At 64.1% G+C, this 57671-nt stretch carries 51 protein-coding genes and 1 pseudogene (2 of these 52 only partly in view); 30 read left to right on the top strand and 22 right to left on the bottom strand.

Annotation, left to right across the window (positions count from 1 at the left end):
- Both EOD29_RS21670 and EOD29_RS21675 read left to right on the top strand, forming a co-directional pair.
- Window positions 1-127, top strand: partial view of a TRAP transporter large permease subunit gene (locus EOD29_RS21670; RefSeq protein WP_164763799.1) — the end only. 1670 nt of this gene lie to the left of the window's left edge; the window shows 127 of its 1797 coding nt (coding positions 1671-1797); its start codon lies beyond the left edge, outside the window; it ends in the stop codon at window positions 125-127.
- A 12-nt stretch (window positions 128-139) separates the two neighbouring features.
- Window positions 140-1168 (top strand): zinc-dependent alcohol dehydrogenase family protein, encoded by a 1029-nt coding sequence (locus tag EOD29_RS21675; protein ID WP_067324152.1) that lies wholly within the window; start codon window positions 140-142, stop codon window positions 1166-1168.
- An 83-nt stretch (window positions 1169-1251) separates the two neighbouring features.
- Here EOD29_RS21675 and EOD29_RS21680 read toward each other — a convergent pair whose 3' ends face one another.
- Window positions 1252-2361: a TRAP transporter substrate-binding protein gene (locus EOD29_RS21680; RefSeq protein WP_067003340.1), complete on the bottom strand. Its 1110-nt coding sequence runs from the start codon at window positions 2359-2361 to the stop codon at window positions 1252-1254.
- Between the two features lie 245 nt (window positions 2362-2606).
- On the opposite strand from EOD29_RS21680, the gene EOD29_RS21685 reads away from it, so the two are divergent.
- Complete coding sequence (locus EOD29_RS21685; protein WP_067324150.1) at window positions 2607-3380, top strand: gamma-glutamyl-gamma-aminobutyrate hydrolase family protein; 774 nt, start codon at window positions 2607-2609, stop codon at window positions 3378-3380.
- Window positions 3381-3395: 15 nt separating this feature from the next.
- Here EOD29_RS21685 and EOD29_RS21690 read toward each other — a convergent pair whose 3' ends face one another.
- From EOD29_RS21690 to EOD29_RS21710, 5 genes are all read right to left on the bottom strand, one after another.
- Window positions 3396-3707: a hypothetical protein gene (locus EOD29_RS21690; RefSeq protein ID WP_245475385.1), complete on the bottom strand. Its 312-nt coding sequence runs from the start codon at window positions 3705-3707 to the stop codon at window positions 3396-3398.
- Window positions 3708-3918: 211 nt separating this feature from the next.
- Window positions 3919-4902 (bottom strand): 2-hydroxyacid dehydrogenase, encoded by a 984-nt coding sequence (locus tag EOD29_RS21695; RefSeq protein WP_127247801.1) that lies wholly within the window; start codon window positions 4900-4902, stop codon window positions 3919-3921.
- Window positions 4899-5921: a LacI family DNA-binding transcriptional regulator gene (locus tag EOD29_RS21700; RefSeq protein ID WP_067324144.1), complete on the bottom strand. Its 1023-nt coding sequence runs from the start codon at window positions 5919-5921 to the stop codon at window positions 4899-4901. The genes EOD29_RS21695 and EOD29_RS21700 overlap by 4 nt, the downstream gene beginning before the upstream one ends.
- A 37-nt stretch (window positions 5922-5958) precedes the next feature.
- Window positions 5959-6867 (bottom strand): DMT family transporter, encoded by a 909-nt coding sequence (locus EOD29_RS21705; protein ID WP_164763807.1) that lies wholly within the window; start codon window positions 6865-6867, stop codon window positions 5959-5961.
- A 339-nt stretch (window positions 6868-7206) separates the two neighbouring features.
- Window positions 7207-7614 carry a DUF2000 family protein gene (locus EOD29_RS21710; RefSeq protein WP_095824358.1) on the bottom strand — a complete coding sequence of 136 codons (408 nt, stop codon included), beginning with the start codon at window positions 7612-7614 and terminating at the stop codon, window positions 7207-7209.
- Window positions 7615-7647: 33 nt separating this feature from the next.
- Here EOD29_RS21710 and EOD29_RS21715 point away from each other — a divergent pair, with 33 nt between their 5' ends.
- Window positions 7648-8499, top strand: coding sequence for an AraC family transcriptional regulator (locus EOD29_RS21715; protein WP_095824359.1), 852 nt, complete (start codon window positions 7648-7650; stop codon window positions 8497-8499).
- A gap of 182 nt (window positions 8500-8681) precedes the next feature.
- Here EOD29_RS21715 and EOD29_RS21720 read toward each other — a convergent pair whose 3' ends face one another.
- Window positions 8682-9152, bottom strand: coding sequence for a MarR family transcriptional regulator (locus EOD29_RS21720; protein ID WP_127247805.1), 471 nt, complete (start codon window positions 9150-9152; stop codon window positions 8682-8684).
- Between the two features lie 358 nt (window positions 9153-9510).
- On the opposite strand from EOD29_RS21720, the gene EOD29_RS21725 reads away from it, so the two are divergent.
- From EOD29_RS21725 to EOD29_RS21750, 6 genes and pseudogenes are all read left to right on the top strand, one after another.
- Window positions 9511-10572 carry a GTP-binding protein gene (locus tag EOD29_RS21725; protein WP_067003322.1) on the top strand — a complete coding sequence of 354 codons (1062 nt, stop codon included), beginning with the start codon at window positions 9511-9513 and terminating at the stop codon, window positions 10570-10572.
- Between the two features lie 233 nt (window positions 10573-10805).
- Window positions 10806-11780, top strand: a complete 975-nt coding sequence (locus tag EOD29_RS21730; protein WP_095824360.1) for a WD40 repeat domain-containing protein — start codon at window positions 10806-10808, stop codon at window positions 11778-11780.
- Window positions 11781-11970: 190 nt separating this feature from the next.
- Window positions 11971-13347 (top strand): aspartate aminotransferase family protein, encoded by a 1377-nt coding sequence (locus EOD29_RS21735; RefSeq protein WP_127247807.1) that lies wholly within the window; start codon window positions 11971-11973, stop codon window positions 13345-13347.
- Window positions 13348-13358: 11 nt separating this feature from the next.
- Window positions 13359-14765 carry a glutamine synthetase family protein gene (locus EOD29_RS21740; RefSeq protein ID WP_095799161.1) on the top strand — a complete coding sequence of 469 codons (1407 nt, stop codon included), beginning with the start codon at window positions 13359-13361 and terminating at the stop codon, window positions 14763-14765.
- 89 nt (window positions 14766-14854) lie between these two features.
- Window positions 14855-16089: pseudogene (locus EOD29_RS21745) on the top strand (putative DNA modification/repair radical SAM protein).
- A 2-nt stretch (window positions 16090-16091) separates the two neighbouring features.
- Window positions 16092-17558, top strand: a complete 1467-nt coding sequence (locus tag EOD29_RS21750) for a UdgX family uracil-DNA binding protein (protein ID WP_127247809.1) — start codon at window positions 16092-16094, stop codon at window positions 17556-17558.
- A gap of 291 nt (window positions 17559-17849) precedes the next feature.
- On the opposite strand, the gene EOD29_RS21755 is transcribed toward EOD29_RS21750, so the two are convergent.
- The 4 genes from EOD29_RS21755 to EOD29_RS21770 all read right to left on the bottom strand — a co-directional run bounded on the left by EOD29_RS21755 (window position 17850) and on the right by EOD29_RS21770 (window position 22227).
- Entirely contained in the window at window positions 17850-19109 is a 1260-nt protein-coding gene (locus tag EOD29_RS21755; RefSeq protein WP_127247811.1) for a glycerate kinase, read from the bottom strand.
- Window positions 19106-19609 (bottom strand): heme-degrading domain-containing protein, encoded by a 504-nt coding sequence (locus tag EOD29_RS21760; RefSeq protein WP_067324128.1) that lies wholly within the window; start codon window positions 19607-19609, stop codon window positions 19106-19108. Before EOD29_RS21760 ends, EOD29_RS21755 begins: the two co-directional genes overlap by 4 nt.
- A 75-nt stretch (window positions 19610-19684) precedes the next feature.
- Window positions 19685-20998 carry a guanine deaminase gene (guaD, locus tag EOD29_RS21765; RefSeq protein WP_095824365.1) on the bottom strand — a complete coding sequence of 438 codons (1314 nt, stop codon included), beginning with the start codon at window positions 20996-20998 and terminating at the stop codon, window positions 19685-19687.
- Between the two features lie 2 nt (window positions 20999-21000).
- Window positions 21001-22227, bottom strand: coding sequence for a urate hydroxylase PuuD (locus tag EOD29_RS21770; RefSeq protein WP_127247813.1), 1227 nt, complete (start codon window positions 22225-22227; stop codon window positions 21001-21003).
- 151 nt (window positions 22228-22378) lie between these two features.
- Here EOD29_RS21770 and EOD29_RS21775 point away from each other — a divergent pair, with 151 nt between their 5' ends.
- A complete protein-coding gene (locus EOD29_RS21775) occupies window positions 22379-23299 on the top strand; it encodes a LysR family transcriptional regulator (protein ID WP_127247815.1) in 921 nt (306 codons plus the stop codon).
- Between the two features lie 37 nt (window positions 23300-23336).
- Here EOD29_RS21775 and EOD29_RS21780 read toward each other — a convergent pair whose 3' ends face one another.
- On the bottom strand, window positions 23337-24173 hold the full coding sequence (locus EOD29_RS21780) for a PhzF family phenazine biosynthesis protein (protein WP_127247817.1): 837 nt from the start codon (window positions 24171-24173) through the stop codon (window positions 23337-23339).
- Window positions 24174-24421: 248 nt separating this feature from the next.
- Between EOD29_RS21780 and dps the strand changes: the two genes are divergently transcribed.
- Entirely contained in the window at window positions 24422-24910 is a 489-nt protein-coding gene (gene dps, locus EOD29_RS21785; protein ID WP_066995949.1) for a DNA starvation/stationary phase protection protein Dps, read from the top strand.
- Window positions 24911-24940: 30 nt separating this feature from the next.
- Here dps and xdhC read toward each other — a convergent pair whose 3' ends face one another.
- The 4 genes from xdhC to uraH are packed head-to-tail and all read right to left on the bottom strand — an operon-like array spanning window position 24941 to window position 30210.
- Complete coding sequence (gene xdhC / locus EOD29_RS21790) at window positions 24941-25933, bottom strand: xanthine dehydrogenase accessory protein XdhC (protein WP_127247819.1); 993 nt, start codon at window positions 25931-25933, stop codon at window positions 24941-24943.
- A gap of 57 nt (window positions 25934-25990) precedes the next feature.
- Window positions 25991-28354 carry a xanthine dehydrogenase molybdopterin binding subunit gene (xdhB, locus tag EOD29_RS21795; RefSeq protein ID WP_127247821.1) on the bottom strand — a complete coding sequence of 788 codons (2364 nt, stop codon included), beginning with the start codon at window positions 28352-28354 and terminating at the stop codon, window positions 25991-25993.
- Window positions 28354-29832: a xanthine dehydrogenase small subunit gene (gene xdhA, locus EOD29_RS21800; RefSeq protein ID WP_127247823.1), complete on the bottom strand. Its 1479-nt coding sequence runs from the start codon at window positions 29830-29832 to the stop codon at window positions 28354-28356. Before xdhA ends, xdhB begins: the two co-directional genes overlap by 1 nt.
- 3 nt (window positions 29833-29835) lie before the next feature.
- Complete coding sequence (gene uraH, locus EOD29_RS21805; RefSeq protein WP_066995957.1) at window positions 29836-30210, bottom strand: hydroxyisourate hydrolase; 375 nt, start codon at window positions 30208-30210, stop codon at window positions 29836-29838.
- 176 nt (window positions 30211-30386) lie between these two features.
- On the opposite strand from uraH, the gene puuE reads away from it, so the two are divergent.
- The 13 genes from puuE (at window position 30387) to EOD29_RS21870 (ending at window position 44910) form a co-directional block, all read left to right on the top strand.
- A complete protein-coding gene (puuE, locus tag EOD29_RS21810) occupies window positions 30387-31811 on the top strand; it encodes an allantoinase PuuE (RefSeq protein WP_127247825.1) in 1425 nt (474 codons plus the stop codon).
- A gap of 10 nt (window positions 31812-31821) precedes the next feature.
- A complete protein-coding gene (locus EOD29_RS21815) occupies window positions 31822-32682 on the top strand; it encodes a bifunctional allantoicase/(S)-ureidoglycine aminohydrolase (protein ID WP_127247827.1) in 861 nt (286 codons plus the stop codon).
- Window positions 32679-33170: an ureidoglycolate lyase gene (locus EOD29_RS21820; RefSeq protein WP_127247829.1), complete on the top strand. Its 492-nt coding sequence runs from the start codon at window positions 32679-32681 to the stop codon at window positions 33168-33170. Before EOD29_RS21815 ends, EOD29_RS21820 begins: the two co-directional genes overlap by 4 nt.
- Window positions 33171-33188: 18 nt before the next feature.
- Window positions 33189-33782: a nucleoside deaminase gene (locus tag EOD29_RS21825; RefSeq protein ID WP_127247830.1), complete on the top strand. Its 594-nt coding sequence runs from the start codon at window positions 33189-33191 to the stop codon at window positions 33780-33782.
- 83 nt (window positions 33783-33865) lie between these two features.
- Complete coding sequence (locus EOD29_RS21830) at window positions 33866-35851, top strand: CocE/NonD family hydrolase (protein WP_127247832.1); 1986 nt, start codon at window positions 33866-33868, stop codon at window positions 35849-35851.
- A gap of 149 nt (window positions 35852-36000) precedes the next feature.
- The gene (locus tag EOD29_RS21835; RefSeq protein ID WP_067324106.1) at window positions 36001-37587 is read left to right on the top strand and encodes an ABC transporter substrate-binding protein; all 1587 of its coding nucleotides are present in this window, start codon (window positions 36001-36003) and stop codon (window positions 37585-37587) included.
- Between the two features lie 17 nt (window positions 37588-37604).
- Window positions 37605-38564, top strand: coding sequence for an ABC transporter permease (locus tag EOD29_RS21840; protein ID WP_067324105.1), 960 nt, complete (start codon window positions 37605-37607; stop codon window positions 38562-38564).
- An 11-nt stretch (window positions 38565-38575) separates the two neighbouring features.
- Window positions 38576-39403 carry an ABC transporter permease gene (locus EOD29_RS21845; protein ID WP_066995982.1) on the top strand — a complete coding sequence of 276 codons (828 nt, stop codon included), beginning with the start codon at window positions 38576-38578 and terminating at the stop codon, window positions 39401-39403.
- Window positions 39403-41058: an ABC transporter ATP-binding protein gene (locus tag EOD29_RS21850; protein WP_067324103.1), complete on the top strand. Its 1656-nt coding sequence runs from the start codon at window positions 39403-39405 to the stop codon at window positions 41056-41058. The genes EOD29_RS21845 and EOD29_RS21850 overlap by 1 nt, the downstream gene beginning before the upstream one ends.
- A gap of 87 nt (window positions 41059-41145) precedes the next feature.
- Window positions 41146-41985, top strand: a complete 840-nt coding sequence (locus EOD29_RS21855; RefSeq protein ID WP_127247834.1) for an alkaline phosphatase family protein — start codon at window positions 41146-41148, stop codon at window positions 41983-41985.
- Between the two features lie 273 nt (window positions 41986-42258).
- Window positions 42259-42825: a sigma-70 family RNA polymerase sigma factor gene (locus EOD29_RS21860; RefSeq protein WP_067324697.1), complete on the top strand. Its 567-nt coding sequence runs from the start codon at window positions 42259-42261 to the stop codon at window positions 42823-42825.
- Window positions 42822-43490, top strand: a complete 669-nt coding sequence (locus tag EOD29_RS21865) for an anti-sigma factor (RefSeq protein ID WP_127247836.1) — start codon at window positions 42822-42824, stop codon at window positions 43488-43490. Before EOD29_RS21860 ends, EOD29_RS21865 begins: the two co-directional genes overlap by 4 nt.
- The gene (locus EOD29_RS21870) at window positions 43480-44910 is read left to right on the top strand and encodes a S8 family serine peptidase (protein WP_127247838.1); all 1431 of its coding nucleotides are present in this window, start codon (window positions 43480-43482) and stop codon (window positions 44908-44910) included. The genes EOD29_RS21865 and EOD29_RS21870 overlap by 11 nt, the downstream gene beginning before the upstream one ends.
- A 229-nt stretch (window positions 44911-45139) precedes the next feature.
- On the opposite strand, the gene EOD29_RS21875 is transcribed toward EOD29_RS21870, so the two are convergent.
- A complete protein-coding gene (locus EOD29_RS21875) occupies window positions 45140-46162 on the bottom strand; it encodes a substrate-binding domain-containing protein (protein ID WP_127247840.1) in 1023 nt (340 codons plus the stop codon).
- A 362-nt stretch (window positions 46163-46524) separates the two neighbouring features.
- Between EOD29_RS21875 and EOD29_RS21880 the strand changes: the two genes are divergently transcribed.
- The 5 genes from EOD29_RS21880 (at window position 46525) to ugpC (ending at window position 53039) form a co-directional block, all read left to right on the top strand.
- Window positions 46525-47880 carry an ABC transporter substrate-binding protein gene (locus EOD29_RS21880; RefSeq protein ID WP_066996009.1) on the top strand — a complete coding sequence of 452 codons (1356 nt, stop codon included), beginning with the start codon at window positions 46525-46527 and terminating at the stop codon, window positions 47878-47880.
- 175 nt (window positions 47881-48055) lie between these two features.
- Complete coding sequence (locus EOD29_RS21885; RefSeq protein WP_066996012.1) at window positions 48056-49069, top strand: sugar ABC transporter permease; 1014 nt, start codon at window positions 48056-48058, stop codon at window positions 49067-49069.
- Between the two features lies 1 nt (window position 49070).
- The gene (locus tag EOD29_RS21890; RefSeq protein ID WP_067324093.1) at window positions 49071-50225 is read left to right on the top strand and encodes a carbohydrate ABC transporter permease; all 1155 of its coding nucleotides are present in this window, start codon (window positions 49071-49073) and stop codon (window positions 50223-50225) included.
- A gap of 4 nt (window positions 50226-50229) precedes the next feature.
- Complete coding sequence (locus tag EOD29_RS21895) at window positions 50230-51894, top strand: alpha-glucosidase (protein WP_127247842.1); 1665 nt, start codon at window positions 50230-50232, stop codon at window positions 51892-51894.
- A 32-nt stretch (window positions 51895-51926) separates the two neighbouring features.
- Window positions 51927-53039: a sn-glycerol-3-phosphate ABC transporter ATP-binding protein UgpC gene (gene ugpC / locus EOD29_RS21900; RefSeq protein WP_066996021.1), complete on the top strand. Its 1113-nt coding sequence runs from the start codon at window positions 51927-51929 to the stop codon at window positions 53037-53039.
- A 105-nt stretch (window positions 53040-53144) separates the two neighbouring features.
- Here the strand turns inward: ugpC and EOD29_RS21905 are convergent, their stop codons facing one another.
- The 5 genes from EOD29_RS21905 to EOD29_RS21930 all read right to left on the bottom strand — a co-directional run.
- Window positions 53145-53375, bottom strand: a complete 231-nt coding sequence (locus tag EOD29_RS21905; protein WP_066996024.1) for a DUF680 domain-containing protein — start codon at window positions 53373-53375, stop codon at window positions 53145-53147.
- Window positions 53376-53521: 146 nt separating this feature from the next.
- Window positions 53522-53728, bottom strand: a complete 207-nt coding sequence (locus EOD29_RS21910) for a DUF680 domain-containing protein (protein ID WP_066996029.1) — start codon at window positions 53726-53728, stop codon at window positions 53522-53524.
- Between the two features lie 628 nt (window positions 53729-54356).
- Window positions 54357-55901 (bottom strand): DegQ family serine endoprotease, encoded by a 1545-nt coding sequence (locus EOD29_RS21920; RefSeq protein ID WP_095824378.1) that lies wholly within the window; start codon window positions 55899-55901, stop codon window positions 54357-54359.
- A gap of 191 nt (window positions 55902-56092) precedes the next feature.
- Window positions 56093-56839, bottom strand: coding sequence for an MBL fold metallo-hydrolase (locus EOD29_RS21925; RefSeq protein WP_164763803.1), 747 nt, complete (start codon window positions 56837-56839; stop codon window positions 56093-56095).
- On the bottom strand, window positions 56839-57671 hold the 3' portion of the coding sequence (locus EOD29_RS21930; protein WP_127247844.1) for a diphosphate--fructose-6-phosphate 1-phosphotransferase. 334 nt of this gene lie beyond the right edge of the window; 833 of the gene's 1167 nt are visible here — the last part of the coding sequence; the start codon falls outside the window, past its right edge — the gene reads right to left on this strand; it ends in the stop codon at window positions 56839-56841. The genes EOD29_RS21925 and EOD29_RS21930 overlap by 1 nt, the downstream gene beginning before the upstream one ends.

Genomic DNA, 57671 nt, shown 5'->3' on the forward strand with positions numbered 1-57671 from the left:
TGGCGGCTCGGCGCCCGCCGCGCCTGGCACCCCAGACTTGTCACAGCCGCCGAATTTCGGCGATACGGCCCCCGCCAACCCGGCGACGCCGGCACCCGATCTTTCCAAGCCGCCGAGTTTCAACTGAGGTGACCAAGTCATGAGAGCCGTACGGCTGGAAGCAATCGGCGGCATCGCCCTTCGTGCGGTCGACAAACCTGCGCCGGGGCCGGAGGATGTTCTGGTGCGGATCGAAGCCTGCGGCGTCTGCGGCACGGACCGCCACCTGTTCCATGGCGAATTCCCGTGCACGCCGCCGGTCACGCTTGGCCACGAATTCTGCGGCATCGTCGAGGCGGTCGGCGACGCGGTGTCCGGCATCGCCGTCGGCGATCGGGTCACGGGCGACCCCAACATCGCCTGCGGGCGCTGCAGCCAGTGCCGGGCCGGCCGCGTCAATTTGTGCAGCAATCTCAGGGCCATCGGCATCCACCGGGACGGCGGTTTCGCCGATTATGTCGTGATGCCGCAAGGCCAGGCCTTCCTCCTGCCCGGCAACCTCCAGCCGACGCATGGCGCCTTCTGCGAGCCGCTGGCCTGCTGCCTGCACGGCATCGACCTCGCCGGAATCAGGCCCGGCGACTCGGTGGTGGTGCTCGGCGGCGGCGTCATCGGCCTGCTCACCGTGCAATTGGCGAAGCTTGCCGGTGCCGCGACCATCATCCTATCGACCAGGCAGGCCTCGCGCCGCGCGCTGGCCGAAGAACTCGGCGCGACCGCTACGGTCGATCCCAGCGCCGTCGATCCCATCGAGGCCATCGCCGGAAAAGCCGGGCTTGTGCCGGGCGGCGTCGACGTGGTGCTGGAATGCGCCGGGGTTCGCGACACGGTCGAGCAGTCGATGCGAATTGCCAAGGCCGGAGGCACGGTGGTGATCGTCGGCGTGATGCCGCAGGGGCAGAAGGTGGCTTTCGAGCCTTTCGACGTGCTGTTCCGGGAGTTGAAGGTCCTCGGGTCCTTCATCAATCCCTTCACGCATCGACGCGCCGCGGACCTCATCGCGTCCGGCGCGATCGAGATCGACAAGCTGATTTCCAGGCAGGTGCCACTCGAAGAGGCGCCGCAGGTGATCTCGAACCCAGCCGCCCCCGGCGAGGTCAAGGTGCTGGTCGTGCCGGGCCGGACCTGAAGTCCTGCAACGTTGGCGATTGGCGAAACCGGCGGTGACAGCGCCCTCTCCCCGTCACCATAGGGGAGAGGGCTAATCCCCGGCTACAGCTTGCCGTTACGCTGCTGCACCATCATGAAGGTATCGTAGTTGTATTCGGCGACCTGGGCCCAGAGATAGTGCTCCTTGCGGAAGCCTTTGATGGATTCCCAGATCTTCTTGAACGGCGCGTTGTTGGCCTCCATTTCGGCATAGACTTCGTTGGCCTTTTCGAAGCAGGCAGCCATGATTTCCTGGCTGAAGGGGGCCAGCTTGGCGCCGCTGGCGACCAGCCGCTTCACCGCCGCCGGATTGAGGTAGTCGTATTTCTGCAGCATGTTGGCGTCGGCGGCTTGCGCGGCCGTGTGCACCAGCGACTTGTAGGCGGGCGACAATTCCTCGTATTTGGCCTTGTTGAACATCAGATGCACGGTCGGGCCGCCTTCCCACCAGCCGGGATAGTAGTAGTAGGGCGCGACCTTGTAGAAGCCGAGCTTCTCGTCGTCATAAGGGCCGACCCATTCGGCGGCGTCGATCGTGCCCTTTTCCAGCGCCGGGTAGATGTCGCCGCCGGCGATCTGCTGCGGCACGACGCCGAGCTTCTGCACCACTTTGCCGGCAAAGCCGCCGATGCGCATCTTGAGGCCGGAAAGATCGGCGACCGTGTTGATCTGCTTGCGGAACCAGCCGCCCATCTGCACGCCGGTGTTGCCGCCCGGCAGGCCGAATAGGCCTTGCGTTGCAAGGAATTCGTTGAAGAGGTCAATGCCGCCGCCATGATAGTGCCAAGCGTTCATGCCGCGCGCGTTAAGCGAGAACGGCACTGCGGCACCCAGCGCCCAGGTTGGGTCCTTGCCCCAATAGTAATATGCCACCGTGTGGCATGCCTCGACGGTGCCTGCGGCGGTGGCGTCGGCCGCCTGCAGGCCGGGAACGAGCTCGCCCGAGGCGAAGACCTGAACCTGGAAATTGCCGTCGGTCGCTTCCGACAGCATTTTTGAGAACACTTCCGCACCGCCATAGATCGTGTCGAGCGATTTCGGGAAGGACGATGCCAGCCGCCAGGTCACTTTCGGATTGGACTGGGCTATCGCCGGCGTGGCAAGCGCGGCGGCCGCTGCCGCGACACCAACACCGGATGCACCGGCCTTACGGATGAACGAACGACGATCCATGCATTTTCCTCCCGTTTAGAACCAACAGACCGATATTCGGACATCCGCGGTGCCCTGATCGGCTGTGCGAAACAATACACGGGCAAGATGTCGAGTCCAGCACCGCGGGCAACGTGCAACTATAGTCTAACGCCGACCGTCCTGGCCCATTCGGAGAACCGAAACTTGCCATGGCAAAGTGCCGACTGATCGCCTATTTTGTAGGCAGAATAATTCGTTAGCCCTCGATGGAACCCGTATCCAAAATGCAGCAGCCGCTCGTTGCCGTCTCAACCGATGTCCGCCAGTTCGACAACTACACATGGCATGCCGCGCCCCAGCAATATATCGAGGCGGCGATCGCCGGCGCCGGCGTGTTCCCGCTCCTGGTGCCGTCCTTCGGCGACCGGCTCGATTTCGACGAGCTGCTGTCCTCGGTCGACGGCGTCATGGTGACGGGTTCGAAATCCAATGTGCATCCCTCGCTCTATGGCGGCGATCCCAGCGAGGCCAACGGCCCCTACGACCCGGCGCGCGACTCCACCACGCTGCCGCTGATCCGCAAGGCGATCGAGCGCGGCGTGCCGCTGCTCGCCATCTGCCGCGGCATCCAGGAGCTCAACGTGGCGCTGGGCGGGACGCTCGGCACCGAGATCCAGGAGCGCGAAGGCTCGCTCGATCACCGCGCGCCGGTGAGCGACAATCAGGACGAGCGCTTCGGCATCCACCAGACGATTTCGATCAAGCCTGGAACCTGCCTCGCCGGCGTGTTCGGCGCCGGCGACATCAAGGTCAACTCGCTGCATCGCCAAGCGATCGACCGGCTCGGATCGAAACTGCAGGTCGAGGCTTTGGCGACCGACGGCACGATCGAGGCCGTCTCGGTCAAGGAGGCCCGCGCCTTCGCCGTCGGCGTCCAGTGGCACCCCGAATATTGGGTGAAGTCGGACAGCAACTCGGCAAAGATCTTCCGCGCCTTCGGCGATGCCGTGCGCCTGCATGCGGCGGCGAAGGCCGGTGCACGCGCGGCGGCGGAATAGCCGAACCCGAGCAGCTCAGTCGCTGGTCATCGCGTTCAGCGCCAAAAGCGGGGCGGCCGGCGCATAGGATTCGTAGCCGTCGCCATCGGCAACACCGAAGGTGACGATCGGATCGATGCCGTTCTCGCTGAACGCGACCGAGCCGTCGGCCTGCTCGCGCCAGAATTTCACACGCTCGATGCCGGGCATCAGCTTGCTGCAGTTCGGAGCAATTGTCAGCAGCGACAGGCCATCCGAGACCTCGGCGCCGCGCTTGACTGCGCAGGCCGCTTCGTCGCCATTGGCCGTCAGCCGATAGCTGCTGGAGGGGCCGGCTTGCTCGACCACGCTTTGGCCGTTGCCGTCGTGCAGGGACTGAACGCCCCGTATAGGGCGACTGACGCAACCAACCCGGCTAACAGCTTCACTCCGCCTCTCCACATCCTGGCTTGCCGTGCCATGCCGTTCTGCAAACCACGCGCCGATTTGGACAACATGCATAACGAAGTATGCAGAATGATGGTTAAGCAGGCGTTAATAAATGTGGCCGGCCTTCCGCTCAGGCGCGTGGCTTGACGTTGATCGTCTCCGGCACCGGGGTCAGCGGCCGGTGCTCGCCGAACCAGAAGATGAGATTGTCGACGCACAGATCCGCCATGGCCCGGCGGGTGTGGTCGGACGCAGATCCGACATGCGGCAGAAGGGAGGTGTTGGGCGCATCGAGCAGCGCTTTGGGCACATTCGGTTCGTCGGCAAAGACATCGAGCCCGGCAGCAGCGATGGTGCCATTGGAGAGTGCTGCAGCCAGAGCCGCCTCATCAACCGTGCTGCCGCGGCCGATATTGACGAAGACGCCGTCGGGACCGAGCGCCGCCAGGACCGCCGCGTTGATGGCTTTCTCCGTCGCGGCCCCGCCCGGCGCGATACAAATCAGCGTGTCGACCGCTTCGGCCAGACCCTTAAGCGTCGCATGGTACTCGTAGGACAGGTCATCGACCTGGCGGCGGTTGTGATAGGCGATCGGCAGGCCGAAAGCCTCGAGGCGACGGGCGACGGCGAGGCCGATGCGGCCCATGCCGAAGATGCCGACGCGGCGGCCGCGCAAGGTGAGCCGGCTCAGGCGATAGTCACCCTTCTTCACCCAGTCGCCGTCGCGCAGCCATTTCTCCGCAGCGTACATTTCGCGCACCGTGTTGATCAACAGCCCGATGGTGGTGTCGGCAACCTCCTCGGTCAGCACGTCGGGCGTGTTGGTGACCATGACGCCGCGGGTCGCGGCATGACGAGCGTCGACGGAGTCATAGCCGACGCCGAAATTGGCGATGATCTCGAGATTCGGCAGCGCGTCGATCATGGCCGCGCTGATGCCGCCGAAGGAGGCGATGCCGCGCACGCTCTCGCGCATCTCGCCGGTGACGAGCGACGGATCGGCGCGCTCGATCCGCACGCGCTTGAACGCCTGGTCGATCCGGCCGATGGCATGGTCGTTGAAACGGCCCGGCACCAGGACGGCGACCGGCGACTTCGCTTCTGTCTGTGTCATTGACGCTCCACCGGCTTGCCGGTGGACTGGCGTACGTGCAGCTCCGGCTTGATCAATTCCTGCGACGGCCGCACGGCCTGCCCGTTCAGCTTGTCGAGCAGCGCGCTGGCGGCGCGGCGGCCGACCTCGCGCTGGCCATTCCAGACCGTGGTCAAGGCCGGCGTTGCTATCGCAGCCTCCTCCAGGTCGTCGTAACCAGTGACGGAGATATCGACGCCCGGCACCAGACCGGCGCGCGCGATGCCGTTCATCAGCCCGATCGCAACCAGATCATTCCAGCAGCAGGCGGCGGTCGGCTTGTCCTTCAGCGCCAAGAACTGTCCTGCAGCCTCGAAACCGGCCTGCTTGGTGCGCGGTCCAGGAATGCGCCAGGACGGCTTCACCTCCAGCCCGGCCGCTTCCATGGCGTTGACATAGCCCTGGTAGCGGTCGCGGCCGGTCGAGGTCTGGTCCGTGCCGCCGATCATGGCGATGCGTTTGTGGCCGAGCGAGATGAGATGGTTGGTCGCAAGTGCCGTGCCATAGGCATCGTCGCCGCGGAAGACCGGCACGTCGGCGCCGGTGACGGTGCGCGCGATCAGCACCGCCGGAAGGCCGTTTTCCTCGGCCATGATGATGTCCTCGGCCGGCGTGCCTATGGCCGGCGACATGATGACGCCGTCGGCGCCGAGCTGCAGCAGCGTGTCGATGAAGGTGCGCTGCTTTTCCAGCTGGTCATAATGGTTGGACAGGATGAAGGTCTGGCGGCTGCGGTCGAGCTCGCTTTCTATCGAGCGCAGAATCTCGGCGAAGAACGGGTTCATGATGTCGTGCACGACGACGCCGACAATGCCGGAGCGCGAGGTGCGGAGCGACGCGGCCCGTCGGTTGTAGATATAGCCGATGGCGCGCGCGTGCTCCTTGATACGCTCGCGCGTCGAGCCCGCGACCAGCGGGCTGTCGCGCAGCGCCAGCGACACCGTTGCCGTGGATACGCCAAGCGCATCCGCGATCGTCGAAAGCTTGATCTTCTGTGCCAGCCTTGGTCCCCGAGGCCTTTAAACTGTTTAAACGGGCTTATGCCATCGATTGAGGGCAAATCAAAGTTTTTTTGCCAAAGCCCTCGGCTTCCGTGTCCAAGGAAGCGGAATTGCGCAGGCGAAGCCTGTGCTCGCGGTGGATGATGTAGAGGCCGCTGGCGACGATGATGGTCGCCCCGAGCAGGGTCCAGCGGTCGGGAAACTGGTGGAAGATCAGCCAGCCGGAGATGATCATCCAAATCATCTGCGAATAGGGGTAAGGCGCGAGCGCCGTCGTCGTCGCCAGGCGATAGGCCTGGACCAGGAGCCAATGGCCGCCGGCGCCGAAGACGCCGAGCATCAAAAGGATCACCCAGTGCCAGCCGTCCTGCGGCAGGGACAATGAGAAGGGCAGCATGGGCAGGAGCAGCACCGCCGGCGCCAGCGCCGAGAACAGGATCAGGCTCTCGGATGTCTCCGTCGACGACATGCGCCGGGTCATGATGACGTAAAAAGAGTTCGACAGAATCGAGCCCAGCGCGAAGAGATGGCCCATGCCGAACACGCCGACGCCGGGCCGGGTGATGATGAGGACGCCGACGAAGCCGGTGAGGATCGCCAGCCAGCGCCGCCAGCCCGCCCACTCGCCGAGCAGCGGGCCGGCCAACGCGGTGATCACCATCGGGCCGAAGAAATAGATCGAGGTGGTCTCGGCGAGCTGCAGCGTCCTGAGCGCCAGGATGTTGAACATGGTCGAGCCGAAAAGCAGACATCCGCGCAGAATGTGCGCCGGCAGGTTATTGGCGCGGAAGCGCGACGGCTCGCGCCAGCCGCGAAGGAAAACCCCGACAAGCAGGACATGCACGATGAAGCGGGCCCAGGCGACGATCAGCGCCGAGACGCCGGCGAGCACCAGATATTTGCTTGAGGTGTCGAGAAAGGTGAAGCAGACATAGACGCAGAGCATCAACAGCATCGCCGCGGGCGGCGTCGCGCTGTCGTCGTGATTTTTGGGAACGCTCAAAATCGGGCCGGAGGAGAGGTAGACGCCACCCTTTTGCGGCAATCGCCGCCGGCCGGCAAGCCAAAAGCGACTGGCCCAACAAGACGTGTCGACAGGCTTAGAGCGCAGTGCCTTGGCGATCAGCAGAACGTTCCTGGTTCGTCATCCCGGGCGGAGCAAGGAGCGACGCGACGCGCGCAGACCCCAGGCTGACGAAGCAGGGAGGTCGCGGCCAATCTCGAACGTGCGCGACGTCGTCCGGACGAATGGTCAATCAGCCACCAAGAGCATCCTCCCCGAGGGTCAAGCATGCATGCGGGCGCCCTTGGTAATCTTGTCGACCAGCTTCTTTTCGGCGCGCAGCGCGATGCCGACGATCTTGGCGTCGTCCGGCGCGAATTCGGCGAAAACGGCGCGGTTGGCCAGGTCATGGCCGGTGGAGAACATCTCCTCGACATAGGCCGATGTCGTCACGCCGCGCTCCAGGGCCCGGCGGTGGATCGCAGCAAGCGTCGGCTCGTCCGCCGACAGCACGATAACGGGCTGGACCGAGAGCGGATTGAAGAGATTGCCGGCGCGGTCGCAATAGGGCTCGCCGATGATTTGAGGAGATTGCGCGACGATGCCGCTGGTCAGGAAAGCGGTAACGTTGAGCTTCTGCCAGACGGCGAGATCTTCCTTGAGGACGATTGCAAATTTCGTATCGAACACCAAAATGTTTCTCCCGGATGTGCATGAGGGACCATGGCGCACGATCTAGGCAATGAGGCGCTGGGAGGTCTTGAACGTTCGTGCGCTGAGGACGACCGGATCGTTTCGGCGCCCGGTGCCACGGGCCTCGAGCGCATCGAGGCGCGTTTCCACGGCAATGCCTTCGAATTGCACCGCCACGACACCTACGCCATCGGCGTGACGCTGGACGGCGTGCAGCGCTTCCACTATCGCGGCGCGCTTCGGCACAGCGTGCCCGGCCAGGTGATCGTGCTGCATCCCGACGAACTGCATGACGGCGGCGCCGGCACCGAGGACGGCTTACGCTACAGGATTCTCTATCTCGAGCCGTCGCTGCTGCTTGACTGCCTCCACGGTTCGCCGCTCCCTTTCGTTAAGGATGCTGTGGTGAGCGACCCTCAGTTGCGCGGCACGCTGCTGTCGGCGCTAACACCGCTCACCGAGGAACTCGACGACCTGTTCGTGGCGGATTTCATCGCGCAGCTGGCGCAGCAATTGAAACGCCATGCCGGACAGCCGGCAAAATCAGCGGGAAAAATCGCGTGGCGGGCTGCCGCGCTGGCCCGCGACTATCTCGAAGAAAACGCTGAACGGCCGGTGCGCTCCGACGAGCTGGAGGCGGTTACCGGCCTCGACCGCTACGCGCTGTCGCGCCATTTCCGCGCGACCTATTCGACAAGCCCGCATCGCTTCCTGTTGATGCGCCGGCTGCAGCGGGCGCGACGCATGATCGAAGCGGGAGAGCAGCTTGCCCAAACAGCTGTTGCGGCCGGCTTCAGCGATCAGAGCCATTTCAACCGGCATTTCAAGAAGGCGTTCGGGCTGACGCCGGGACGCTGGGCGACGCTGGTGCGCGACGCGTAGCGTCGTCGCCCTTTCCGCCAAGCCGATGCTTGGTGGTGCCTGAGGCGACGATGCTGTGCATCGCGCTTGGGTCGCTCGAGACGACGCTTACGCGTCGCTCGTGGTCACCAACGCCCAGCGGCTAAGCGACGATGCTGCGCATCGCGCTCACGCGTCCTCGAGACGACGCTGCGCGTCGCTCGTTAATCATCCAGCTCGGCGTCGTCGTCGATGAGGATCAGGACCTCGTTCGACAGGTTGGCCTCGATGCGGGCGAGCAGCTTGAACAGCGCCTTCTGGTCTTTCTTGTCGAGACCCCTTAGCGCCTGCTTCTCGGTCTTCTTGACCGATTTCTCGATGGCGCGGATGGTTTCGCGGCCGGAGCCGGTGAGGAAAATATGGGCCTGGCGGGCATCGGCGTTGGAGGCGCGCTTTTCGAGAAAACCCTGCGCCTGCAGCCTGTTGATGGTTTTTGTGATCGTCGGCGGACGTACGCCGAGCTTGTCGGCGAGATTGCCGGGTGTCTGGCCGTCTTCGCGGTCGAGCGCCAGCATGATCTGGTCCTGGCCGGCGTAGAAGCCATGTGCCAGAAGGCGCGCAGCAAGCGCCGTGCGCGCCAGCCGCGCTGCCGAATGCAGCCGGCTCATAGTCGCCGTTCTGTCCGCCTTGGCCATGGTCATTCCCTCTTCGGCCGAACCGGCGCGGGCAGCATAGAGGCTGTCCGGCGGCTGGCAAATGACGATTTAACGAGTCCGGCCTGCAAACACTTTGCCGGCAAGCATTGCGTTGCCCGCGCAGGTGATGCCAGATGTTTATTTCAGTTAGATGACAAACGACTTTTGGCCCGCCGGCATTCACAGCGGAACATCCCGGAGGGGCTCTGATGCCGTGCGGCTGCCCTGTTCCTTTAACCCACTGCGGCTGCCCCGATCGGGACCGGCTGGCCCATCGGTTTGGCGCGTGCAAAAGCGCGGCTCACGTCCTATATGAGGGCCGACAAATCCTTCGAGCACAGATTTTTCGAGGCAGGCCATGAGCGATGCACAGACGCAGATCCCCGTAACCGTTCTCACCGGCTATCTCGGCGCGGGCAAGACGACGCTGCTCAACCGCATCCTGTCGGAGAACCACGGCAAGCGTTACGCGGTCATCGTCAACGAGTTCGGCGAGATCGGCATCGACAACGATCTGATCGTCGAATCCGACGAGGAAATCTATGAGATGAACAATGGCTGCGTGTGCTGCACGGTGCGCGGCGACCTGATCCGCGTCGTCGAGGGCCTGATGCGGCGGCCCGGCCGTTTCGATGCCATCGTGGTCGAGACCACTGGTCTGGCCGACCCGGTGCCGGTGGCGCAGACCTTCTTCATGGACGACGATGTGCGCTCCAAAACCAAGCTCGACGCGGTGGTGGCGCTGGTTGACGCCAAGCACCTGCCGCTGCGCCTGAAGGACTCGAAGGAGGCCGAGGACCAGATCGCCTTCGCCGATGTGGTGGTGCTGAACAAGACCGATCTCGTCACTCCCGAAGAGCTCGAAAAGGTCGAGGCGACGATCCGCGCCATCAACCCGGCGGCCAGGATCCATCGCACCCAGCGCGCCGGTGTGGCGCTCGGCGAAGTGCTCGACCGCGGCGCCTTCGACCTGTCACGCGCGCTGGAGAACGATCCGCATTTCCTCGAGGCGCACGACCACGATCACGACCATGAATGCGGTCCGGATTGCGATCACGACCACCACCATCATCACGACGGGCACGATCACCATCACCACGGCCATCCTTCCGACATCCATGATGTCACGGTGAAGTCGGTCTCGCTGCGCGGCGGCGAGATGGATCCGAAGAAGTTCTTCCCCTGGATCGAGAAGGTGACCCAGATGGAAGGGCCGAACATCCTCAGGCTTAAGGGCATCATCGCGCTGAAGGGCGACGAGGATCGCTATGTCCTGCAAGGCGTGCACATGATCCTCGAAGGCGACCACCAGCGCGCCTGGAAGGACGGCGAGAAGCATGAAAGCCGGCTGGTCTTCATCGGCCGCGATCTCGACGCCGAGCGCCTCAGGAAGAGTTTTGAAGCTTGCCAGGCGGCTTGATTTCCGGACTTTCAGGCGTTAGCGCTGCCCCTACTTTCCTTCTCCCCTTGTGGGAGAAGGTGGCCGAGCGAAGCTCGGTCGGATGAGGGGTGTTCCAGCTTGGCGATGACGGCACTCCGTCGAACACCCCTCAACCGTCTTGGCGCTACGCGCCAATCCACCTTCTCCCACAAGGGGAGAAGGGGGAGTCACACCTAGCCGCGCCGGCTGGTGAAATCGAATGGACCATCCCCATGCCGACAGTCGCCCCGCTTGATCTCGAAGGCCATTGCGTCGCCGCCGTCTTCCTCGGCGACGTGCCGCATTTCGCTTTGGCCGACGGCGCGATCCATCGGCTCGACAATGGGCACAAGACCGTACAGGCGAATGACGGGCTGCTCGCCGCCTTCCACGATGCGGCGAACGACCGCCTGATCACCGGCGGCGAGGACGGCAAGGTGTTTGAGGTCAAGGCCGGCGGCGAGGCGAGCGAACTTGCCAGCGCCTGCAGAAAATGGATCACCAGCGTTGCGGCGGGCCCTCAGGGTGCGGTCGCCTATGCCTCGGGCAAGACGGCGTTCGTCCGTTTCGCTGACGGCAAGATCAAGGAATTCGCCCATCCGCGCTCGGTGGAAGGGCTCGCCTTCTCGCCCAAGGGCATGCGCTTCGGCGTTGCCCGCTACAACGGCGCGACGCTGCATTTTCCTGCGGCGGAGGGCAAGCCGGTCGAGCTCGAATGGGCCGGCGCCCATACCGGGATCAGCTTTTCGCCGGACGGCGCTTTCCTGATTACCACCATGCAGGAAAACGCGCTGCATGGCTGGAAGCTGGCCGACGGCAAGCACATGCGCATGAGCGGCTATCCGGGCAAGGTCAAAAGCCTGTCCTGGAGCGTGAAGGGCAAATGGCTGGCGAGCTCCGGCGCGCCGGCGGCGATCGTGTGGCCTTTCGCCAGCAAGGACGGGCCGATGGGCAAGGCGCCGCTGGAGCTCGGCACGCGCGGCAATACCATGGTGACGTGCGTTGCCTGCCATCCCAGCCAGGAGGTCACCGCGATCGGCTATGAGGACGGCATGGTGATCGCGGCCCGCTTCGCCGACGCCAAGGAAGTGCTGCTGCGTCGTCCCGGCAAAGGCGCCATCACCTCGATGATGTGGGACAAGGAAGAGCGCCGCATCGTCTTCGGCAGCGCGGCCGGCGATTGCGGCGTGATCGACATCACGGCGTAAGGGATTAGGGGAATAGGGCGGCAATGGAATAGGGAAAGGAAAGCCTTCCTCCGCTGTCTTCCCAATGCCCTACTCCCTTAATCTCTTCATCCCTTAATCCCTACTGCCTGAGCCAACGCCCGCCCCCTGCGCGGCCAATTGCGGTTTTGCCGACCGGTTGGCAGAGTGCCGCGCGAGAAAGAGGGGCTTCATGCATTCAATCGACCGGACTTCCATCGGCGGCATCGCCGCCGCCCGCATAGCCGAGCTGCGCGAGGCCGAGGCGGCCGCCTTCCGCAAGACGCGGCCGAAGTCCGAGGCCAAGGTTGGCAACGGCATGGCCGGCTTCCTCGGCGGCGTGCCGATGCATTGGATGACCGACTGGCCGACGCCATTTGCGATCCTGGTCGACAGCGCCAAGGGTGCCACGATTACCGATGTCGACGGCAACAAGCTCGACGATTTCTGCCTGGGCGACACCGGCTCGATGCTCGGCCATTCGCCGCCGCCGGTCGCCCGCGCCATCCGCCGGCAGGCAGCACGCGGCCTGACCTATATGCTGCCCAGCGAGGATGCGCTGGCGATCGGTCCGCTCTTGCAGCAGCGCTTCGGCCTGCCCTATTGGCAGATCGCCACCACCGCCACCGATGCCAACCGCTTCGCCTTGCGGGTCGCCCGCGCGGTGACGGGGCGCGAAAAGATCCTGGTCTTCAACGGCTGCTATCACGGCTCGGTCGACGAGACGATGGTGCGACTGATCGACGGCAAGCCGGTCAACCGGCCTGGGCTGGCAGGCGAGTTCCGCGATCTCACACGGGCAACCAAGGTTATCGAATTCAACGATATTGCAGCATTGGAAACGGCACTTGGCGACCGCGATATCGCCTGCGTGATCACCGAACCGGTGCTGACCAATTCCTGCATGGTGCTGCCGGAACCCGGCTTCCACGACGCGCTGCGGCGCCTCACCCGCGCCGCCGGCACGCTGCTTTTGATCGACGAGACGCACACCATTTCAACCGGGCCCGGCGGTTACACGCGAAAGCACGGGCTGGAGCCGGACCTGTTCGTGCTCGGCAAGCCGGTGGCCGGAGGCGTGCCGGCCAGCATCTGGGGCATGAGCGAGGAGGTCGCGACGCGCTACGGCACCTACAATCGCAGCAAGGAACCCGGCTATTCCGGCATGGGCACCACGCTGTCGGCCAACCCGCTGCAATTCGCGGCGATGCGGGCGACGCTCGAAGAGGTAATGACCGAGGAGGCCTATGCGCATATGGACCGGCTGGCGCGCCGCCTCGACGCGGGGCTCTCCGCCGTCATCGAGCGAAACAAGCTGCCTTGGCATGTCGCGCGCATCGGCGCCCGCGTCGAGTTCATCTGCACGCCCGGGCCGCTCAAGAACGGCGGCGAGGCGGAGAAGGCACATGCGCCGGAACTCGAAGCCGCCGTCCATGTCGCGCTGGTCAATCGCGGCGTGCTGATCGCGCCGTTCCACAATATGATGCTGATCTCGCCGGCGACGACCGCGGCGCAGGTAAGCCGCCTGATCGCGGCTTTCGCCGCGGTTGCCGCCAGGCTTACGGCATGAGACAAGCGGCTATGGACAATCCGAGCACAGTTGTGACCTCCCCTTCGGGCTCGACGCCGGCCGAGGCGAAAGCGTTTCTCGCCGCCCATCCCGACATCGAGGCCTTCGACATCGTGCTCACCGACGCCAACGGCATCGGCCGCGGCAAGATCGTGCGCCGGCACGAGCTGATGAGCATTTTCGAGGGCGGAAGGCATATGCCGATCTCGATCCTCGGCCTCGACATCACCGGTGAGGATGTCCACGAGACCGGGCTGATCTGGGACACCGGCGACGGCGACCTCAGGGCATGGCCGGTTCCAGGCACGCTGGTGCCGCTGCACGGCACCAAGCCGCCGCGCGGCCAGGTGCTGATGGCGATGTATCATCTCGACGGCCAGCCGATGACCTCCGATCCGCGGCTGGTGCTGGCAAGGCAAGTCGAGATCCTGGCGGCGCGCGGGCTGCATCCGGCCGGCGCCTTCGAGCTGGAATTTTTTCTGCTCGCCAATGAGCGCGACGCCGACGGCAAGGTGCAGGCGGCGCGCGCGTTGCTCGACGGCCGCCGCTCTGGCAAAACGGAAGTCTATTCAGTCGACCACCTGCACGGCATGGAGCCGCTGTTTTCCGACATCTACGCCGCCGCCAGGGCGCAAGGCATTCCGGCCGAGACGGTGATTTCCGAATATGCGCCCGGACAGTACGAGCTGACGCTCAACTACCGCAAGGACGTGATGCGGGCGGCCGACGACCTGGTCATGCTGAAGCGGCTGGTGAGGGCGCAGGCGCGACGGCACGGCGTCACCGCCTGCTTCATGGCCAAGCCGATCGAGGCCTATGCCGGTTCGGGCATGCATTTCCACGTCTCGCTGCAGGACGATGCCGGCCGCAACGTCTTCACCGAAGCTGCCGGCGAGAAATGGTCGCCAAGCCTGCTCAACGCGCTTGGCGGTCTGATCCACACCATGGCGGAATCCATGCTGGTGTTTGCGCCGCATGCCAATTCATGGCGGCGTTTCGTGGCGCAATCCTATGCGCCGGTGGCGCCGACCTGGGGCGTCAACAACCGCTCCGTGGCGTTGCGCGTGCCGGCGGGCGATGCGATGAACCGGCGTATCGAGCACCGGCCGTCCGGCGTCGACGCCAACCCTTATCTTGTGGCGGCGACGGTGCTGGCGGGCATCGTCAAGGGCCTCGACGAGGCCCTTGACCCCGGACCGGAAACGACCGGCAACGGTTACGAGCAGACAACGGAAGCCTCCACCATGCCGACCGATTGGCGCGCCGCGATCGAGGCCGCACGTGGCTCCGAATTCCTGAAATCGGCGCTCGGTCCCGACCTGCACCGGACCTTCGTGGCGATCAAGCAGGCGGAATATCTGCGCGTCGCACGCACCGTCAGCGAACTCGACTACCACCTCTACCTACACGAGGTCTGAGGACTTGGCCTCGCAGACGGAGTGATCACGTTTCGCCGCGACACTCAAAAGTTATAGCCAGGCGACTTTCTGGAACATATCATGAACGCATGGCTGTGCTTTCCGTCCGCGAGAAACTGGCGATCCTGTCCGACGCCGCTAAATACGACGCCTCCTGCGCATCGTCCGGTTCGGCGAAACGCGATTCGCTGAAATCGGGCGGCATCGGTTCGACCGAGGCTCGGGCATCTGCCATTCCTACGCGCCGGACGGGCGCTGCATTTCGCTGCTGAAGATCCTGCTCACCAATTTCTGCATTTACGACTGCAGCTATTGCATCAACCGCTCCTCCTCCAATGTGCGGCGAGCCCGCTTCAGCGTCGACGAGGTGGTGCGGCTCACCATGGATTTTTATCGCCGCAACTACATCGAGGGTCTGTTCCTGTCTTCCGGCGTCATCCGCTCGCCGGACAAGACGATGGGCGAGATGGTCGAGGTGGCGCGACGGCTCAGGATCGAGGAGAAATTCGGCGGCTATATTCACCTCAAGACCATTCCCGAAGCGTCAGCCGAACTGATCGAAAAAGCAGGCCGTTATGCCGATCGCCTGTCGATCAATGTCGAGCTGCCGACCGACGAAGGGGTGAAGAAGCTGGCCCCGGAAAAGAAGCCGGAAACGATCCGGCTTTCCATGGCCAAGCTGCGCTGCAAGATCGAAGAGAAGGCCGAACCAACGTTGCAGAGCCGCAAACGCGAGCGCTTTGCGCCGGGCGGCCAGTCGACGCAGATGATTGTCGGCGCCGACAAAACGTCCGACGACGGCATCCTGCGCGCCAGCGCCCGGCTTTATGGCAGCTATCATCTGCGCCGCATCTATTATTCCGCCTTCAGTCCGATCCCGGATTCGTCTGCGGCGCTGCCGTTGCAGAAGCCGCCCTTGATGCGCGAGCACCGGCTTTACCAGGCGGACTGGCTGATGCGCTTCTACGGCTTCTCGCAGCCTGAAATCCTGGCCGGCAGCAATGACGGCATGCTCGACCTTGCCATCGATCCCAAACTTGCCTGGGCGCTGCGCAACCGCGGCCGGTTCCCGGTCGACGTCAATCGCGCCGATCGGGAGGCGCTGCTGCGTGTGCCGGGGTTGGGCACCAAGGTGGTCGACAGGATTCTGCAGACGCGCCGCCATCGCCGGCTGCGTCTCGAAGATGTCGGACGGCTCTGCCATTCGGTCGCCAAGGTACGCCCCTTCATCACTGCGGAAGGCTGGTCACCAGGCGCGCTCACCGACAAGTCGGGCTTGCGCGAGATCATCACCCGATCTTGCGAGCAGCTTTCGCTGTTTTGACCATGGCACGGACCCAGCTCAGCCTCGCATCTCATCTCGCCCGTCTCGAGAGCGAGACCGATTTCGACGGTTGGCGCGATGCGGCGCGCCGGCTGGCCACGAATGATATTCCGCCGGAAGAGGTGGCGTGGCAGGTTGGCCACGACGATGATGATCGCGGCAACGATTTGCCGGCTTGCCGACAGGATGCGCGCCTTGTCGTGCCGCGCGAGTTCATCGAACGTGCAGAGACGGTCATCTGTCATTCGGACCCCGAGCGTTTTGATTTCCTCTATCGGTTGCTCTGGCGGTTGCGCGTCGAACCGAAGCTGCTGTCGATCGCTTCCGACCCGGATACCCGTAAGCTCGAGTCCATGGAAAAGGCGGTTTGGCGCGACATTCACAAGATGCGCGCCTTCGTGCGCTTCCGGAAGATCGGCGACGGCGCGGAAGAACGTTATGTCGCCTGGTTCGAACCCGACCATTTCATCGTCGAGCGCAATGCCGATTTCTTTGTGCGCCGCTTCGCCGGCATGCGCTGGACGATTCTCACGCCGCACGCCTCGGCCGAATGGGACGGCAAGCGGCTGGCGATCGGCCCAGGCGCCAGCAAGCGCGACGCGCCGGCCGAAGACGACGCCGAGACGCTGTGGCGGACCTATTTCGAGAATATCTTCAACCCGGCCCGCCTCAAGGTGAAGGCGATGCAGAAGGAGATGCCGAAGAAATATTGGCGGAACCTTCCCGAGGCCTCGCTCATTCCAGACCTGATAGCAGGAGCGGACAGAGCCGCGACAGCCATGATCGCCCGGATGCCAACCTCCCCAGCGCCGCGCCACGCCAAAGTGAAGGCAAAACACTGGCCTTCGCCAAAGCCGGCGGATGTGGTGGAGCCCGAAAGTACGGATATTCCGGCATTGCGCGAAGAGGCGAGCGGTTGCCGGCGTTGCCCGCTCTGGCGCGATGCCACGCAAACCGTGTTCGGCGAGGGACCGGAGAATGCCGACGTGGTGTTTGTCGGAGAGCAGCCCGGCGACCAAGAGGACCTTGCCGGCAAGCCGTTCGTCGGGCCCGCGGGCAAGGTGTTCGACAGCATTTTGGACCAGGCCGAGATCGACCGCCGCAAGGTCTATGTGACCAATGCGGTGAAGCATTTCAAGTTCGAGCCGCGCGGCAAGAGGCGGATCCATTCAAAGCCCAATGCCGGCGAAATTCGTGCCTGCCGCTGGTGGCTCGACAAGGAACTCGACATCATCAAGCCAAATCTTGCGGTGGCGCTCGGCGCGACAGCAGCGCAGTCGCTGCTCGGCAAGGCGGTGCCGATCACCAGGATGCGCGGCGACGTCATCCAGCGCGAGGACGGCTTGCGCGTCTTTGTCACCATCCATCCCTCCTTCATCCTGCGCATCCGCGAGCATGAGGACAAGGAGGCCGAGAGGGAGCGGTTTCTCACCGATATGAGGAAGGTGAAGCAGCTGATGGCTGCTTGACCGATCTGCGCGCCTGAACGGGACCTTGCGCTTGACGGATGCTGTTGTACGAGTCGTGCGACTGGGGAGAATTGGGCGAGATGCCCGTCGCCTCGTCATCCACGGGCGAAGCAAGGAGCGGAGCGACGCGCGCAGACCTGAGGATCATTCCGTTACCTGCAGGCGTCGCAACGATGCACAATTCTGCTCCGCTGCATTCCATGCCCGAGGTCACGGAATGGATTCCAGGGTCTCCGCGACGGAGCTTCGCTCCTGCTTCGCCGTGGAATGACGACTTCAGCGTTTATTGCGCTACCGGACGAGTATCGCCCTTAGATCATTGACGTTGGTCCCGGTCGGACCGGGCACGAACAGATCGCCGACCGCGTTGAAGGCGCTCCAGGCATTGTTGCCGGCAAGCATGGCCTTGGCATCGACGCCTGCGGCACGCATGCGCGCCACGGTCGCGCCGTCGGCGAAGGCGCCGGCATTGTCCTCGGAGCCGTCGATGCCGTCGGTGTCCGCGGCCAAAGCATGAATGCCGCTGAGCCCATCGATGCCGATGGCGAAGGCAAGCAGGAATTCGGAATTGCGGCCGCCCTTGCCTTTCGCCCGCAGCGTCACCGTCGTCTCACCGCCGGACAGGATCAGCATCGGCTTCTCGAAAGGCCGGTTGCGGGTCGCCACCTCGCGGGCAATCGCGGCATGCACGCCGCCGACCTCGCGCGCCTCGCCCTCGATCGAATCCGACAGGATGACGGCCTCGAGGCCTTGCCGCTTCGCTTCGGCGGCCGCGGCTTCCAGCGAGACGCCGGCCGAAGCGATGAGATGCACTTCATTGCCGGCAAAGCGCGGATCGTCTGAGTGTGGCGCATCGGCTGCGGGAGACTGAATATGCGCCATGACCGCATCCGGCAGGCACATGCCGTAGGCGGCGATCGACGCCAGCGCATCCGCGCGGCTGCCGGTGTCGGGGACGGTCGGCCCCGAGGCCACCAGCGCCGGATTGTCGCCGGGAATGTCGGAGACGACCAGCGATACGACCCGGGCCGGATGTGCGGCGCCGGCCAGCCGTCCGCCCTTTATGGTCGAGACGTGCTTGCGGATGGTGTTCATCGCCGCGATCGGCGCGCCGGAAGCGAGCAGCGCCTCGTTGACGGCGATCTCGTCGGCAAGAGTCAGGCCGGGAGCGGGCGACGGCAGCAGCGCCGAGCCGCCGCCCGAAATCAGCGCCACGACCAGATCGTCCGCGCTCAGTCCCCGCACCTTCTTCAACAGCCGACGCGAGGCTTCGAGGCCGGCGGCGTCCGGCACCGGGTGCGCCGCCTCGATGATCTCGATGCGCTCGCATCTGGCGCCATAGCCGTAGCGGGTCACGACCAGCCCATCGATCGGACCATCCCAGACCTTCTCGAAGGCCGCCGCCATCTGCGCCGAGCCCTTGCCGGCGCCGATAACGATGGTGCGGCCCTTCGGTTTTGCCGGCAAATGATTGCGGATCGTCTTTTCCGGATCGGCGGCGGCGACGGCGGCGTTGAAGATCGACGTAAGGAAAGTTTTTGGATCGGTCATTGCTCTTCCGGCGGCAACTTGAGCTTGCTCGCATCGACTCCGAGATGGGCGCAGAGCGCATCCACAACGACACCGTGGTCTTCTCGTTCGGGCAGACCGGAGACGGCGATGACGCCGATCACGCCTGCGCCCTTCACCGCGACGGGAAAGCCGCCGCCGGCCAGCACATAGTCGGCAATGTCGAGCGCTTCGCCGACCTTGAAGGTGCGGTCGGGTCGCTGCTGCTCCAGCACCATGCGATAGGTGCTTCTGAGATAGCGCTTGACGACATTGATCTTGCGCCGCGCCCAGTCGGGGTTGGAGGCGTTGGAGCCCGGCATAGCGGCGTAGAATAGCGGACGGTCGAAGGTCCTGATATCGACGATGATCGGCAAGTTTTCGTTGAGCGCCCGCTCCCTGATCGCCGCGCCTATCTGGAAGGCCACGGCCTCGTCGAAGGCCGGAAAGACCAGCGTGGCTTCCTGTTTCTTGATCAGAGCGATGTCGTCGGCGGCAGCCATGGCGTTTCCCCTGTCAATGTCGACGCACGCTTTGGCCGATGGCTGACGCGGGGTCAAGCGACGAGCACGTTTAATCTATGCGACAATCGCGCTCTTGGCCGGCCGGCCCGCCACATAGACCTCGCTCACGGCGCGGTCGTCGCCCAGCGTCTGCAGCAGGAAGAGCTCCTCCGCCAGGGTCTCCACCGTCTCCATCCTCAGCCGCATCGCCGGCGTGGCGTTGGCATCGAGCACGACGATGTCGGCATCCGTGCCTTCTTCCAGCGTGCCGACTTTTTCGGCGACAGACAGCGCCTCGGCATTGCCGCGCGTCAGCTGCCAGAAGGACTGGAAGGGGTTCAGCTTCTCGCCATTCAGCGCGATGACTTTGTAGCCCTCGTCCATGGTCCGCAGCATCGAATAGTTGGTGCCGCCGCCGACATCGCTGGCGGCAGCGATGCTGAGCGGCTTTTCGCGGCGGCGGTAGCGCTGGTAGTCGAACAGGCCGGAGCCAAGGAAGAGGTTGGAGGTCGGGCAGAACACCGCAACCGAACCCGATTGCGACAGCGCATCGGCTTCGCGCTCGGAAAGATGAATGCAGTGGCCGAAAAGGCTCTTTTTGCCCAGCAGGCCGTAATGCTCATAGACGTCGGTGTAGTCGCGCGACCAGGGGTAAAGCTCCTGGGTGAAGGCGATCTCGGCGTGGTTTTCCGACAGATGCGTCTGCATGTGGAGATCGGGATGCTCACGGCAGAGCGCGCCGGCCATCTCCATCTGCTCGGGCGAGGAGGTGATGGCGAAGCGCGGGGTGATGGCATAGAGCTGGCGGCCCTTGCCGTGCCATTCGGCAATCAGCGCCTTGCTGTCGTCATAGCCGGTCTGGGGCGTGTCCAGCACGCCCTCCGGCGCATTGCGGTCCATCATCACCTTGCCGGCGATGTTGAGCATATTGCGGTCGTGCGATTCGGCGAAGAAGGCTTCGGCCGACGATTTGTGCACCGAGCAATAGGCGACGACCGTCGTCGTGCCCTGGCGCAGCATCTCGTCGAGGAAGAGCCTGGCGATGCGGCGGCCATGCTGCGCGTTCGCGAATTTCGACTCCTCCGGAAAGGTGTATTTGTTCAGCCAGTCGAGCAGCTCGGCGCCGTAGGACGCGATGATCTGCATCTGCGGAACATGCACATGCGCATCAATGAAGCCCGGCAGGATGAGATGCGGGCGATGATCGATCGTCTCGACGCCGGCGCCGGCGCGCTTGGCGATCTCGGCATACGGACCGGCGGCAATGATCTTGCCGTCGTCGATCAGCAGCCCGCCATCCTCCTCGTAGCGCCAGGCGGAATGGTCGTCGATTGCTTCGGGCCAGCGCAGGAAGGAGAGCGTGCGGCCGCGCAGGAGTTTCGAGGTCATGCTTACTTTCCGGCGCCTTCGAACCAGGCCACCAAAAGGGCCCGTTCCTGGTCGGTTATCTGAGTGACGTTGGCGGGCGGCATGGCATGCGCGCGGCCGGCCTGGAGGTAGATCTCCCGGGCATGCTCGGCGATGCGCGCGTCGGTGTCGAGCAACACGCCCTTCGGCGCATGGTAGATTCCTTCATAGGCCGGCTCTTCGGTATGGCACATCGAGCAACGGCCGAGCACGGTGTCGCGCACGGCCGGAAAATGCGCCGAGGCGATGTAGACCTGGGCAGCGGCGGATGCGGCGGAGGTCTTGGGCTCCGCTGTCAGCACCTTGGGCACGGTCGACAGCCAGATGACGATCATGAACAGCACGGCGGCACCCAGCCAGGTCCAGGTCGGGTTGCCCTTCCTCGCGTGCACGGTGTTGAAATAGTGCCGGATCAGCACGCCGATGATGAAGACCAGCGAGGCGATGACCCAGTTGAACTGCGTGCCGAAGGCCAGCGGGTAGTGGTTCGACAGCATCAGAAACAGCACCGGCAAGGTCAGGTAGTTGTTGTGCAGCGAGCGCTGCTTGGCAATCTTGCCGTATTTCGGGTCCGGCTTGCGGCCGGCGATCAGGTCGGCGACGACGATCTTCTGGTTGGGGATGATGACCATGAAGACATTGGCCGACATGATCGTGGCGGTGATGGCGCCGAGATGCAGGAAGGCGGCGCGGCCGGTGAAGACGTGGGTCAGCCCCCAGGCGATGAAGACCAGCACGCAGTAGAGCACCAGCATCAGGCCGGTATCGCTTTTGCCGAGCGGCGAGCGGCAGAGCAGGTCGTAGACGATCCAGCCGACGCCGATCGTGGCGAGCGACAAGAGGATGCCGACGGGCACCGAGATGTTGAGCACGTTGGGGTCGATCAGGAAGAGGTCGGCGCCGGCATAGTAGACCACGCAAAGCATGGCGAAGCCCGACAGCCAGGTGGCGTAGGATTCCCATTTGAACCAGGTCAGGTGCTCCGGCATTTCGGCCGGCGCCACGAGATATTTCTGGATGTGGTAGAAGCCGCCGCCATGCACCTGCCACTCCTCGCCGAAGGCGCCGGCGGGCAGGCCGGGACGCTGGCGCAGCCCGAGATCGAGGGCGACGAAATAGAAGGACGAGCCGATCCAGGCGATGCCGGTGATGACATGCAGCCAGCGGACGGCGAAGCTCAGCCAGTCCCAGAAAATCGCAAAATCCATCATCGAGTCGCCCCTGGGAAATCGTCCCTGCCGATCAGGCGACTTTACGGTCTGGAGCGCAAACGAAAAGAGGCGGGGCGCGCGATGACTTTCAAAAAAAAATGGAAAATACTAGGGTCGTCCCACGCAGCCATTTGAGAGCCACGACCGTCGCATGGCCTATCTCGACAATATCGCCGTCTTCGTCCGCGTCGTCGAGCTCGGCAATCTGTCGGCGGCCGGGCGCGACATGCGCATCTCGCCGGCGGTCGCCTCCAATCGCATCAAGGAGTTGGAGAAGCACCTCGGCGTGCGGCTGTTCAACCGCACCACGAGGCAGCTGATGCCGACCGAGCACGGCACGGTGTTCTACACCGGCGCCAAGCAGGTGCTGGACGCGATCACCGAGGCGGAGGCCGCGGTCGCAGCACTTTCCGGCCAGCCGCGCGGCACGATCAAGGTGACGGCGCCGCTCGGCCTCGGCCGGCGGCTGATCGCCTCGGGCATTCCGGATTTCCACGACAAATACCCCGATATCGAGGTGCGGCTGAGACTCTCCGACCACAATGTCGACATCATGAAGGAAGGCATCGACGTCGCCTTCCGGCTCGGCATCATCGAGGATTCCAGCCTTCGGATGCGCGGCATCATGGAATGCGAGCGCGTGCTGGTGGCGGCGCCGAAATACCTCGACGCGCGCGGCGAGCCGGTCGAGCCGCAGGAACTGATCGGCAAGAAACATGATTGCCTGATGCTGCGCTATTCCGGCACGCGCGAATATGTCTGGACGCTGCAGACGCCGAACGGTCCGCAGAAATTCGAGGTGCATGGACCCTACGATACGGACGATGGCGATGTGCTGACAGGCTGGGCGCTGTCGGGGCGCGGCATCATCAACAAGCCGCGCTTCGAGGTCGAGCCGTTCATCCGCGACCAGCGGCTGAGAGTGATCCTGGCAAAGACGCCGCCGACGCCGGTGCAGTTCGCTGCCGTCTATCCGCACAAGAAGCTGCAGGATCCGAAGGTCCGCCTGCTGCTCGACTTCATGGCCGATCGCTGCCAGCGGCTGATCAAGGACATTCTTGCCGGCAGGTAGGGTTGGCGGGCACGCGCCTTCGCGCGGGTGACCACACTCAGTCTTCGTCCATCAGGCGGGCCGTGCCGGATACCCGGATCGAGGTGCCGGGCGTGGGCGGAATATCGGCATGCAGCCGCGAGCGCATGCCCATATCTTCGCCCTGAACGATGTCGATCGCGCCGCCATGCGGCCAGCCAATGTCGCGCAGATAGCCGGCAAAGGCGGCGGTGGCAGCGCCGGTCGCCGGATCCTCATAGACGCCGCCTGAAGCGAAGGGATTGCGCGTGTGGAAGAGACGCGGCGTTTCGGCATAGGCGAGCAGGATCGTCACCAGTCCCTCGCGCCGCATCAGGGCCCGGCCCTGTTTCAGGTCATAGGCCATGGCGGCGAGCGCCTTGCGCGACTTCAAGGCCAGCACCAGATGGTCGGCGCCGCCATGAATCAGCGCGGGCGGAATGGCGGGATCGAGATCGCCCGGCTCGTAACCGAACAGATCAAGTGTCTCGCCGGCCAGCTCCGACGGGGCCGCCCGGCTGCGCGTCGGCGGCGACTGCAGGGCGGCGGCAAAGTTGGCGCCGTCGCGAAACCCTTCGACGGTGATGGCGGCCTGGTTCAGGAGCAGCTTGAAAATTCCGCCGCCGAACCTTCTGACCAGCGCCGCGCCCAGCGCGATGGTGGCGTGGCCGCAGAACGGCACTTCCGATTCGGGCGAAAAGTAGCGGACACGCCAGCCTTCCCCTTCACGTGCGGCAAAGGCGGTCTCGGAAAAGCCGACCTCTGCAGCGACACGCTGCATGTCTGCGGCGTCGGGCAGAACCTCGCCAATCACCACGCCGGCCGGGTTGCCGCCGCTGTTGCCGTCCGAAAACGCCGCTATGCGCAAAACATCCATGTCGCTCGTCCCGTGTTCGTCATTCGTGTTCGTCAGGCGTGCAGAAAACACGGTTCAATCCGGTTTGGGAAACGAAGAAAGCGACGAGCAGCTGTGAGCATCAGTCATACCTTCGCCAGCTGTGCGCCCCTCCAGCCGATGCGGAACGAAACCCGCTCCGTCGCCGTTCTGGCGATTGGCGGCTGCACGGCCGCCCTTCGAGACCAGTCCCCAGCTTTCGCAGCGACCCAGCGCCACAGGAGCCGACCATGGACGCCATTGTCACCAAGAACGACCTCAAATCCGACGCCAAGAAGGAATCGATCGATCTTCTCAATGCCAGGCTTGCCGATGCCATCGACCTGGCGCTGGTCACCAAGCAGGCGCACTGGAACGTCAAGGGACCGCAGTTCATCGCCATCCATGAGATGCTCGACGAATTCCGCGAGGAGATCGACGGTCATGTCGACATCATCGCAGAACGCGCCGTGCAGCTCGGCGGCACCGCGCACGGCACCTCGCAGGACGTGTCGAGGGCAACGAAGCTCCAGCCCTATCCGACCGACATCCACAAGACCAAGGATCATCTGGCGGCGCTGATCGACCGCTATGCCACCGCTGCCAGGCTGGCGCGTGAGGCGATCGACGAGGCGGACGACGCCGGCGATGCCGACACCGCCGACATTTTTACCGCCTACTCGCGTTCGCTCGACAAATTGCTGTGGTTCCTCGAAGCGCATACGCAGGAAAAGGAATAGCCGGCTAGGCTCCTCCCATGGCCGGCTGAATCAGCCGGCCATCGCCTTGGGCGCGGCCGAGGCCTGGACCGCATGCGACACCAGCGCCGTCATGATTTCGGCGGCGGCGAGCGCGGCGATCACCGGCGGGCGCTTGTCCTTCACGGCATTGCCGCCGATCGGCGAGACGAGACGGTTGAACTGGGCCTCGCTGCCCTCGTCGGACTTCAGGAACCAGTTCTTGAACGTCGCCTTCTTGGTCTTCGAGCCGATCATGCCGACATAGGCGGCGTCGTCGCGCTTCAGCGCCTCGGCGACGATCAGGAAATCCAGCGCATGGTCATGGGTGAGGATGGCGAAGGCCGATCCCGCACGGGCTTCGCGCACCACCGCTTCGGGCATCGGCGTCAGCCGCGTCTCAACCGTTTCCGGCATGCCTTCCAGCGCATCGGCCCGCGTCTCGACGACCTCCACATGAATGGGCAGCAGCGCCAACGACGCGGCCAGCGCCTGGCCGACATGGCCGCCGCCAAAGACATAGACATGCGGCAGATGCGCCTCCTCGGCCTCGGCTTTGGCGATCAGTTCCTGTTCGATCCTAGCGTCAACCAAGCGGATCAGCACCTCGACGCGGCCGCCGCAGCATTGGCCGATTTCAGGACCCAGTGGAACATCCAGGGTCGCGCAGGTTTCGTCGACCTCGATGCGGGCTTCCCTCCCCCTCCAGGGCAGGGTGGCGGCGGAGCCGCCAGGTTGGGTCACCGGGGCAGTGCTCGGCGCTCGCTTGCCTTCTGAGAGCACCCCCTCTGGCCGCTTCGCGGCCATCTCGCCCTCAAGGGAGGAGAAAAGCATCTGCCGCGCCTTGTCGATCGCCATGAATTCAAGCTGGCCGCCGCCGATGGTGCCGAAAATCGCCGATGGTGAGACGAGCATGAAGGCGCCGGCTTCGCGCGGGGTCGAGCCCTTGGTGGCCGCGACCTCGACGAGCGCGGCCCGGCCGGCCTGGCCGAGAAACGCCTTCAGGCTTTGCACTTTCGAGTTCATCGTCTGCATTTCCACCCATATAGCGTTTCGCACCTCGAATTGCACGTTTTGGCCGGTTCAGGCCGGCTTTGCGGCTTCCCGCTTCAGCCTTTCGATCGCCATCAGCACCCGTTCCGGCGTCGCCGGGGCATCGAGGCGCGGGCAGATCCTGTGATCGGCGACACTCGCCACCGCGTCGGAGAGTGCATGCAGCACCGACATGCCGTGTGGCAGTGGCGGCTCGCCGACCGCCTTGGAGCGATGGATGGTCGGCTCGTAGGCCGACGACCAGTCGGTCAGCTTGACGTTGAAGATTTTTGGCCGGTCGGAAGCGAGCGGGATCTTGTAGGTCGACGGCGCATGCGTGCGCAGCCGGCCGCCGTTGTCCCACCAAAGCTCTTCCGTCGTCAGCCAGCCCATGCCCTGGATGAAGCCGCCCTCGACCTGGCCGAGGTCGATCGCGCTGTTCAGCGAGCGGCCGGCATCGTGCAGGATGTCGGTGCGCTCGACGACATATTCGCCCGTCAGCGTATCGACCGAGACTTCCGAGCAGGCCGCGCCATAGGCGTAGTAGTAGAAGGCATGGCCGCGGCCCTTGCTGCGGTCCCAATGGATCTTCGGCGTTTTGTAGAAGCCAGCCGCCGAGAGCTGGACGCGGTTCATGTAGGCTTGCTTGACCAGATCGTTGAAGGCGATTTCCTGGTTGCCGATGCGCACCCGGTTGGGCAAGAACACGACCTGGTCGAGCGGCACCTGGTATTTTTCGGCCGCGAAATCCGTCAGCCGCTTGCGGATCTGCCGAGCGGCATCCTGCGCCGCCATGCCGTTGAGGTCGGCGCCGGAAGATGCCGCCGTCGGCGAGGTGTTCGGCACCTTGGCTGTGGTGGTGGCGGTGATCTTGACCCGGTCGAGATCGATCTGGAATTCCTCGGCGACGACCTGCGCCACCTTGAGATGAAGGCCCTGGCCCATTTCGGTGCCGCCATGGTTCATATGCACCGAGCCGTCTGCATAGACATGCACCAGGGCGCCGGCCTGGTTGGCCTCGGTCTTTGTGAAGGAAATGCCGAACTTGACCGGAGTCAGCGCCAGGCCGCGCTTGATGAAGCGGCTGTTGTTGTTGAAGGCGCTGATCTCGCGCCGCCGCCGCGCGTAATTGGCGCTTTCCTCCAGCTCAGCGACGATGCGGTGGATGATGTTGTCCTCGACCTTCTGGTGATAGGGCGTGAGGCAGCGTTCGCCGATCGCATCCATCGGGTCATAAAAATTGAGCTTGCGGATTTCGAGCGGATCCTTGCCGACCGCGAAGGCCACTTCGTCGATGACGCGCTCCGCGCCGACCATGCCTTGCGGGCCGCCAAAGCCGCGGAAAGCGGTGTTCGAGACCGTGTTGGTGAAAAGCGGCGCCGATTTCGCGTGCACCGCCGGATAGAAGTAAGCGTTGTCGCAATGGAAGAGCGCCCGGTCGCCGACCGGACCGGACAGGTCGGCGGAGAAGCCGCAGCGCAGGGCATAGGTGAAATCGACGCCGAGGATGTTGCCCTCGTCGTCGAAGCCGACCTCGTAGTCGATGGCAAAATCATGCCGCTTGCCTGTGGCGGTCATGTCCTCGTCGCGGTCGAGCCTGATCTTCACCGCGCGCCCCAGCTTCTTGGCCGCGATGGCGGCTATGGCCGCGCATTGGTTGGCCTGCGTCTCCTTGCCGCCGAAGCCGCCGCCCATGCGGCGCACTTCCACCGTCACCGCATGGCTCGGCACGCCGAGCGCATGCGCAACCAGATGCTGCGTCTCGCTCGGCCCCTGCGTCGAGCAATAGACGATCACCTCGTCGTCCTCACCGGGGATCGCCAGCGAGACCTGGCCCTCGAGGTAGAAATGGTCCTGGCCGCCAAGCCACATGCGGTTCTTGATTCGGCGGGGTGCCGCCGCAATCGCCGCGGCCGCATCGCCGCGCTTCAGGATCAGCGGCGTGGTGACCTGCTTGTCCTTGACCGGGTCGAGGTCCCAGATGTCGATCACAGCCGGAAGCTCGTCATATTCGATCCTAGCCAGGCGTGCCGCGCGGCGCGCCGCCTCGCGTGTCTCAGCTACCACGGCGAAGATCGGCTGGCCGTAGAATAGCACCTTGTGCTCGGCGAGCACCGGATCGTCATGCATGTTGCTCGGCGAGACGTCGTTCTCGCCGGGCACGTCGGCACAGGTCAGCACATCGAGGACGCCTGGCGCTGCGCGCACCGCCGACAGATCGATGCTCTTCAGCATGCCGTGCGCGACCTTGGCGAGGCCAAGGCCGACATGAATCGTGCCGGCAGGCTCAGGCATGTCGTCGATATAGACGGCGGCGCCGCTGACATGCTTGTGCGCGGAATCGTGCCGCTGCTCGGTGGCGACGCCGCCGACGATTTTTTCGGCCTTGAGGTTGGGAGTGGCGTGCTTGTTCATCAGGCCGCCTCGTTGCGGGTCACTTGGAACGGCGCCCTGGTGCCGGTGGTTTCGACATAAAAGCGCAGCAAAAGATTTCTCGCCGCCAGCGCCCGATACTCGGCGGTTGCACGCATATCGGTAATTGGCGTGAAGTCTATGGCATATTCGGCCATCGCGGACTCGACACTTGCTTCGCTCCAGACTTTGCCGATAAGGGCGGTTTCAACCGCGGTCGCTCGCTTCGGCGTCGGCGCCATACCGCCATAGGCGATACGGATATCCGCCACGGTGCCGTCCTTGGCCTCGGTCAGATAGAAGGCGCCGAGGGTAGCGGTAATGTCCTCGTCGCGGCGCTTGGTGACCTTGTAGACGGCAAATTTCGTGCCCTCTGCCGGCACGGGCACATGGACGGCCTCGACGAATTCGCCGGGCTGCCGATCCTGCTTGCCATAGGCAATGAAGAAGGTTTCGAGCGGGATCGTGCGTCGGGCATTGCCCTTGCGGAGCGTGAGCCGCGCGCCGAGCGCGATCAGCGGCGGCGGCGTGTCGCCGATCGGAGAGCCGTTGGCGATGTTGCCGCCGATGGTGCCCATGTTGCGCACCTGCTCGCCGCCGATGCGGTCGACCAGCGGTCCCAAGGCCGGGATACGCCGGGAAAGCGTTGCGAAGGCTTCGCTGTAAGTCACGCCGGCGCCGATCGTAATCACGCCATCGGTCTCCGAGATCATGCGCAAGCCGTCGAGGCCGCCGATGAAGATAGCCGGCGAGATGTCGCGCATATGCTTGGTGACCCACAGCCCGACATCGGTCGAGCCGGCAACGATGGTGGCGCCAGGCTCCTTCTCGAGCACCATGGCGAAATCGTCGACGTCAGCCGGCACGATCAGCCGCTGCCTACCCGAACCGACCTCGACCCTGGCGCCGTCGCGCAGCGCTCCCAGCCGTGCGGTGATATCCTTGCGCTCCACTGCCAGCGGGTCCTTCGCCGCCTTGCCGTAGCTTGATATGGCGCGCGCCGCGCGCATGATCGCCTCGTAGCCGGTACAGCGGCAGAGATTGCCCTGCAGCGCCTTTTCGATCGCCGCGTCGGACGGATTGGGCGTCTTCATCCAGAGCGCATAGAGTGACATGACGAAACCGGGCGTGCAGAAGCCGCATTGCGAGCCATGGAAATCGACCATCGCCTGCTGCACGGGGTGAAGCTGTTCGCCATTGCCGCGCAGGTGCTCAACGGTGACGACATGCGTGCCGTCGAGCGAGCCCATGAAGCGGATGCAAGCATTGACGCTTTCATAGACCAGGCCCTCGACCGACAGCTTGCCGACCAGCACCGTGCAGGCGCCGCAATCGCCCTCGGCGCAGCCTTCCTTGGTGCCGCGCAGCGAGCGGTTCAACCGCAGCCAGTCGAGCAGGGTCGCGTCGGGGGCGATGTCGTTCAGCGCGACATCGTCGCCGTTCAGGATGAAGCGTATCTGTTTACGGGCCTTGTCGGCCATGTCTCAGCTCCCGCGATAGGTCGAGTAGCCGTAGGGCGAGATCAAGAGCGGCACATGATAATGCCGCTCCTCCGCCATGCCGAAGCGGATCGGCACGGTGTCGAGGAAAGCCGGCTCCGGCAGGCTGGCGCCCTGCCCGCGCAGATAATCGCCGGCAGCGAAGACCAGCTCGTACTCGCCGGTGCGGAAGTCGGCGCCGGCAAGCAACGGCGCGTCGCAGCGGCCGTCATCATTGGTGGTGACGGTCTTCAAATGCGTGCGGGCCTGGCCTTCGAGGCGGAAAAGCCCGATCGAAAGGCCCTTTGCCGGCCTGCCGGTCGCGGTATCGAGGACATGGGTCGTCAGACGCCCGCCATCGGCTTTCGACGTTTCTGCCACTGGCCGCCTCCCATCCCAAGTAGTCGAACGTTTTCAGGTCAATTGTGCGCCAATTAAACGCGATGCATAAGCCCCGGTCGAGCGGAGTGCGGCAAAAAGCACTTTCAAAAATTTTCGGGGGAATGCACGAGCACTCCTTTCGATATCTTCATCTCAACAGTCGGGCAGGAGCGATCATGCGTTACGAACGGGACATGCGCGGTTACGGAGCCAATCCGCCAGACCCGAAATGGCCCGGCGGCGCCTATGTCGCGGTGCAGTTCGTCGTCAATTACGAAGAAGGCGGCGAGAACTGCGTGCTGCACGGCGACAAGGCTTCCGAAGCCTTCCTATCCGAGATCGTCGGCGCCGCCCCCTGGCTCGGCCAGCGCCACTGGAACATGGAATCGATCTATGAATACGGCGCCCGCGCCGGCTTCTGGCGGCTCTACCGGCTGTTCACGCAAGCTGAGGTGCCGGTGACCTGCTACGGCGTCGCCACGGCGCTGGCACGCTCCCCCGATCAGGTCGCGGCGATGCAGGAGGCCGGCTGGGAGATCGCCTCGCACGGGCTGAAATGGATCGACTACCGCGACCATAGCGCGGAGGACGAGCGACGCGACCTCGAAGAGACGATCCGTCTGCATTACGAAGTGACCGGCGCGCGGCCGACCGGCTGGTACACCGGCCGCACTTCGGTCAACACGGTGCGACTCGTCGCCGAGGAAGGCGGCTTCGATTACGTCTCCGACACATATGACGACGAATTGCCCTACTGGTTCGACCGGGGTGGTCTGGAGAAGCCGCAGCTCATCATCCCCTACACGCTCGACGCCAACGACATGCGCTTTGCCACGCCGCAGGGCTTCAATTCGGGCGACCAGTTCTTCGCCTATCTGAAGGACAGTTTCGACACGCTCTATGCGGAGGGCAAGGCGGGGCGGCCGCGCATGATGAACATCGGCCTGCATTGCCGGCTGGTCGGCCGTCCGGGCCGCGTGGCGGCGCTGAAGCGCTTCATCGACTATGTGAAGTCGCATGACAAGGTGTGGCTGACCCGGCGCATCGATATCGCCAAACACTGGCGCGAGACGCACCCCTACCAGGCGCCGGCGCTGCGCCCGTCCCGGATGGAATTCGAGGAATTCGTGCATGCCTTCGGCGGGGTGTTCGAGCATTCGCCGTGGATCGCCGAGCGGGCCTACGAGCTGGAGCTCGGCCCGGCCCATGACAGCGCCGGCGGCCTGCACAACGCGCTCTGCCGCGTCTTCCGCGCGGCGACCGAAGCCGAGCGGCTTTCCGTGCTCAACGCCCATCCCGACCTCGCCGGCAAGCTGGCGGCGGCCAAGGGGCTGACGGCGGAATCGGCCAAGGAACAGGCCTCCGCCGGGCTCGACGCGCTGACCGACAAGGAGCGCGAGCTGTTTTCGAAGCTCAACGCCGCCTATGTCACGACCTTCGGCTTTCCCTTCATCATCGCGGTCAAGGGCAAGACCAAGGACCAGATCCTGGCGGAGTTCGAGGCGCGCATCGGCAACAGCCGCAGCAATGAATTCGACACCGCGTGCAAACAAGTCGAGCGCATCGCGCTGCTTCGGCTCAAAGACATGCTTCCAAAATAGGCTTCAACACATGGACAGGATGAACATGGCCGAGCGAACCTATTACGCGCCGCATGGCGGCCATCCCGGTCAGCACGAGCTGTTGACCGGCCGCGCCGTCTTCACCGAAGCCTATGCGGTGATCCCCAAGGGCGTGATGCAGGACATCGTCACCAGCCCGCTGCCGTTCTGGGACAAGACGAGGGCCTGGATCATCGCAAGACCGCTTTCGGGTTTCGCCGAGACCTTTTCGCAGTACATCGTCGAGGTCCTGCCCGGCGGCGGCAGCGACCGGCCTGAGCTCGACCCCGAAGCCGAGGGCGTGCTGTTCGTGGTCGAGGGCGAGCTTACGGTCTCGCTTGCCGGCAAGAACCATGTGCTTCGCCCAGGCGGCTTCGCCTTCCTCTCGCCGGGCAGCGGCTGGACGGTGCGCAATGAGAGCAGCGGTGCGGTCCGCTTCCACTGGGTCCGCAAGGCCTATGAGGCGGTCGACGGCCTCGACGTTCCGGAAGCCTTCTTCAGCAGCGACAAGGAGGTCGAGCCGAGCCCGATGCCCGGCACGGGAGGCCACTGGGCGACGACGCGCTTCGTCGACCCGGCCGACATGCGCCACGATATGCATGTCACCATCGTCACGCTCAAACCCGGCGCGGTCATCCCCTTCGCCGAGACCCATGTCATGGAGCATGGGCTCTATGTGCTCGAAGGCAAGGCAGTCTATCGCCTCAATCAGGACTGGGTCGAGGTCGAGGCCGGCGACTTCATGTGGCTGCGCGCCTTTTGCCCGCAGGCCTGCTACGCCGGCGGTCCCGGGAATTTCCGCTACCTGCTATACAAGGACGTCAACCGGCACGCCAAGCTTGGCGGCGCCCTTGGGGCTCGCGCGCGGTGACCCAAATCGTGGCCCAGCCGCTGACACGCGAAAACTTCGCGCCGTTTGGCGACGTGATCGATATGGGCGGCGAGAACCGCTACCCGATCAATGGCGGCAAGGCGATGCGCTACCACGATCTCGCCACTGCCGAGGCCACCGGGCCGAATGCCAAGGTGCTGATCTCGATGGTGCGCGGCACCCCCTACGAGATGCCTCTGAAACTGACCATGGTCGAGCGCCATCCGCTCGGCAGCCAGGCCTTCATTCCGTTGTCGCCGCGGCCATTCCTGGTTGTCGTCTGCCATGACACTCAGGACGGCCCAGGCGAGCCGCACGCCTTCATCACCGCGCCCGGGCAGGGCATCAACTACCGGCGCAACCTCTGGCACGGCGTGCTGACGCCGATCGGCGAGGAACAGGACTTCCTCATCGTCGACCGCGGCGGCGACGGCTCCAACCTCGAAGAGTGCCATTTCTCGCACCCTTACGAGATCCATCTTCCCTGAAAGCCGCCAGTTTTCCCGATGACAGACATTTCGCTGATCGACCGCCTGCTCGACGTTATCGAGCACGATATCGTGCCGAAGACCGCTGAAGGCGTTGCCCATGGCAACAAACTCTTCGGCGCCGCCATCCTGCGGAAAGACGACCGCTCGCTGGTGATTGCCGAAACCAACAACGAGATCGAAAATCCGCTCTGGCATGGCGAAATGCACTGCCTGAAGCGATTTTACGAAATGCCCAGGGCCCAGCGCGTCGACACCAGGGATGCGCTGTTCCTGGCCACGCACGAGCCCTGCTCGCTGTGCCTGTCGGCGATCACCTGGACCGGCTTCGACAATTTCTACTACCTCTTCAGCCACGAGGACTCGCGCGACAGCTTCGCCATCCCGCATGACCTGAAGATCCTGAAGGAGGTCTTCACACTCGATCCCGGCGGCTACAACGCCGAGAACGCCTATTGGAAGAGCTTTTCCATACGCCGGCTGGTGCGCGCTTTGCCCGAGGCGGAACGCAGGCGGCTGGAGGCGCGCATTGCCAAGATCTCCGCACGCTATGACGCGCTGTCCGGCACATACCAGGCGAGCAAGGCCGACAACGACATTCCGCTGAACTGACGCTTTGAACTGACGCTTATTGACCAGCCGATTTCGCCGGCTGGCCCACGACGCCTCGGCGACGGTTCCATCATGTGCCTTGCATGAAAACCGTCGCAGAATTCCCCCGCAAGGTCGTCGAATTTCCCGACATGGGCATCGTCATGCCGGATGGCTGCCGGCTGTCGGCGCGCATATGGATGCCTGAGGATGCCGGCGACAACCCGGTGCCGGCGGTCCTCGAGCATTTGCCCTACCGCAAGCGCGACGGCACCATCTTCCGCGATCAGCTGACGCATCCTTATTTCGCCGGACACGGCTATGCCTCGATCCGCGTCGACATGCGCGGCAACGGCGATTCCGAAGGGCTGATGGACGACGAATATTCCGAGCAGGAATTGCAGGACGCCTGCGACGTCATCGCCTGGGCGGCCGCGCAGCCCTGGTGCAACGGCAATGTCGGCATGATGGGCATATCCTGGGGCGGCTTCAACTGCCTGCAGGTCGCGGCAAAGCAGCCGCCGGCGCTGAAGGCGGTGATCAGCCTGTGCTCGACCGTCGACCGCTATGCCGACGACATTCACTACAAGGGCGGCTGCCTGCTGCTCGAGAATTTCGGCTGGGCCTCGACGATGCTCTCCTACTCGTCGCGGCCGCCGGATCCGGAAATCGCCGGCGGCAACCGCTGGCGCGATCTGTGGCTGAGCCGTCTGGAGAACCAGCCTTTTCTCGCGCCGCTATGGCTCAGCCACCAGCATCGCGATGCCTACTGGAAACGCGGCTCGATCTGCGAGCACTTTTCGGCCGTTAAGGCGGCAGTGCTGTCGATCGGCGGTTGGCATGACGGCTACCGCAACACGATCTCCAATCTCGTCACCAACATCCAGGCGCCGGTGAAGGGCATCGTCGGCCCCTGGATCCACAAATATCCGCATTACGCGGCACCCAATCCGGCCATCGGTTTCCTGCAGGAGGCGCTGCGCTGGTGGGACCGCTGGCTGAAGGGCGCGGCGACCGGCGTCGAGGCCGACCCGGACTACCGCGCCTATGTGATGGATAGCGTGCGTCCGGCCCGCTGGCATCCCGAACGGCCAGGCCGCTGGATTGCGGAACAGCAATGGCCCTCGCCCAACATCAAGATCAAGGCAACCGGGCTCATTCCCGAGGGCGTCGGGCCGGCAATCGTCGCCTCGCCGCAAAGTTGCGGGCTTGCCGGCGGCGAGTATTTTCCCTTCACCTTCGGTCCGGAACTGCCGGGCGACCAGCGCTCCGACGACGCGCTTTCGGTATGCTTCGACCAGGTCGAACTCGAGGAGGCGATCGACATCGTCGGCGCGCCTGAAGTCGAAGTACGGGTTGCCTCGGACCGCCGCCAGGCCAACCTCGCGGTGCGTCTCTGCGACGTGCATCCGGACGGCGCCTCGGAGCTGATCTCCTATGGCGTGCTCAACCTCACCCACCGCAACTCGCACGAGTTCCCGGAAGCGCTGGTGCCAGGCGAGACGGTCTCGGCACGCGTCGTGCTCGACCAGTGCGCCTATCGGGTGCCGGCCGGCCACCGGCTGCGGGTCGCCGTCTCGACCGCCTACTGGCCGATGATCTGGCCTTCGCCGGAGCCGGCGACGCTCGAACTGTCGGCCGCGACGCTCAAGCTGCCGCTGCGCCCGCCGGCGACGGCCGACGAGGTGTCGTTCCTCGAACCGGAAGGGGCTACGCCCTGGGCGACCGAGACGATCAGGCCGACCAATTCCGAGCGGCATATCCACCGCAACGAAAAGACCGGCGTCGTCACGCTTGCCGTAACGGACGATTTCGGCGAGGTGCGCGACCTGGAGCACGGGCTGGTCCACGGCAGCATGGTCAGGGAGACATGGGCGATCCAACCCGACGATCCCCTGTCGGCGACGGGCAGCACGCATTGGACGCAGACATTGTCGCGAAATGAATGGTCGGTGCGGACCGAGACCTTCGCCGAGATGCGCTCGGACGCGCAAGACTTCATCCTCAGCGCCAGAATCGAGGCCTATGAGGGCGAAAAACTGGTGTTCGAGCGCGATTTCAAACAGACGATTCCCCGCGCTCTCGTGTGAGAGCTGACAAGATTGGTCCAAATGCGACGCGCCATTTACGCCACGGCATGTCGCATTCGGTCTTGCTTACAGCTTTCCGTTGCGCTCATTATCCCTCACAAGAACAAGAACCGACCACATGGTCGTACCATCAGAGTGAGGAACCCATAATGACAAACGAACTCGACTATCTCAGCCGGCGCGTCGCTGCCGGAAAGCTCAGCCGCCGCGACTTCCTTGGCCGCGCCGCCGCGCTCGGCGTCACCGCGCCCTTCGCCAACTCGCTGCTTTCGAGCGCTGCCCGGGCTGCCGGCCCCGTCAAGGGCGGCACGCTGAAGGCCGGCCTAGTGGGCGGTGAATCCACCAACAGCCTCGACCCGGCCCTGATGATGACCCAGGTGCCCTTCGCCTTCGGCAAGTGCTGGGGCGAAATGATCGTCGAGCTGTCGCCCGACGGCAAGCTCGAGAACCGCATCGCCGAGGAAATCGGCTCTTCCGACGACGCCAAGGTCTGGACGCTCAAGATCCGCGACGGCATCGAATTCCACAACGGCAAGACGGTGACCGCCCAGGACGTGGCCGCCACGCTGGAGCGCCATTCGGACGAGAAGTCGAAGTCCGGCGCGCTCGGCTACATGAAGGGCATCGAGACCATCAAGGTCAACGGCAAGGAAGTGGTGCTGACCCTCAAGGAAGCCAACGCCGACCTTCCCTATCTGCTCAGCGACTATCACCTGATCGTCCAGCCGAATGGCGGCAAGGACAAACCCGACGCCGGCATCAGCGCCGGCCCTTACAAGGTCAAGGTCAACGAGCCCGGCGTGCGCCATGTCGGCGAACGCTTCGCCAACTACTGGCAGGGCGACAAGATGGGCCATGCCGACCAGGTCGAAGTCGTCGTCATCAACGACGCGACGGCGCGCACGGCGGCCCTGCAGGGCGGTCAGGTCAACATGATCAACCGCGTCGAGCCGAAGATCGTCGACCTGATCAAGCGCGTGCGGGGCGTCACCATCCGCAACCACTCCGGTCCCGGCCACTACGTGTTCATCATGCATTGCAACACGGCGCCGTTCGACAACAACGACCTCAGGATGGCGCTGAAGCTGGCGATCAACCGCGAAGAGATGCTGAACAAGGTGCTGCGCGGCTACGGCTCGCTTGGCAACGACTTCCCGATCAACGCCTCCTACCCGCTGTTCACAGAGATCGAGCAGCGCAAATACGATCCCGACAAGGCCAAGTTCCACTACAAGAAGTCGGGTCACGACGGCGCCGTGCTGCTCAGGACGTCGGACGTCGCCTTCCCCGGCGCGGTCGATGCCGCGCAGCTCTATCAGCAGAGCGCGGCCAAGGCCGGCATCAAGCTGGAAATCAAGCGCGAGCCCGGCGACGGCTACTGGAACGAAGTCTGGAACAAGCAGCCCTTCTGCGCTTCCTATTGGGGCGGCCGCTCGACGCAGGACCAAATGTACTCGACCGCCTACCTGTCGAGCGCCGACTGGAACGACACGCGGTTCAAGCGGCCGGACTTCGACAAGATGGTGCTGGCGGCGCGCGCCGAGCTCGACGAGGCCAAGCGCAAGCAGATGTACCATGACATGGCTGTGATGGTGCGTGACGAGGGCGGCTTGATTCTGCCGATGTTCAACCAGTTCATCGACGCAACTGGTCCCAAGGTCGGTGGCTGGGTGGACGATCCGCATCAGGAGCTGATGAACGGCTACGCCTTGGCGAAGTGCTGGATGGAAGCCTAAGGTCCGGCCTTGCGGAGATGTCCTCACCCGTCGTGAAACTGGTGGCCCAGCGCGTTGCGCTGGGCATCCTCCTTCTGCTGGCCGTTTCGGTCCTGATCTTCGCCGGCACGCAGATCCTGCCCGGCGACGTCGCCCAAGCCATCCTCGGACAATCGGCGACGCCGGAGTCGCTCGCCAATCTGCGCGAACAGCTCGGGCTCAATCAGCCTGCCTATATCCGCTACTTCCACTGGCTGGGCGGCGTGCTCACCGGCGATCTCGGCACTGCCATGTCGAGCGGCCAGGACATCGCGACATCGATCAAGGAACGGCTGTGGAACACCTTGTTCCTGGCCTTCTGGGCGGCAATCGTGGCCATTCCGCTGGCGATCACGCTTGGCCTGATCGCGGTGCGCTACCGCAATGGCTGGGTCGACAAGATGATCTCCGGCGTGGCGCTCGCCTCGACCTCGTTCCCCGAATTCTTCATCGGCTACCTGCTGGTCTTCTACTTCGCGGTCGAGCATCAATGGTTCCCAGCCATCTCGACCGTCTATGACGGAATGTCGTTAGGCGAGCGGTTGCAGGCGATCGCGCTGCCGGCGGCGGCGCTGACGCTGGTGGTGCTGGCCCACATGATGCGCATGACGCGAGCGGCGATCCTCAACGTCATGCAATCGGCCTATGTCGAGACGGCGGAACTCAAGGGGCTTTCGGCTTTCGCGGTCATCCGCAAGCATGCCTTCCCGAACGCGATCGCGCCGATCATCAATGTCGTCATGCTGAACCTCGCCTATCTCGTGGTCGGCGTCGTCGTGGTCGAGGTGATCTTCGTCTATCCGGGCATGGGGCAATATCTCGTCGACCATGTCACCAAGCGTGACGTTCCGGTCGTCCAGGCGGTCGGCCTGATCTTTGCGGCCGTCTATATCGCCCTCAACATCATCGCGGACATTGCGGCGATCGTCGCCAATCCGCGGCTCAGGCATCCGAAGTAGGGGGCGCCGGTATGCTCGATATCAGACGCACTCCTGTCGCGGCGCTGATCGGCATTGTGCTGACGACGCTGTTCGTGCTGGCGGCGGTCTTGGCGCCATGGATCGCCCCGCACGGCAATGCCGAGATCGTCAGCGACGTCCCTTGGGAACCGATGTCATCGGTGCACCTGTTGGGCACCGACAATCTCGGCCGCGATCTCCTGTCCCGCATGATCTATGGCGCCCGCATCACGCTGTTCATCGCCGTGCTGGCCACCGCGCTGTCCTTTTCGCTCGGCGCCATTCTGGGCTTTTCGGCGGCGGTGTTCGGCGGCTGGTTCGACACGATGCTGTCGCGCCTCGTCGACCTGCTGATGTCGATCCCGACGCTGATCATGGGCCTGGTCGTCCTGTCGGTGCTGCCGTCCAACCTGGTGACGCTGATCCTGGTGATGGGCATCCTCGATTCGACCCGCGTCTACCGCTTGTCGCGCGCGGTGGCGGTCGACATCAACGTCATGGACTATGTCGAGGCCGCGAAACTGCGCGGCGAAGGCAGCGGCTGGATCATTTTCCGCGAGATTCTGCCGAACGCGCTGTCGCCCCTGGTCTCGGAACTCGGCCTGCGCTTCATCTATGCGGTGCTTTTCCTGTCGACGCTCTCCTTCCTCGGCCTCGGAGTGCAGCCGCCGGACGCCGACTGGGGCGGCATGGTGAAGGAGAACAAGGACGGCATCGTCTTCGGCATCCCGGCGGCGCTCATCCCGGCCGCAGCGATCGCAGCGCTGGCGATCTCGGTCAACCTTGTCGCCGACTGGGTGCTCAACCGCACGACCAGCCTGAAGGGAGGGCGCGGGTGATGGCTGACAGCAAAGCAAACTCCGGCCGACTCCTCGACATCCGCAATCTGCGCATCGAGGCGACCGTCTACCCGCCCGGCGAGGCGCCGAAAACCATCACCCTTGTCCATGATGTCTCGCTGACGCTGGAGAAGGGCAAGGTGCTCGGCTTGATCGGCGAATCCGGCGCCGGCAAGTCGACGATCGGCCTGTCCTCCATGGGCTATGGCCGGGGCGGCGTGCGCATTACCGGCGGCGAGGTGATCCTCAACGGCCGCGATATACTGAAGGGCGGCAAGGAGGGCTTGCGCAAGCTGCGCGGCCGCGAAGTGTGCTATGTCGCCCAGTCGGCGGCGGCGGCCTTCAATCCGGCGCACCGGCTGATGGACCAGGTGGTGGAGGCGACGCTTCTGCACGGCACGGCAACCCGGGCCGAGGCCGAAAAGCGAGCCGTCGCGCTGTTCAAGAAGCTCAGCCTGCCCAATCCGGAAACGATCGGTGAGCGCTTCCCCCACCAGGTCTCCGGCGGCCAGTTGCAGCGCGTCATGACGGCGATGGCGCTTTGCTCCGAGCCCGACCTGATCGTCTTCGACGAGCCGACCACGGCGCTCGACGTGACGACGCAGATCGATGTGCTGGCGGCGATCAAGGACGCCATCCGCGATACCCATGTGGCGGCTTTATACATCACCCACGACCTCGCCGTGGTGGCGCAGGTAGCGGACGAGATCATGGTGCTGCGCCATGGCCGGCTGGTCGAATGGGGCGGTACTCGCCAGATCATCAAGGAGCCGCGCCAGGAATATACCAACGCGCTGGTCTCGGTGCATGAGATCGAGCACAACGAACAGCAGCCCGGCACCACACCGATGCTCTCGGTGAAGAACGTGACGGCCGCCTATGGCGGCGGTCTCGTCAAGGTGCTGAAGAACGTCTCGGTCGACATCTACCCGGGCCAGACGCTGGCCGTCGTCGGCGAGAGCGGTTCCGGCAAATCGACGCTGGCGCGCGCCATCACCGGCCTCCTGCCGCCCGAGCAGGGCAGCGTCTTCTTCGACGGCCGAACGCTTGGCAACAGGCTCGCCGACCGGCCGAAGGAGGATCTGCGCCAGTTGCAGATGATCTACCAGATGGCCGATGTCGCGATGAACCCGCGCCAGACCGTGGGAACGATCATCGGCCGGCCGCTCGAGTTCTATTTCGGCATAAGAGGCCGCGAGCGCGACAAGCGCGTCGCCGAGCTGCTCGACCAGATCGAGATGGGAAAGGGCTTCATCGACCGCTATCCGGCCGAGCTTTCGGGCGGCCAGAAGCAGCGCGTCTGCATCGCCCGTTCGCTGGCCGCCAAGCCGAAGCTGATCATCTGCGACGAGGTGACCTCGGCGCTCGATCCGCTGGTCGCCCACGGCATCCTCAAGCTGCTGCTCAACCTGCAGCAGATCGAGAAAGTGGCTTATCTCTTCATCACCCACGACCTCGCGACAGTGAAGTCGATCGCCGATTCGATCGCGGTCATGTATCGCGGCGAGGTCGTCCGCTACGGCTCCAAGAGCAAGGTGCTGGCGCCGCCCTTCGATGCCTATACCGACCTTCTCTTGTCCTCCGTCCCCGAAATGGAGATCGGCTGGCTGGAGAAGGCGATTGCCGGCCGGCGCATGGAAAGCGCCGGCAACTAAGCTGGCTAGCTCTTCGCTGCACTTCTCGGACTTGGCCGGACCGGTCAAGCCCGCCGATCTCTCCCGCCAGACCGCATGGAATTGCCCGTGGCGCTTAAATCCAAATTGCTGCTCATCATCCTTGACGGCGTGCCCTACCGGAACTGGCGCCGGCTCATGGGCAATCTCGAAGGCTGGGTACAGTCTGGTGAGGCGCAAGTGTGGAGAATGCGCTCCGTGCTGCCGTCAACATCGGCCTGCTGCTACGCCTCGATCCATACCGGGGTCACGCCGCAGGTTCATGGCATCCTCTCCAACGAGAACCGGTTCCGGGTCAGGCAGCCCGATATCTTCTCGGAGGTCAGCAAGGCCGGCGGCAGGACCGGGGCGGTGACGCATTCCTACTGGTCGGAATTCTTCCGCTCCTATCCATTCGATCTCGTCGAGGACATGGAATTCGACGAGCCTGGCGGGCCGATCACGCATGGCCGCTTCCACACCATGACCGGCTACAATCTCAAGAACCAGATGACGCCGAGCGATGTCGACCTTTTCGCGACATTGACCATGCTTACCCGCCGCCACGGCATCGACTACGGCATCCTGCACAGCTGCACGCTGGACTCGATGGGCCATCGCTTCGGCCACAACTGCCACGAGATGGATCATGCCTGCTACGCGATGGACGGTATGCTCGCCGCCTTCCTGCCCGGTTGGCGCGAAGCCGGCTATGAAGTCATCGTCACCGCCGATCACGGCCAGACCGACCGCGGCCATCACGGCGGGCATGACGACGAGATGCAGGATTTCGCCCTCTACTATTTCGGGCCGGCGAAGGGTCCAGAAGCCGACGCGCTGCTCGACCAGCTGCAGCTCGCGCCGACGGTGCTGAGCCGGCTCGGCGTGGAGGTGCCGGCGACAATGAAGGGGAAGGTGTTTTTGATTTAGCTCTCCCCCTTCTCCCCTTGTGGGAGAAGGTGTCGCCAAAGGCGACGGATGAGGGGTGTTCCAGTGAACGCCAACGCCTCACTCCGCTGGAACACCCCTCAACCGTCTCGGCGCTCCGCGCCGATCCACCTTCTCCCACAAGGGGAGAAGGGGGCGCCACCTCTGGCAACCTCTCAGCTCTTCGGTTAGCTTCCGAAAATTCCTTGGCGGAGGATGAACCTTTTTGGACCGACCAGCGACAGAGCCACGAGGAGCCAGGCGGCTCGACCGGCCATGAACGCGGCGACCGAAACCGATCGCGCGCTTGTAGACCGGGTCGCGAAGGGCGACCGGGCCGCCGTGCGGCTCCTGTTCATGCGTCACCACGCGCGGATCTACCGTTTCGTGGCGCGCCAGACGGGATCGGAAATGATGGCCGATGATATCACCAACGAGGTCTTTCTCGAGCTGTGGCGCCAAGCGCCGAGCTTCGAAGGCCGCTCCGAAGTCTCGACCTGGCTGCTCGGCATCGCCCGCTTCAAGGCACTGTCCTTGCTGCGCAAGAAGAAGGAAGACTGGATCGACGACGATGACGCGGCGCAGGTTCCCGACAGCGCCGACACGCCGGAAGTGGTCACCATGAAGGAAGACAAGGCCGCCGCCTTGCGCCGCTTTGTCGATGCCTTGCCGGAGGAACACCGCACGGTGATCGACCTTGCCTATTACCATGGCCAGTCGGTGACCGAGATCGGCGAGGTGCTCAACATCCCGGTTGCCACTGTCAAGACCAGGATGTTCTACGCCCGCAAGAAACTCGGTGAGGCCCTCAAGGCGGCCGGTTACGACAGGGGGTGGCCATGAGCGCCGCTGAAAAGATGTCGCGCCGCGACGAGATGGAGACGTTGCTGCCGTTTTACCTCAACGGTTCGCTGGAAGGCGCAGAACTCGAAGCCGTCGAGGAATGGCTGGCCTCCGATCCTGCGGCGATGGCCGCGCTCGGCGAGGCGGAAGCCGAATTCTCCGGCACCGCCGCCGCCAACGAGGCGATCCGACCGCCGGCCGACGCGCTCTCCCGCTTTGCAAGGGCGCTCGACGCCGAGGCCGGTCCGGCGCGCACGCCCCCCGGCCAGTCATGGCTGGCGAAGGTCTTCGGCCGGGTCACGGCAATCCCGTCGGGTGTCGCTTGGGCGGCGGCCGCGGCGCTGCTTGCACTGGTCGTCGCGCAGTCTTTCGAGCGGCCGGGCGGCAAGCGCAACGACTTTGAAATCGCCGGCGCTCAGGATGATCTAGCAAACCTGCCCTTCGCCCTGGTCAAGTTCAAGCCGGATGCCAGGATGTCGGATATCGCCGCCTTCCTTGGGCAGAACGGGCTGAAGATCGCCGGCGGGCCGACCGCCGACGATCTGTTTCACGTGACAATCCCGGCCAGCACGGCGGCCGACTACGACAAGCTCGTCGGCCTTATTGCCGCCCAGCCTTTCGCGGAAGCTGTGGTGCAGGGAAGGAAACCGGTCGATGGCGGCTAAGGCGGTCGTTCTTCATGCGGCAATCCTCGCGGCGACATTTGTAGGCGCTCGCGCCGTTGCGCAGACCAACGATCCGAACCTCTCGCAAAAGCAGATCGACTGCCTCAGCCGCACGACGGCGGCCGGCGCTGACTGCGACAAGGACGGCGGCGGGCAATCCGGCGCGGGCAATGCCGTCGGCGGCGCCGTGTTCCTGCCGTCGCTGATCGTCGACCTGTTCCCGAATCCGCCTGCACGGCCGACGCCTGCGCCAACGCAGCCGGCGCCCCCAAAGAGCCCAACAAGCACAGCGGCGCCCGCTCCGCCGCCAAGCGGCCCCATCACACCGCCTACCGGGCTCAATCTCGCCGCGCCGCCGCGTGCGGTCAGTGGCGAGTTCGTGCCCGACGAGGTGCTGGTGACGGTCGCCGGCGATGCCGGCGCGGTGCAGCAGATCGCCACCACCTTGGGCCTTCAGGTGCGCTCGCAGCGCCAGTCGCGGCTGCTCGGCACAACGCTGGTGCGCTACGGCATTCCGGACGGACGGCCGGTCGGCGTCGTGCTGGCGCAGCTTGCCGCCGACGGGCGTACGCAGCGGCGTGAGCCCAACCACATCTATTCGCTGCAGCAGGCCGCCGGCATCGTGAACTATGCCTTCGAGCGCATCGCGCTCGATTCGAAACAGGCGAGCGGCGAGAACGTGCGCATTGCCGTCATCGACACCGGCATCGACGATACAAACCCAGCACTGAAAGGCGTGATCGCCGGTCAGTTCGACGCCATGCCGAACGTGCCGATCAAGAAGCGCGACCACGGCACCTCCGTCGACGGGCTGATCGCCGGCGTCGGCGCGCTGGAAGGCATCGCGCCGGGCGCCAAGATCTATCACGCACGGGCCTTCGAGGGCGGCAAGTCGAGTATGGATGTCATCCTGTCGGCGCTCGACTGGGCGGCGGAACAGGACGTGCGCATCATCAATATGAGCTTCGTCGGGCCGAAGAACGACCTCCTCGGCACCGCCTGCCGCAATGCGCGCGCGCTCGGCATGGTGCTGGTCGCAGCGGCCGGCAACAACGGGCCGAAAGCGCCTTACGGCTATCCGGCAGCCTTCGACGGGGTCATCGCGGTCACCGCGACCGACGCCAAGGACGGGCTGATGCCGCAAGCCAATCGCGGCGCCTATGTCTTCCTCTCGGCGCCGGGCGTTGAGATGGTTGCGCCGAGCGGCACCGGCTCGGACGTGGTGACCGGCACCTCCTTCGCCGCCGCGATCGTCTCAGGCGCGATCGCCAACCTGATCCATGCCGCGCCCGACCGCTCGGCCGATGAGATCGAGAAGGCGCTGGCGGCCACGGCCAAGGATCTCGGCCCGAAGGGGCGGGACAATGACTTCGGCTATGGGCTGTTGGATATAAAAGCAGCTGGGGCTGCGAAGAAATAGGCTCCCGAAAATCTGTGGCGCCGGCGGGACAGCACCCCCCTCTGGCCTGCCGGCCATCTCCCCCGCAAGGGGGGAGATCAGCAGTTTCAGCGCCGACCCCGCTCCTCAAAGTCGAGTATTGGCGAATACGGCTGCGACGTCCAATCTCCCCCCTTGCGGGGGAGATGTCCGGCAGGACAGAGGGGGGTGCGACGGAACTCAACGCGTCTCGTCTGTCGGAACACGATACCTACACCGGCGCGCCGGCCACCGACCCCCGCACCACCAGATCGACCGGCCAGACCTCGCCGCGCGCGCCCTCTTCCAGCCCTGATATGCGCGCCGCCAACCGCTCGGCAACACGCGCGCCGGCAAGGCGGATCGAGGAGCGCGTGGTCGACAGCGGCACCGGGAAATTCTCCGGCCGCAGCCAGGGAAAGACGTCGTCATGGGCGACCAGCGACAGATCGCCCGGAATGGTCAGGCCGAGATCGCGCACGGCGCGGACGACGCCGAGCGCCATGATGAGACTGGAGCAGACGATCGCCGTCGGGGCTCCGCTTTCTTCGAGCAGGCGGCGGGCGGCGCGATAGCCATTTTCCTCGGTCATGGTCGTGGAACAGATGTGGCGCTCGCCCAGTGTCAGTCCGCTGGCGGCAAGCGCCCGGCGCACGCCGCGCTCGCGATGGATGGCGAAGGTCTCGCGGTCATCGCCGTTGATCAGCGCCAGCCGCTTGTGGCCGAGCTGGACGAGAAGCCTGGCCGCTTCGTGGAAGGCGCCCTCGTTGTCGATATCGAGATAGGGATAGTCGAACTCAAAGCCCTCGCTGCGGCCATGGACGATGAAGGGGATGTCCAGCGTGTTGACCAGCGCCAGCCGGCGGTCGGCCGGGCGTGGCGAGGAAATGTAGACGGCGTCGACCTGCCGGTTGGCGACGATGCGCCGATAGGTCGTCTCCTGGTCGTCGGCGTCGGCCGGCGAGAGCACCAGATCGAGCTCGTGCGAGCGGGCATAGTCGCCGAGACCCGAAAGAAACTCGACGAAATGCGGATCGATGTCGACGGCGTTGCCGGTCGGCAGCACATAGCCGATCATTCCCGATTTGCCGGTGGCCAGCCGCCTCGCGCTGGGGTTCGGCCGGTAGCCGTGGCGCTTAGCGGCATCCATCACGCGACGCCGCGTCTCCTCGCTGACCTCCGGGTAGCCGTTCAGCGCCCGGCTTACCGTGGTTTGCGAAAGCGACAGCATGTGCGAGAGTTGCTTGAGGTTCATCGAGGGCCTCCAGCCTCAAAGCGCTTTCAATTTGAATCGATCCGAGGATCGCTGGCACCGTCGTCGGAACGTCATGACCTTAGGGGCCGCCACAGGCAGTTTGAAGCCGAAATTGCTGCTGCAGCGCCAAAAAAGCTTGCTGCATTGCACTTTTTCCTTCACTCGCAAGCGGGTTTAAATCGATTAGCACGGCCGACCTCTTGACTTCCGCATGATTCAATGGCGAGATCAGATTTAGCCAAAGCGCTTTGGAAGACTCTTCGAAAGGTTGCGGTTGCCTTCTCGCTGAGTCACAGTTCCGTGGGCGTCGGCGGACGAGATGGAGGTTTCGTCCGAACTGTCTCAACACTGGGAGGACTGCCATGAAGAAAATGCTTCTCTTGGGTGCTGCGTTCGCTGCGCTCACCCTTGGCCTGCCGGCACATGCCGAACTGAAATTCAAGCCGGGCGAGGATTCGAAGTTTCATTGGGCGAATTACGACGATCTCAAAAAGGTCGACCTCAAGGGCGAAACGCTGACCATCTTCGGTCCGTGGCGCGGCGAGGACGAGACGCTCGTGCGTTCGGTGCTCGACTATTTCTCCGAGGCGACGGGAGCGGAGGTCAAATACTCCTCGTCCGAGAATTATGAGCAGCAGATCGTCATCGACACACAGGCCGGCAGCCCGCCCAACATCGCCATCCTGCCACAGCCGGGACTGATCCAGGATCTCGCTTCCAAGGGTGTGCTGACCCCGCTGGGCGACGACGTCGCCGCCTGGATCAAGGAAAATTATGCCGCCGGCGACTCCTGGGCCAAGCTCGGCACCTATACGGGCAAGGACGGCAAGCCGGGCTTCTATGCCTTTCCCTACAAGATCGACGTGAAAGGTCTGGTCTGGTACTCGCCAGATAATTTCGAGGAGGCAGGCTACAAAGTTCCGAAGACTCAGGAGGAACTGGCCGATCTCGAAAAGAAGATCATTGCCGACGGCGGCAAGCCCTGGTGCATCGGCCTGGGTTCGGGCGGCGCCACCGGCTGGCCGGCGACCGACTGGGTCGAGGACATCATGCTGCGCACCCAGCCGCCGGAAGTCTACGACAAATGGGTGAAGAACGAGATTCCCTTCACCGATCCGGCCGTGGTCAACGCCCTCGACATCTTCGGCAAGATCGCAACCGACGACAAGATGGTCGACGGCGGTGCCAAGGCAGTCGCCGCAACCGACTTCCGCGACAGCCCGAAGGGCCTCTTTACGGTGCCGCCGAAGTGCTACATGCACCATCAGGCATCGTTCATTCCTTCGTTCTTCCCGGAGAATGTGAAGCTCGGCCAGGATGCGGACTTCTTCCCCTACCCGCCCTATGCCTCGAAGCCGGAACTGGGCACGCCGCTGGAAGTGGCCGGAACGCTGGTGATGATCACCAAGGATTCCAAGGCTTCGCGTGAGTTCATCAAGTTCCTCGAGATGCCGCTCGCGCATGAATTGTGGATGGCGCAGAAGAGCTTCGTCACGCCCTTCAAAGGAGCCAACAAGGACGCCTATGGCAGCGACGCGCTGAAGAAGCAGGGCGAGATCCTGGTCGGGGCCACCACGGTGCGTTTCGACGGCTCGGACCTGATGCCCGGCAAGGTCGGCGCAGGCTCCTTCTGGACCGGCATGATCGACCTGGTCGGCGGCAAGTCCGCCCAGGACGTCGCCGCCGATATCCAGAAGAGCTGGGATGCCATCAAGTAAGCAGAGAGGCCGCCGCGCGCGACCCGAGACTTTCCTCATCCTCCTACTGGATCCGGGCTACGGCCCGGGTCCGACCGGCAACGCACGCCGGAAGCCTTCGCGTTCCGAATAACTGAAAGTCGGCGCATGCGGCTGCCAGCCTTGGCCGGCCGGTCATGCCCAGGGAGAGGGACCCATGGCGGCTCAGATTTTCTCGGCCATATTCGTCATCATCATCGGCGTCGGCGGCTGTGTCGCGTATTTCTGGGGCGCCAACAAGCTGCTCGATCTCATCTTTCCGTCGCGCGGCGTCTCCGGCAGCGCCGCCGTCGACAATCTGCGCCGGCAAGGGCTGGTGCGGCCATGGCTGTTCGTCGGGCCGGCGATGATCATCCTGACCATCTATCTGATCTATCCGGTGATCGAGACGCTGCGGCTCTCTTTTCTCGACCGCGGCGGCGAGCACTTCGTCGGCCTCGCCAACTACCAATGGGCGTTCAGCGACCAGGATTTCCGCAACTCGATTTTCAACAACATCCTATGGCTGGCGGTGGTGCCGGCGGCCTGCACCTTCCTCGGCCTGATCATCGCCGTGCTCACCGACAAGATCTGGTGGGGGACGATCGCCAAGAGCCTGATCTTCCTGCCGCTGGCGATCTCTTTCGTCGGCGCCAGCGTGATCTGGAAATTCATCTACGAGTATCGCGGCGAGGGGCAGGTGCAGATCGGCCTGCTCAACGCCATCATCCAGTATTTCGGCGGCCAGCCGCAGGTCTGGATATCGCTGCCGTTCTGGAACAATTTCTTCCTGATGGTGATCCTGATCTGGATCCAGACAGGGTTCGCCATGGTGATCCTGTCGTCGGCCTTGCGCGGCATTCCGGAAGAGACGCTGGAGGCGGCCGTGATCGACGGCGCCAACCCGTTCCAGATCTTCTGGAAGATCATGGTGCCGCAGATCTGGGGGACGATCGCAGTTGTCTGGACCACCATCACCATCCTGGTGCTGAAAGTGTTCGACATCGTGCTGACCATGACCAACGGCCAATGGAACAGCCAGGTGCTCGCCAATCTGATGTTCGACTGGATGTTCCGCGGCGGCGGCGATTTCGGCCGCGGTGCCACGATCGCCATCATCATCATGATCGCGGTCATCCCGATCATGGTCTGGAACATTCGCCAGGCCAACAAAGAGACGGGAGGACACTGAGATGGCTGCGACCCGCGGAAAGTCCTTCGTCGGCCGATTCGGCGTTCATCTCGCCGTGCTGGTCTTCGTCGTCATCTGGACCATCCCGACACTCGGCATCCTCGTGTCGTCGCTGCGCGACAAGGACCAGATCATCGCGTCGGGTTGGTGGAACTCCTTCTCAAGCTCCAGCCAGACCGAGGCTGGGCGTCTGCCGGCTGCGTCCGCACAAACCCAGAAGGACGGCAAATACGTCATCGAAGGCAACGTCTTCGGCGACGGCGCCAAGCGTGCGATCAGCGCCTTCGGCACCAAGGCGGCGGCGCCGACACAATACAAGGCCGGCACGGCTGCCGATCTCGGCGATGGGGTGTCGCTGCAGGTCAACGCCGACGGCACGTTCGTGCTGTCTTCGCCGAAGCCCTTCGAAGGCGATCGCGGCCAGCGTGTCTATTATGCCTCCTCGGCGCCGCCGAAATTCACCACGGAAAACTACGAGAACGTGCTTCTGTCGCAAGGTATCGGCCGCTCCTTCATGAACTCGCTGACCGTGACCATTCCGGCGACGGTGATCCCGATCCTGATCGCGGCCTTCGCCGCCTATGCGTTGGCCTGGATGCGCTTTCCCGGAAGGGCGCTGCTGATTGCGGTGATCATCGGCCTGCTCGTGGTGCCGCTGCAGATGTCGCTGATCCCGCTGCTCAAGCTCTACAACGGCGTCGGGACCTTCTTCGGTGTGCCGTCGAAAACCTATCTCGGCATCTGGCTGGCGCATACCGGCTTCGGCCTGCCCTTCGCCATCTACCTGCTTAGAAGCTATATCGCCGGCCTGCCGCGCGAGATCATGGAATCGGCACGGATCGACGGCGCCAGCGATTTCGAGATCTTCGTCAAGATCGTGCTGCCGCTGTCATTCCCGGTGCTTGCCTCCTTCGCCATCTTTCAATTCCTGTGGGTGTGGAACGATCTGTTGGTGGCGATGGTTTTCCTCGGCACGGCGCCCGACCAGATCGTGCTGACGGCGCAACTCAACGCGCTGCTCGGCTCGAGAGGCGGCAATTGGGAAATCCTCACGACATCGGCCTTCATCACCATCATCGTGCCGCTGATCGTGTTCTTCTCACTGCAGCGCTATTTCGTCCGCGGGCTGCTTGCCGGCTCGGTGAAAGGAGGTTGAGACAATGCAATCGGCTTTGAAGACGAGTTCGAGACCGGACCCCGCCGTAGACCGCGACTGGTGGCGGGGCGCGGTGATCTACCAGATCTATCCGCGCTCTTATCAGGACTCGAACGGCGACGGCATCGGCGACCTGCAAGGCATTGTCCGGCGGCTGCCCTACATCGCCTGGCTCGGCGTCGACGCCATCTGGATCTCGCCCTTCTTCAAATCGCCGATGAAGGATTTCGGCTACGACGTGTCGGACTATTGCGACGTCGATCCGATGTTCGGCACGCTGGCCGACTTCGACGCGCTGGTGGCGGAAGCCCATCGGTTGGGCCTCAAGGTGATGATCGACGAGGTGCTGTCGCACACCGCCGACATCCACCCCTGGTTCAATGAAAGCCGCTCCAGCCGGACCAATCCGAAAGCCGACTGGTATGTGTGGGCGGACGCCAAGCCCGACGGCACGCCGCCCAACAACTGGCTGTCGATCTTCGGCGGCTCGGCCTGGCAATGGGATACAAGCCGCCAGCAATATTACATGCATAATTTCCTGGCCGAGCAGCCCGATCTCAACTTCCACAACGCCGAGGTCCAGGACGCGCTACTCAACATCACCCGCTTCTGGCTGGAGCGCGGCGTCGACGGCTTTCGGCTCGACACCATCAATTTCTACTTCCACAGCCTGGGGCTGGAGGACAACCCGCCGCTGCCGCCGGAAGAGCGCAACGACCAGACGGCGCCGGCCGTGAACCCCTACAATTACCAGGACCATATCTACGACAAGAGCCGGCCGGAGAATCTCGGTTTCCTTGAGCGCTTCCGCGCGCTGCTCGACGAATATCCGGCGCAAGCCGCCGTCGGCGAGGTCGGGGATTCGCAGCGCGGGCTGGAAGTGGTGGCCGCCTACACCGCCGACGGCAAGCGCGTTCACATGTGCTATTCCTTCGACTTCCTGGCACCGGAGAAGATCAGCGCCGCCAAGGTGCGGGCGGTACTGGAGGCTTTCGGCCGGGTCGCCAGCGACGGCTGGTCGTGCTGGGCCTTCTCCAATCATGACGTGATGCGCGTGGCCTCGCGCTGGGCCGCCAACGAAGCGGACCCGAGCGCTTATCTCAAGGTGATCTCGGCGCTGTTGATGTCGCTGCGCGGCTCGGTCTGCATCTATCAGGGCGAAGAGCTCGGCCTCGGCGAGGCGGAACTCAAATTCGAGGACCTGCAAGACCCCTACGGCATCCGTTTCTGGCCGGAATTCAAGGGCCGCGACGGCTGCCGCACGCCGATGGTGTGGGATGCGGCGGCCAAGAATGGCGGCTTCTCGACCGCCAAGCCCTGGCTGCCGGTGCCCGGCAAGCATCTGGCGCAAGCCGTGAATGTGCAGCAGGGCGATCCGGGCTCGCTGCTCGAGCATTACCGGCGCTTTCTCGCCTTCCGGCGTCAGCATCCGGCGCTGGGCAAGGGCGAAATCGACTTTATCGAAAGCGATGGCGACACCGTCGCCTTCACGCGCCGCGAAGGCAACGAGCGCATCGCCTGCGTCTTCAACCTCGGCAGCAAGCCGGCCGAAGTTGATCTCGGCAAGGGCTCGCTGCAGCCCTTGCCGGGACACGGCTTTTCGGGACAAGGTGGCACCGGGCCCATCCGCCTTGGCGGCTATGGTGCCTGGTTCGGGCGGATCGACTGAGTTGAGAACAGACAATCACTGGAGAGGAAACCATGGCCGATGTCACGCTGAACCAGGTGAAGAAATCATACGGCAACCTCAACATTCTCCACGGCATCGACCTCGACATCAAATCGGGCGAGTTCATCGTGTTCGTCGGGCCGTCGGGCTGCGGCAAGTCGACCTTGCTGAGGTCGATTGCCGGTCTCGAGGAAATCACCTCCGGCGTGCTCCAGATCGACGGCGAAGTTGTGAACGACGTGCCGCCTTCGAAGCGGGGCATCGCCATGGTGTTCCAGTCCTATGCGCTCTATCCGCATATGACCGTTTACGACAACATGGCCTTCTCGATGAAGATCGGTAAGGAAAGCAAGGCCGAGATCGACAAGCGCGTGCGCCAGGCGGCCGAGATCCTGCAGCTCACCAAGTATCTCGACCGCCTGCCCAAGGCGATGTCGGGCGGCCAGCGCCAGCGCGTCGCCATCGGCCGTGCCATTGTGCGCAATCCGAAGGTGTTCCTCTTCGACGAGCCGCTGTCGAATCTCGATGCGGCACTGCGCGTCGCCACCCGCATCGAGATCGCCAAGCTGAAAGAATCGATGCCGAACACGACGATGATCTACGTCACGCACGACCAGGTCGAGGCGATGACGCTGGCGGACCGCATCGTGGTGCTGAAGGAAGGCGTCGTCGAGCAGGTCGGCACGCCGATGGAGCTCTACAAGCGGCCGGGCAATCTCTTCGTCGCGCAGTTCATCGGATCGCCGGCCATGAACATATTGCCGGCGAAGATCGAGAAGGCCGGCAATCCGACCGTGGTCAGCCATGTCGGCGACCGCAAGGCGACGGTGCCGATCACAACGCCCGCTTCGGCGAACGGCGCGGCGGTGAGCTTCGGCGTGCGGCCCGAGGATCTCGCGATCGCGACCGGGACGGATTACCTGTTCGAAGGCAAGGTCGATTATATCGAGCAGCTCGGCGAGGTTCAGCTCGTCTATGTCGACATCGGCCGCGCCGATCTGCCGCTGGTGGCCAAACTGCCGGGAAATGTCGAGGTCAAGCGCGGCGAGACGCTGCGGCTCAATGCCGGCGCCGGGGATCTGCACATCTTCGACGCGGAGGGGCATTCCTTCACGCTGCATCGCGACGAGGCGAAGGCGGCCTGACGCTCGGTGCTGCCGTTTCGGCCATGAGGCACGAGTCGGTCCGGATAAAGAAAGAGCGGCGAGGTTTGGCCTCGCCGCTCCTTTTTCGTCAACTGCTTGCGGCTGTTAGCGGCCGAACAGATTGCGGTCGCTGCCCTGCGGGGCCGACTTGTGCACGTCATTCGACGAGTTCAGCAGCTTATAGACCGGCGAGTCGGTGCCCACCGACGAAGTGCGGGTCGTGTCGACGGCAGGGGCCTGCTGGCTGGCGCCAGCCGAGCCGTAATTGTCGCTGCCTGCGAAAGCTGCGCCGGAGAGGGCCAGAACGGCCGTTGCGGCAAGAACGATCTTCTTCATTTCAATACTCCTGAATTCTTAACCTGATGTCGTTTCCAAAACTGGGGTACACTTTTGGGCGACATGCCTTGGGACGCGGCGGGTGAACCCAGCGTCTGTCTCCTGTCGGCCATGGCCCCTCATGGATCATTGCCAGGTTCGGCAGTTTAGTTGTTGCCGAAGAGGTTGTGGTCCGCGCCCTGGGTGACGGGCTTCTGAGCGGCCGCTTCCGACCTGTGGGTCGAGGCCGTGCGAGAAGTGTCGACCGCGGCGGCCGGCTGATTGGCGGCGTTGGAACCGTAGTTGTCGCTACCAGCGAAGGCGCTGCCGGAAATGGCCAGAAGGGCGGCGGCAGTGAGAACAATCTTTTTCATTTTTGGTACTCCAGTATGTTTTTTTCGTCCGTCTAGCGGCGTGTCTTGGGAGTGAAAATCGCGTCGTTCGGACAGCCCCGATGTGGGTGAGCCGGCTGCCGGATTCCAATCACGAAGTTGTTTCGGCTGGCCCATGAATCCCCATCTTGAAATTGTACCAATCGCCCCGCCACGATCGGTTTTTACACTGTTGAATCAGTTGGTTATCGCATTTATCCATTTGGCTCACCAAGTGTATACGCGCGCCGAGTGTTCACCCCGTCCTGCACGCACCGTCAACAGAAACGAACTGTTCGGTTCGATTTTAGAATCTCCTAATAGTCACTTTCCGATACCGCTTAACCATCTTGGACCTGCCGGGTCGATTCGGAAGCCTTGGCGTCCACGGGGTCAAAGGCGTCGGCAACTCTGGGCGCAGCGTCGTCTGAAGACCTTCTCTCCGATCTGGAAGGATCGCGCCGGCCGGGCGCCGAGCCTGCTCGCGCGTCAGCGTCAGCACCAGATCGAAGCCGTCGCGACGATCGTCCGGTTCAATCAACTCGTCGCGGAAGTCGACCTCGTTTGCGGGCAACCGAAATCTTGTCGGCGGAACCTGCCGAAGAGGCCGGCAGGCTCCTTGGAAGTTTTCTCAGCCGGCGGCGAAAGGCACGGCGACGAATATCTGCGCGTCGCCGCGATCGACCAGCAGCAGCACCGACTTCCTGCCGGACTTGCCGGCCTCGGCGATCGCCTGGTTCGCTTGCCTTGCGTTTTTCACCGGCGTGCGGTCGACGGCGACGATGACATCGCCGGGTTCAATGCCGGCCGCGGAGGCCGCCTTGTCCGGGTTGACGCGCTCGACCACGGCGCCGCGCTGGTTGTCGGCCAGGTTGAGCTGCTCCCGGATGTCCGGCGTGAGGTCCGTAAGGCCAAGGCCGAGCGAGGGCACGCGCAGGCCCTGTTCGGCCGATGGCTTGCCTCCTTCGCCGTTCGAGGCGGTCTTCTGGTCTTCGGCATTGCGGCCGACATCGGCCGAGATCTGCATCGCCTTGCCGTTGCGCCAGACATTCAGCGTTTCCTTGCTGCCGGGCGAGACGTCGGCGACGGCGCGCGACAGATCCTTGGGGTCCTTGATCTCCTGGCCGGCGAAGCCGGTGATGACGTCGCCGGTCTCGATGCCGGCCTTGGCCGCCGGCGAGCCCTCGGTGACCGCCGCGACCAGCGCGCCGCCCGGATGGTCGAGGCCGATGGCGCTGGCGACGTCCTGCGTGACCGGCTGGATCTGCACGCCAAGATAGCCGTATTCGATGTCACCGCCCTTCATAAGCTTGTCGACCACTTTTTGCGCCTGGTCCGAAGGAATGGCGAAGCCGACGCCGACGCTGCCGCCATTGGGCGAATAGATCGCCGTGTTGATGCCGACCACATCGCCCTTCACGTCGACAAGCGGGCCGCCGGAATTGCCGTGGTTGATCGGCGCGTCGATCTGGATGAAATCGTCGAACGGCCCGCTGTGCAGGTCGCGGCCGCGCGCCGAGACGATGCCGGCGGTGACCGTGGTGCCGATGCCGAACGGATTGCCGATCGCCAGCACCTGGTCGCCGGTCATCAGCTTGTCGGAATCGCCCCATTTGACGGTCGGCAGCGGCTTGCTCGCCTTGACCTTGAGCACCGCCAGATCGTTCTTTGCGTCGTGGCCGACGAGCTTGGCGGGAAGCTCGGTGCCGTCGTCGAGCGTCACCTTGATCGAGGTCGCGCCGTCGATGACGTGGTTGTTGGTGACGATGGTGCCATCGGACCCGACGATGAAGCCGGAGCCCAAAGCCTCCTGCCGCGGCGCCTGCTGCGGCGGCGTCTTGGGCATCGGGATGCCCTGGTCGCCGAAGAACTGCTGGAAATACTGGTCGAAGGGCGAATTGCCGTCGAAAGGCGAGCCGTCGTCCGTCGCGCCGGGCTGGGCTTTCATCACGGTCGTCACGGTCACGACTGCCGGCTTGGTGGTGGCGACAACCGGCGCGAACGAGCCGTTCGGGGCGGTAATGCCGGCGACCGGCGTCTGTGTCGTCGCGACCACGTTGCTCAGGCCGGCATTGCCGGGATTTTGCGCAAAGGAAACAACGACGGGGGAGATGATCAGCGCAGCGCCCAGCAGGGCCGCGACGCGATGTCTGCGAAGAATGCTAAATGGTGACATGGTCGTTTCTGTCCGGGCGAGAGTTGATCCGGCGCCGCGGACGGCTCTCTCCAAGGACGCGCCCGTCGGCGTGTCGACGGCCGGGATTGCCCGTCTCGCCATGCATGGCAGCCGGCCGGATCGACAGCCACGCATTTAGGGCGTGGAATGGTCCGAATTAGGGTTTTGGCGCGACCTTACAAAGATTTAATTCAGACAGCGCTCACGAAGCGCTCTCGGCGGCGTAGGTAGGAAGACGCGATCTCTCCCATCCTCGCGCGGCCGAAACTCGGGCCATGGCCGCCATGGCCGATGCGTATCGGCAGTTCGAGCAACCGCTGCATGGTGCGGCAATAGGCGGCGCGGTCCGAATCCGGCAGGTCGTCGATCAGCATGCCGTCATAGATGGCGTCGCCGGCGAAGAACAGGCCGTCGGCCTCATCGAACAGCGCGATCGAATCCGGCGAATGTCCGGGCAGATGCAGCACGCGGAACTTCCGGTCGCCGAGGTCGACGATGTCGCCCTCGTCGAGCATTCGCGTCAACGGTGCGGAAGGGATGCGATAGTCAGCCGCCTTCCAGCCGGGCGCCGGCAATTTGGATACCGCATCGTCGAGATTGTGGAACATGTTGGCGTAGGTGACGGCATCATCCATGCCATCGAACTCCCCCGCGCTGACCTTCGGCCCCATCCTCAGCGGGAATTCGTGCAGCGAGCCGACATGGTCGAGATGAATGTGGGTGGCGACGACGATCAGCGGCTTGCCGGCCGGGGTGTCGATCTCGGGCGCCAGCGGGCAGATGCCCATGCCGGTGTCGACCAGCAGGTCGGCGTCCCGGCCCTTGAAATGCCAAATATTGGCGCGCACGAAATCGTGCACGAATGGCTCGGTCAGCATCGTCGTTCTGGCATCGACAACGGATTTGCCGAACCAGTCGCCCACCACAAGGTCGCCCATCAGACGAACGGCTTTCCGACCTTGTATTTTTCCGGCACCAGCCGCTTCAGATAGGCCATGCCGGCCTCGGACAACTGGTTGACGTCCGGCTTCATGAAATTGTCCGGCATGTGGCGGGTCTTGCCGGCCACAGCCTCGAGCGGCACCTTCTTCAGCACGGTCTTGGTACCGTCATATTGCAGCGCCACCGAGCCGCCACCCTCCCCGGCGACGGCGACCGCGAACGCGCCGGCTTCGAAGGCTTCCTTGGCGTCCACGGGGCTGATCGCGCCGACATAGCCGCGCGGCATATAGCCCAGGGCATCGACGCGCGCCCGCTTGCCCGGCAGGCCTTCCGCCAAAGCGCGTTCGAGCGCCGCCGGCAGATCGCTGCCCGACAATTTGACGTTGCCGTGCTGGTCGCGCTCGAGCTTTTCCGGAGGCACTAGGCTCTCGACCAACGCCTTGCCGTCGGCGGTGCTGACGCCTTCCGAGACGGCGACGATGCAGCGCTTGTGGCGGTCGAGCGTCCTGCGGACATCATCGATGAAACGTTCGGCGGAGAAGGCGCGCTCCGGTACATAGACCAGATGCGGACCGCTATCCGGATCGAGCTGCCAGGCGGCGGCCGCGGCAGTCAGGAAGCCGGCGTGCCGGCCCATGACGATGCCGACATAAATGCCGGGCAACGCGCGGAAATCCAAATCGACCGACAGGAAAGCGCCGGCGACGAATTCGGCCGCCGAGATGAAGCCCGGCGTATGGTCGTTCTCCTCGAGATCGTTGTCGATGGTTTTCGGCGCATGCACGAAGGCGATCGCGCCGCCGGCGGCGTCGGTCAGGATCTGCTGGG

This window comes from Mesorhizobium sp. M1A.T.Ca.IN.004.03.1.1 (genome assembly GCF_003997555.1).
Classification (GTDB): Bacteria; Pseudomonadota; Alphaproteobacteria; order Rhizobiales; family Rhizobiaceae; genus Mesorhizobium.

Coding starts and splice junctions, on each gene's coding strand:
- EOD29_RS21675 (WP_067324152.1), top strand. CDS start 140: ATGAGAGCCGTACGGCTGGAAGCAATCGGCGGCATCGCCCTTCGTGCG.
- EOD29_RS21680 (WP_067003340.1), bottom strand. CDS start 2,361: ATGGATCGTCGTTCGTTCATCCGTAAGGCCGGTGCATCCGGTGTTGGT.
- EOD29_RS21685 (WP_067324150.1), top strand. CDS start 2,607: ATGCAGCAGCCGCTCGTTGCCGTCTCAACCGATGTCCGCCAGTTCGAC.
- EOD29_RS21695 (WP_127247801.1), bottom strand. CDS start 4,902: ATGACACAGACAGAAGCGAAGTCGCCGGTCGCCGTCCTGGTGCCGGGC.
- EOD29_RS21705 (WP_164763807.1), bottom strand. CDS start 6,867: ATGCTCTGCGTCTATGTCTGCTTCACCTTTCTCGACACCTCAAGCAAA.
- EOD29_RS21715 (WP_095824359.1), top strand. CDS start 7,648: ATGGCGCACGATCTAGGCAATGAGGCGCTGGGAGGTCTTGAACGTTCG.
- EOD29_RS21720 (WP_127247805.1), bottom strand. CDS start 9,152: ATGGCCAAGGCGGACAGAACGGCGACTATGAGCCGGCTGCATTCGGCA.
- EOD29_RS21725 (WP_067003322.1), top strand. CDS start 9,511: ATGAGCGATGCACAGACGCAGATCCCCGTAACCGTTCTCACCGGCTAT.
- EOD29_RS21730 (WP_095824360.1), top strand. CDS start 10,806: ATGCCGACAGTCGCCCCGCTTGATCTCGAAGGCCATTGCGTCGCCGCC.
- EOD29_RS21735 (WP_127247807.1), top strand. CDS start 11,971: ATGCATTCAATCGACCGGACTTCCATCGGCGGCATCGCCGCCGCCCGC.
- EOD29_RS21740 (WP_095799161.1), top strand. CDS start 13,359: ATGGACAATCCGAGCACAGTTGTGACCTCCCCTTCGGGCTCGACGCCG.
- EOD29_RS21750 (WP_127247809.1), top strand. CDS start 16,092: ATGGCACGGACCCAGCTCAGCCTCGCATCTCATCTCGCCCGTCTCGAG.
- EOD29_RS21755 (WP_127247811.1), bottom strand. CDS start 19,109: ATGACCGATCCAAAAACTTTCCTTACGTCGATCTTCAACGCCGCCGTC.
- EOD29_RS21760 (WP_067324128.1), bottom strand. CDS start 19,609: ATGGCTGCCGCCGACGACATCGCTCTGATCAAGAAACAGGAAGCCACG.
- guaD (WP_095824365.1), bottom strand. CDS start 20,998: ATGACCTCGAAACTCCTGCGCGGCCGCACGCTCTCCTTCCTGCGCTGG.
- EOD29_RS21770 (WP_127247813.1), bottom strand. CDS start 22,227: ATGATGGATTTTGCGATTTTCTGGGACTGGCTGAGCTTCGCCGTCCGC.
- EOD29_RS21775 (WP_127247815.1), top strand. CDS start 22,379: ATGGCCTATCTCGACAATATCGCCGTCTTCGTCCGCGTCGTCGAGCTC.
- EOD29_RS21780 (WP_127247817.1), bottom strand. CDS start 24,173: ATGGATGTTTTGCGCATAGCGGCGTTTTCGGACGGCAACAGCGGCGGC.
- dps (WP_066995949.1), top strand. CDS start 24,422: ATGGACGCCATTGTCACCAAGAACGACCTCAAATCCGACGCCAAGAAG.
- xdhC (WP_127247819.1), bottom strand. CDS start 25,933: ATGAACTCGAAAGTGCAAAGCCTGAAGGCGTTTCTCGGCCAGGCCGGC.
- xdhB (WP_127247821.1), bottom strand. CDS start 28,354: ATGAACAAGCACGCCACTCCCAACCTCAAGGCCGAAAAAATCGTCGGC.
- xdhA (WP_127247823.1), bottom strand. CDS start 29,832: ATGGCCGACAAGGCCCGTAAACAGATACGCTTCATCCTGAACGGCGAC.
- puuE (WP_127247825.1), top strand. CDS start 30,387: ATGCGTTACGAACGGGACATGCGCGGTTACGGAGCCAATCCGCCAGAC.
- EOD29_RS21815 (WP_127247827.1), top strand. CDS start 31,822: ATGGACAGGATGAACATGGCCGAGCGAACCTATTACGCGCCGCATGGC.
- EOD29_RS21825 (WP_127247830.1), top strand. CDS start 33,189: ATGACAGACATTTCGCTGATCGACCGCCTGCTCGACGTTATCGAGCAC.
- EOD29_RS21830 (WP_127247832.1), top strand. CDS start 33,866: ATGAAAACCGTCGCAGAATTCCCCCGCAAGGTCGTCGAATTTCCCGAC.
- EOD29_RS21835 (WP_067324106.1), top strand. CDS start 36,001: ATGACAAACGAACTCGACTATCTCAGCCGGCGCGTCGCTGCCGGAAAG.
- EOD29_RS21840 (WP_067324105.1), top strand. CDS start 37,605: ATGTCCTCACCCGTCGTGAAACTGGTGGCCCAGCGCGTTGCGCTGGGC.
- EOD29_RS21845 (WP_066995982.1), top strand. CDS start 38,576: ATGCTCGATATCAGACGCACTCCTGTCGCGGCGCTGATCGGCATTGTG.
- EOD29_RS21850 (WP_067324103.1), top strand. CDS start 39,403: ATGGCTGACAGCAAAGCAAACTCCGGCCGACTCCTCGACATCCGCAAT.
- EOD29_RS21860 (WP_067324697.1), top strand. CDS start 42,259: ATGAACGCGGCGACCGAAACCGATCGCGCGCTTGTAGACCGGGTCGCG.
- EOD29_RS21865 (WP_127247836.1), top strand. CDS start 42,822: ATGAGCGCCGCTGAAAAGATGTCGCGCCGCGACGAGATGGAGACGTTG.
- EOD29_RS21870 (WP_127247838.1), top strand. CDS start 43,480: ATGGCGGCTAAGGCGGTCGTTCTTCATGCGGCAATCCTCGCGGCGACA.
- EOD29_RS21875 (WP_127247840.1), bottom strand. CDS start 46,162: ATGAACCTCAAGCAACTCTCGCACATGCTGTCGCTTTCGCAAACCACG.
- EOD29_RS21880 (WP_066996009.1), top strand. CDS start 46,525: ATGAAGAAAATGCTTCTCTTGGGTGCTGCGTTCGCTGCGCTCACCCTT.
- EOD29_RS21885 (WP_066996012.1), top strand. CDS start 48,056: ATGGCGGCTCAGATTTTCTCGGCCATATTCGTCATCATCATCGGCGTC.
- EOD29_RS21890 (WP_067324093.1), top strand. CDS start 49,071: ATGGCTGCGACCCGCGGAAAGTCCTTCGTCGGCCGATTCGGCGTTCAT.
- EOD29_RS21895 (WP_127247842.1), top strand. CDS start 50,230: ATGCAATCGGCTTTGAAGACGAGTTCGAGACCGGACCCCGCCGTAGAC.
- ugpC (WP_066996021.1), top strand. CDS start 51,927: ATGGCCGATGTCACGCTGAACCAGGTGAAGAAATCATACGGCAACCTC.
- EOD29_RS21905 (WP_066996024.1), bottom strand. CDS start 53,375: ATGAAGAAGATCGTTCTTGCCGCAACGGCCGTTCTGGCCCTCTCCGGC.
- EOD29_RS21910 (WP_066996029.1), bottom strand. CDS start 53,728: ATGAAAAAGATTGTTCTCACTGCCGCCGCCCTTCTGGCCATTTCCGGC.
- EOD29_RS21920 (WP_095824378.1), bottom strand. CDS start 55,901: ATGTCACCATTTAGCATTCTTCGCAGACATCGCGTCGCGGCCCTGCTG.
- EOD29_RS21925 (WP_164763803.1), bottom strand. CDS start 56,839: ATGGGCGACCTTGTGGTGGGCGACTGGTTCGGCAAATCCGTTGTCGAT.